The 57,671-nt window shown below is 64.9% G+C and carries 58 protein-coding genes (2 of these 58 cut by a window edge); 48 read left to right on the plus strand and 10 right to left on the minus strand.

From position 1 onward, the window contains the following. The 3 genes in view from miaB to dapF are tightly spaced (at most 6 nt apart) and all read left to right on the plus strand, a layout consistent with a single transcriptional unit that may run on beyond the window. On the plus strand, positions 1-1,027 hold the 3' portion of the coding sequence (gene miaB / locus FB389_RS00470; RefSeq protein ID WP_142110877.1) for a tRNA (N6-isopentenyl adenosine(37)-C2)-methylthiotransferase MiaB. The gene continues 575 nt to the left of window position 1, outside the view; the window shows 1,027 of its 1,602 coding nt (coding positions 576-1,602); its start codon lies off the left edge, out of view; its stop codon occupies positions 1,025-1,027. Positions 1,028-1,033: 6 nt separating this feature from the next. Then, complete coding sequence (miaA, locus tag FB389_RS00475) at positions 1,034-2,065, plus strand: tRNA (adenosine(37)-N6)-dimethylallyltransferase MiaA (protein WP_142110878.1); 1,032 nt, start codon at positions 1,034-1,036, stop codon at positions 2,063-2,065. After that, positions 2,062-2,958 (plus strand): diaminopimelate epimerase, encoded by an 897-nt coding sequence (dapF, locus tag FB389_RS00480; protein WP_142110879.1) that lies wholly within the window; start codon positions 2,062-2,064, stop codon positions 2,956-2,958. The genes miaA and dapF overlap by 4 nt, the downstream gene beginning before the upstream one ends. A 69-nt stretch (positions 2,959-3,027) precedes the next feature. On the opposite strand, the gene FB389_RS00485 is transcribed toward dapF, so the two are convergent. After that, positions 3,028-3,729 (minus strand): class I SAM-dependent methyltransferase, encoded by a 702-nt coding sequence (locus FB389_RS00485; protein ID WP_142110880.1) that lies wholly within the window; start codon positions 3,727-3,729, stop codon positions 3,028-3,030. A gap of 202 nt (positions 3,730-3,931) precedes the next feature. Here FB389_RS00485 and hflX point away from each other — a divergent pair, with 202 nt between their 5' ends. From hflX to FB389_RS00500, 3 genes are read left to right on the plus strand one after another with little or no spacing between them, the layout of a single operon-like run. Further along, complete coding sequence (gene hflX / locus FB389_RS00490; RefSeq protein ID WP_246043629.1) at positions 3,932-5,398, plus strand: GTPase HflX; 1,467 nt, start codon at positions 3,932-3,934, stop codon at positions 5,396-5,398. Positions 5,399-5,400: 2 nt separating this feature from the next. After that, a complete protein-coding gene (locus FB389_RS00495) occupies positions 5,401-7,446 on the plus strand; it encodes an ATP-dependent DNA helicase (protein ID WP_246043448.1) in 2,046 nt (681 codons plus the stop codon). A gap of 44 nt (positions 7,447-7,490) precedes the next feature. Beyond that, positions 7,491-8,495 carry an L-lactate dehydrogenase gene (locus FB389_RS00500; protein WP_142110882.1) on the plus strand — a complete coding sequence of 335 codons (1,005 nt, stop codon included), beginning with the start codon at positions 7,491-7,493 and terminating at the stop codon, positions 8,493-8,495. Positions 8,496-8,553: 58 nt separating this feature from the next. Here FB389_RS00500 and lexA read toward each other — a convergent pair whose 3' ends face one another. Beyond that, positions 8,554-9,216, minus strand: coding sequence for a transcriptional repressor LexA (gene lexA / locus FB389_RS00505; protein ID WP_425467260.1), 663 nt, complete (start codon positions 9,214-9,216; stop codon positions 8,554-8,556). Between the two features lie 348 nt (positions 9,217-9,564). Between lexA and FB389_RS00510 the strand changes: the two genes are divergently transcribed. Next, the gene (locus FB389_RS00510; protein ID WP_142110883.1) at positions 9,565-9,978 is read left to right on the plus strand and encodes a LysM peptidoglycan-binding domain-containing protein; all 414 of its coding nucleotides are present in this window, start codon (positions 9,565-9,567) and stop codon (positions 9,976-9,978) included. A gap of 691 nt (positions 9,979-10,669) precedes the next feature. Beyond that, the gene (gene nrdR, locus FB389_RS00515; RefSeq protein ID WP_142110884.1) at positions 10,670-11,131 is read left to right on the plus strand and encodes a transcriptional regulator NrdR; all 462 of its coding nucleotides are present in this window, start codon (positions 10,670-10,672) and stop codon (positions 11,129-11,131) included. A 163-nt stretch (positions 11,132-11,294) separates the two neighbouring features. Here the strand turns inward: nrdR and serA are convergent, their stop codons facing one another. Continuing rightward, positions 11,295-12,506, minus strand: coding sequence for a phosphoglycerate dehydrogenase (serA, locus tag FB389_RS00520; protein ID WP_142110885.1), 1,212 nt, complete (start codon positions 12,504-12,506; stop codon positions 11,295-11,297). Between the two features lie 63 nt (positions 12,507-12,569). Then, positions 12,570-14,777 carry a HelD family protein gene (locus FB389_RS00525; protein ID WP_142110886.1) on the minus strand — a complete coding sequence of 736 codons (2,208 nt, stop codon included), beginning with the start codon at positions 14,775-14,777 and terminating at the stop codon, positions 12,570-12,572. A gap of 179 nt (positions 14,778-14,956) precedes the next feature. Between FB389_RS00525 and FB389_RS00530 the strand changes: the two genes are divergently transcribed. Next, on the plus strand, positions 14,957-15,868 hold the full coding sequence (locus FB389_RS00530; protein ID WP_142110887.1) for a PAC2 family protein: 912 nt from the start codon (positions 14,957-14,959) through the stop codon (positions 15,866-15,868). Between the two features lie 17 nt (positions 15,869-15,885). On the opposite strand, the gene FB389_RS00535 is transcribed toward FB389_RS00530, so the two are convergent. Then, on the minus strand, positions 15,886-16,794 hold the full coding sequence (locus FB389_RS00535; RefSeq protein ID WP_142110888.1) for a spermidine synthase: 909 nt from the start codon (positions 16,792-16,794) through the stop codon (positions 15,886-15,888). 72 nt (positions 16,795-16,866) lie between these two features. On the opposite strand from FB389_RS00535, the gene FB389_RS00540 reads away from it, so the two are divergent. The 32 genes from FB389_RS00540 (at position 16,867) to FB389_RS00695 (ending at position 50,092) form a co-directional block, all read left to right on the plus strand. After that, positions 16,867-17,319: an SAV_6107 family HEPN domain-containing protein gene (locus FB389_RS00540; protein WP_142110889.1), complete on the plus strand. Its 453-nt coding sequence runs from the start codon at positions 16,867-16,869 to the stop codon at positions 17,317-17,319. A gap of 71 nt (positions 17,320-17,390) precedes the next feature. Further along, positions 17,391-18,644, plus strand: coding sequence for a DNA polymerase IV (dinB, locus tag FB389_RS00545; RefSeq protein ID WP_211344925.1), 1,254 nt, complete (start codon positions 17,391-17,393; stop codon positions 18,642-18,644). 125 nt (positions 18,645-18,769) lie between these two features. Continuing rightward, positions 18,770-19,168 carry a DUF3040 domain-containing protein gene (locus FB389_RS00550; RefSeq protein ID WP_142110891.1) on the plus strand — a complete coding sequence of 133 codons (399 nt, stop codon included), beginning with the start codon at positions 18,770-18,772 and terminating at the stop codon, positions 19,166-19,168. A 615-nt stretch (positions 19,169-19,783) separates the two neighbouring features. Further along, complete coding sequence (gene mraZ, locus FB389_RS00555; RefSeq protein ID WP_142113345.1) at positions 19,784-20,218, plus strand: division/cell wall cluster transcriptional repressor MraZ; 435 nt, start codon at positions 19,784-19,786, stop codon at positions 20,216-20,218. A gap of 226 nt (positions 20,219-20,444) precedes the next feature. Continuing rightward, positions 20,445-21,449, plus strand: coding sequence for a 16S rRNA (cytosine(1402)-N(4))-methyltransferase RsmH (gene rsmH, locus FB389_RS00560; RefSeq protein WP_142110892.1), 1,005 nt, complete (start codon positions 20,445-20,447; stop codon positions 21,447-21,449). Next, positions 21,446-21,862, plus strand: a complete 417-nt coding sequence (gene ftsL / locus FB389_RS00565) for a cell division protein FtsL (RefSeq protein ID WP_142110893.1) — start codon at positions 21,446-21,448, stop codon at positions 21,860-21,862. Before rsmH ends, ftsL begins: the two co-directional genes overlap by 4 nt. A gap of 65 nt (positions 21,863-21,927) precedes the next feature. Then, the gene (locus tag FB389_RS00570; protein WP_142110894.1) at positions 21,928-22,143 is read left to right on the plus strand and encodes a hypothetical protein; all 216 of its coding nucleotides are present in this window, start codon (positions 21,928-21,930) and stop codon (positions 22,141-22,143) included. Positions 22,144-22,286: 143 nt separating this feature from the next. Then, positions 22,287-24,026, plus strand: coding sequence for a peptidoglycan D,D-transpeptidase FtsI family protein (locus tag FB389_RS00575; RefSeq protein WP_142110895.1), 1,740 nt, complete (start codon positions 22,287-22,289; stop codon positions 24,024-24,026). A gap of 43 nt (positions 24,027-24,069) precedes the next feature. Continuing rightward, positions 24,070-25,647 (plus strand): UDP-N-acetylmuramoyl-L-alanyl-D-glutamate--2,6-diaminopimelate ligase, encoded by a 1,578-nt coding sequence (locus tag FB389_RS00580; protein WP_142110896.1) that lies wholly within the window; start codon positions 24,070-24,072, stop codon positions 25,645-25,647. A gap of 36 nt (positions 25,648-25,683) precedes the next feature. Then, positions 25,684-27,087, plus strand: coding sequence for a UDP-N-acetylmuramoyl-tripeptide--D-alanyl-D-alanine ligase (locus FB389_RS00585; protein ID WP_142110897.1), 1,404 nt, complete (start codon positions 25,684-25,686; stop codon positions 27,085-27,087). Further along, a complete protein-coding gene (gene mraY, locus FB389_RS00590; RefSeq protein WP_142110898.1) occupies positions 27,084-28,169 on the plus strand; it encodes a phospho-N-acetylmuramoyl-pentapeptide-transferase in 1,086 nt (361 codons plus the stop codon). The genes FB389_RS00585 and mraY overlap by 4 nt, the downstream gene beginning before the upstream one ends. Then, complete coding sequence (gene murD, locus FB389_RS00595; protein WP_142110899.1) at positions 28,166-29,608, plus strand: UDP-N-acetylmuramoyl-L-alanine--D-glutamate ligase; 1,443 nt, start codon at positions 28,166-28,168, stop codon at positions 29,606-29,608. Before mraY ends, murD begins: the two co-directional genes overlap by 4 nt. Beyond that, positions 29,605-30,918, plus strand: a complete 1,314-nt coding sequence (gene ftsW / locus FB389_RS00600) for a putative lipid II flippase FtsW (protein ID WP_142110900.1) — start codon at positions 29,605-29,607, stop codon at positions 30,916-30,918. Before murD ends, ftsW begins: the two co-directional genes overlap by 4 nt. Beyond that, positions 30,915-32,045 (plus strand): undecaprenyldiphospho-muramoylpentapeptide beta-N-acetylglucosaminyltransferase, encoded by a 1,131-nt coding sequence (gene murG / locus FB389_RS00605; RefSeq protein ID WP_142110901.1) that lies wholly within the window; start codon positions 30,915-30,917, stop codon positions 32,043-32,045. The genes ftsW and murG overlap by 4 nt, the downstream gene beginning before the upstream one ends. Further along, positions 32,042-33,496 carry a UDP-N-acetylmuramate--L-alanine ligase gene (gene murC / locus FB389_RS00610; protein ID WP_142110902.1) on the plus strand — a complete coding sequence of 485 codons (1,455 nt, stop codon included), beginning with the start codon at positions 32,042-32,044 and terminating at the stop codon, positions 33,494-33,496. Before murG ends, murC begins: the two co-directional genes overlap by 4 nt. After that, complete coding sequence (locus FB389_RS00615; protein WP_142110903.1) at positions 33,493-34,455, plus strand: cell division protein FtsQ/DivIB; 963 nt, start codon at positions 33,493-33,495, stop codon at positions 34,453-34,455. The genes murC and FB389_RS00615 overlap by 4 nt, the downstream gene beginning before the upstream one ends. Before the next feature lie 154 nt (positions 34,456-34,609). Next, positions 34,610-35,953 carry a cell division protein FtsZ gene (ftsZ, locus tag FB389_RS00620; protein WP_142110904.1) on the plus strand — a complete coding sequence of 448 codons (1,344 nt, stop codon included), beginning with the start codon at positions 34,610-34,612 and terminating at the stop codon, positions 35,951-35,953. A gap of 10 nt (positions 35,954-35,963) precedes the next feature. Continuing rightward, complete coding sequence (gene pgeF / locus FB389_RS00625; protein ID WP_211344926.1) at positions 35,964-36,704, plus strand: peptidoglycan editing factor PgeF; 741 nt, start codon at positions 35,964-35,966, stop codon at positions 36,702-36,704. A gap of 112 nt (positions 36,705-36,816) precedes the next feature. Continuing rightward, complete coding sequence (locus tag FB389_RS00630; protein WP_142110905.1) at positions 36,817-37,299, plus strand: cell division protein SepF; 483 nt, start codon at positions 36,817-36,819, stop codon at positions 37,297-37,299. A 3-nt stretch (positions 37,300-37,302) separates the two neighbouring features. Further along, positions 37,303-37,596 carry a YggT family protein gene (locus tag FB389_RS00635; protein ID WP_142110906.1) on the plus strand — a complete coding sequence of 98 codons (294 nt, stop codon included), beginning with the start codon at positions 37,303-37,305 and terminating at the stop codon, positions 37,594-37,596. Between the two features lie 140 nt (positions 37,597-37,736). Beyond that, complete coding sequence (locus tag FB389_RS10545) at positions 37,737-38,549, plus strand: DivIVA domain-containing protein (RefSeq protein ID WP_211344927.1); 813 nt, start codon at positions 37,737-37,739, stop codon at positions 38,547-38,549. A gap of 206 nt (positions 38,550-38,755) precedes the next feature. Continuing rightward, positions 38,756-39,217: a TraR/DksA family transcriptional regulator gene (locus FB389_RS00645; protein ID WP_142110907.1), complete on the plus strand. Its 462-nt coding sequence runs from the start codon at positions 38,756-38,758 to the stop codon at positions 39,215-39,217. Further along, positions 39,218-39,709 (plus strand): signal peptidase II, encoded by a 492-nt coding sequence (gene lspA / locus FB389_RS00650; RefSeq protein ID WP_246043450.1) that lies wholly within the window; start codon positions 39,218-39,220, stop codon positions 39,707-39,709. It begins immediately after the preceding gene. Beyond that, positions 39,706-40,632, plus strand: coding sequence for an RluA family pseudouridine synthase (locus FB389_RS00655; protein ID WP_142110908.1), 927 nt, complete (start codon positions 39,706-39,708; stop codon positions 40,630-40,632). Before lspA ends, FB389_RS00655 begins: the two co-directional genes overlap by 4 nt. Before the next feature lie 60 nt (positions 40,633-40,692). Further along, positions 40,693-44,241: a DNA polymerase III subunit alpha gene (dnaE, locus tag FB389_RS00660; RefSeq protein ID WP_142110909.1), complete on the plus strand. Its 3,549-nt coding sequence runs from the start codon at positions 40,693-40,695 to the stop codon at positions 44,239-44,241. A gap of 69 nt (positions 44,242-44,310) precedes the next feature. Next, positions 44,311-45,669 carry a histidinol dehydrogenase gene (gene hisD, locus FB389_RS00665; protein ID WP_142110910.1) on the plus strand — a complete coding sequence of 453 codons (1,359 nt, stop codon included), beginning with the start codon at positions 44,311-44,313 and terminating at the stop codon, positions 45,667-45,669. Positions 45,670-45,672: 3 nt separating this feature from the next. Further along, positions 45,673-46,812 (plus strand): histidinol-phosphate transaminase, encoded by a 1,140-nt coding sequence (locus tag FB389_RS00670; protein WP_142110911.1) that lies wholly within the window; start codon positions 45,673-45,675, stop codon positions 46,810-46,812. Then, positions 46,809-47,420 carry an imidazoleglycerol-phosphate dehydratase HisB gene (hisB, locus tag FB389_RS00675; RefSeq protein WP_142110912.1) on the plus strand — a complete coding sequence of 204 codons (612 nt, stop codon included), beginning with the start codon at positions 46,809-46,811 and terminating at the stop codon, positions 47,418-47,420. The genes FB389_RS00670 and hisB overlap by 4 nt, the downstream gene beginning before the upstream one ends. After that, positions 47,417-47,869: a hypothetical protein gene (locus tag FB389_RS00680; RefSeq protein WP_142110913.1), complete on the plus strand. Its 453-nt coding sequence runs from the start codon at positions 47,417-47,419 to the stop codon at positions 47,867-47,869. Before hisB ends, FB389_RS00680 begins: the two co-directional genes overlap by 4 nt. Continuing rightward, a complete protein-coding gene (gene hisH / locus FB389_RS00685) occupies positions 47,866-48,513 on the plus strand; it encodes an imidazole glycerol phosphate synthase subunit HisH (protein ID WP_142110914.1) in 648 nt (215 codons plus the stop codon). The genes FB389_RS00680 and hisH overlap by 4 nt, the downstream gene beginning before the upstream one ends. Before the next feature lie 50 nt (positions 48,514-48,563). Further along, complete coding sequence (priA, locus tag FB389_RS00690; protein WP_142110915.1) at positions 48,564-49,304, plus strand: bifunctional 1-(5-phosphoribosyl)-5-((5-phosphoribosylamino)methylideneamino)imidazole-4-carboxamide isomerase/phosphoribosylanthranilate isomerase PriA; 741 nt, start codon at positions 48,564-48,566, stop codon at positions 49,302-49,304. Continuing rightward, positions 49,304-50,092, plus strand: coding sequence for an SseB family protein (locus FB389_RS00695; protein WP_170207805.1), 789 nt, complete (start codon positions 49,304-49,306; stop codon positions 50,090-50,092). Before priA ends, FB389_RS00695 begins: the two co-directional genes overlap by 1 nt. Before the next feature lie 123 nt (positions 50,093-50,215). On the opposite strand, the gene FB389_RS00700 is transcribed toward FB389_RS00695, so the two are convergent. Next, positions 50,216-50,575, minus strand: a complete 360-nt coding sequence (locus FB389_RS00700) for a DUF1844 domain-containing protein (protein ID WP_246043451.1) — start codon at positions 50,573-50,575, stop codon at positions 50,216-50,218. Between the two features lie 252 nt (positions 50,576-50,827). On the opposite strand from FB389_RS00700, the gene FB389_RS00705 reads away from it, so the two are divergent. The 5 genes from FB389_RS00705 to FB389_RS00725 all read left to right on the plus strand — a co-directional run bounded on the left by FB389_RS00705 (position 50,828) and on the right by FB389_RS00725 (position 54,755). Continuing rightward, positions 50,828-52,177: a hypothetical protein gene (locus FB389_RS00705; protein ID WP_142110918.1), complete on the plus strand. Its 1,350-nt coding sequence runs from the start codon at positions 50,828-50,830 to the stop codon at positions 52,175-52,177. A gap of 212 nt (positions 52,178-52,389) precedes the next feature. Next, positions 52,390-53,010 (plus strand): translation initiation factor IF-3, encoded by a 621-nt coding sequence (gene infC / locus FB389_RS00710; protein WP_142110919.1) that lies wholly within the window; start codon positions 52,390-52,392, stop codon positions 53,008-53,010. Between the two features lie 91 nt (positions 53,011-53,101). Then, entirely contained in the window at positions 53,102-53,296 is a 195-nt protein-coding gene (gene rpmI / locus FB389_RS00715) for a 50S ribosomal protein L35 (RefSeq protein WP_142110920.1), read from the plus strand. Positions 53,297-53,358: 62 nt separating this feature from the next. Continuing rightward, positions 53,359-53,742 carry a 50S ribosomal protein L20 gene (rplT, locus tag FB389_RS00720; RefSeq protein WP_142110921.1) on the plus strand — a complete coding sequence of 128 codons (384 nt, stop codon included), beginning with the start codon at positions 53,359-53,361 and terminating at the stop codon, positions 53,740-53,742. A gap of 170 nt (positions 53,743-53,912) precedes the next feature. After that, a complete protein-coding gene (locus FB389_RS00725) occupies positions 53,913-54,755 on the plus strand; it encodes a TrmH family RNA methyltransferase (protein WP_142110922.1) in 843 nt (280 codons plus the stop codon). Positions 54,756-54,814: 59 nt separating this feature from the next. Here FB389_RS00725 and FB389_RS00730 read toward each other — a convergent pair whose 3' ends face one another. The 4 genes from FB389_RS00730 to FB389_RS10800 are packed head-to-tail and all read right to left on the minus strand — an operon-like array spanning position 54,815 to position 56,057. Further along, positions 54,815-55,570, minus strand: coding sequence for an MFS transporter (locus FB389_RS00730; protein WP_142110923.1), 756 nt, complete (start codon positions 55,568-55,570; stop codon positions 54,815-54,817). Next, positions 55,522-55,743, minus strand: coding sequence for an MFS transporter (locus tag FB389_RS00735; RefSeq protein WP_142110924.1), 222 nt, complete (start codon positions 55,741-55,743; stop codon positions 55,522-55,524). The genes FB389_RS00730 and FB389_RS00735 overlap by 49 nt, the downstream gene beginning before the upstream one ends. Positions 55,744-55,787: 44 nt before the next feature. Beyond that, positions 55,788-55,931 (minus strand): hypothetical protein, encoded by a 144-nt coding sequence (locus FB389_RS10355; RefSeq protein ID WP_170207806.1) that lies wholly within the window; start codon positions 55,929-55,931, stop codon positions 55,788-55,790. Continuing rightward, positions 55,932-56,057 (minus strand): hypothetical protein, encoded by a 126-nt coding sequence (locus FB389_RS10800; protein WP_281282008.1) that lies wholly within the window; start codon positions 56,055-56,057, stop codon positions 55,932-55,934. Between the two features lie 107 nt (positions 56,058-56,164). Between FB389_RS10800 and pheS the strand changes: the two genes are divergently transcribed. Together pheS and pheT are read left to right on the plus strand one after the other, a co-directional pair. Beyond that, positions 56,165-57,226 (plus strand): phenylalanine--tRNA ligase subunit alpha, encoded by a 1,062-nt coding sequence (pheS, locus tag FB389_RS00740; protein WP_142110925.1) that lies wholly within the window; start codon positions 56,165-56,167, stop codon positions 57,224-57,226. Then, positions 57,226-57,671: the beginning of a phenylalanine--tRNA ligase subunit beta gene (gene pheT, locus FB389_RS00745; protein WP_142110926.1), read on the plus strand. 2,143 nt of this gene lie beyond the right edge of the window; 446 of the gene's 2,589 nt are visible here — the first part of the coding sequence; the start codon lies at positions 57,226-57,228; its stop codon lies off the right edge, out of view. Before pheS ends, pheT begins: the two co-directional genes overlap by 1 nt.

Below are 57,671 nucleotides of genomic sequence, written 5' to 3' on the forward strand. Positions count from 1 at the left end.
GCAGGTTTTGGCCGAGGTCCAGTCCTTGGTCGAAAACGGTGCGATCGAAGTGACGCTGTTGGGTCAGAACGTCAATTCCTACGGCGTCGAATTTGGGGACCGCGGCGCATTCGCAAAGCTGCTTCGCGCCTGCGGCGAGATCGCCGGGTTGGAACGGGTCAGGTTCACCTCGCCGCACCCCGCCGCGTTCACCACCGACGTGATCGAAGCGATGGCGCAGACCCCCAACGTCATGCCTAGCCTGCACATGCCGCTGCAATCGGGATCCGATCGGGTCTTGCGCGCTATGCGCCGCTCGTACCGGTCCGCGAAGTTCCTGCGGATTCTTTCCGAAGTGCGCGAGCAGATTCCCGACGCGGCGATCACTACCGACATCATCGTCGGTTTCCCGGGCGAAACTGAAGAGGACTTTCAGCAGACGTTGGACGTGGTCCGGGAGGCGCGGTTCTCGTCGGCATTTACGTTCCAATACTCCCCGCGCCCCGGAACTCCCGCTGCCGACCTGGCCGACCAAATCCCGAAGGAGATCGTCCAGGAACGCTACAACCGGCTGTTGGCGCTCCAAGAGGAAATCAGCGCCGCGGAGTCGCAGTCGCTTGAAGGCACCGTCGTCGAAGTGCTCGTCGCCGAGCACCAGGGCAAGAAGGACGGCACTCGCGGACGCATATCGGGGCGTTCGCGAGACAATCGGCTGGTCCACGTTTCGCTGCCGAAGGAAATAGGCCACGCCCTGGGGCGCGACGGGCTAGACGACCCGCGCTTGGCGCACGACATCGATTCGCGCCTCCCACGGCCGGGCGACCTGGTCAGGGCGCGCGTGACTCGCGGGGCGCCGCACTTCCTGGTCGCCGATTCGGCCCTCGAGGGTGGGATTTTCGAAGTGCGCAGGACTGCCTCGGGAGACGCCTGGGCGCAGCGCGAGCGCGCACGGTTGGGATCCGACCACGACCATGGCGGCGCGCAGGCGACGCCGACCGCCGTGACGCTGGGCATGCCGATGGTGCGCTCGGGCGCAGCGACCGCGTAGGCGTCTATGTCCTTCCCACTGCCCGTGATCGGTATCGTCGGTCCGACCGCTGCTGGCAAGTCCGACCTGGCTCTCGACATTGCTGAGCAGCTGGGTGGGCCCGATCGCGTCGAAATCGTGGGCGCCGATGCATCGCAGCTGTATCGCGGCATGGATATCGGAACCGCGAAGCTGCCACTTGCGCAGCGGCGCGGTTACGTCCATCACCTCATCGATGTGCTCGATGTGACACAGGATGCGTCGGTTGCCGCCTACCAACGAAACGCCAGGAACGCGCTGGCCGACATCGCGGGGCGCGGCAAACGGGCGATCCTTGTCGGCGGATCGGGACTTTACGTTCGCGCGGTGTTGGATCACATTGACTTCCCGGGCGTAGACGCGCAGATCAGATCCGCTATCGAGGCCCGCGCGGAGCGTATCGGGACCGCGGCGTTGTATGCGGAACTGGTCGCGAAGGACCCGGCAGCCGCCAGCGCGATCGGGCCCGCCAACGTGCGCCGAATAGTGCGGGCTCTCGAGGTGATTGAGCTGACGGGCAGGCCTTTCAGCGCCAATTTGCCGCGCCAAGAGTACGTCGTGCCCGCGATCCAGATTGGCGTGGATATGGACCGCGCCGACCTTGATGCGCGCATAGCGCGCCGCACCGAATCGATGTTCGAACTCGGATTCGAGGACGAGGTCCGCGCCATCGTGGAAGCAGTCACTCCTTCACGAACCGCGTGGCGGGCAGTCGGGTACCGCGAGGTGCAGGATCTAATCGGGGGCGCCCGCACGCGCGATGAAACCGCGGCCTCGATCACCGCCGCAACGAGGCGTCTGGCGCGAAAGCAAATGGGATGGTTCGGACGCGATCCCCGCGTTCACTGGATCCGCGCCGATCGGATGGGTCTCGCCGAGTCCCCAACCGGGCGGGGCGTCATTACTGCGGCGCTCGACATCATCGCGGCGGGCGACGCGGCGCCGCAAGAAACCCTCACCCGGAACGTGGGGAGCGTGCCTTCGGCAATGGAACCGACACGTCGTACGCTTGGTTCATGACGCGCATTCAGGCAGCCAAGGGGCACGGCACGAAGAATGATTTTGTACTAGTTTTTGACCCCCACGGCGACATCGAAATCGACGAGTCCCTGGTGCGAAAGCTCACCGACCGGCGGGCCGGAATCGGCGGAGACGGTCTTATACGCCTGATCCGCACCGACGCTCTGGGCGACGAGGCCACCTTGCAGGGCGATGCCACCTGGTTCATGGACTACCGCAACGCCGATGGCTCGATCGCGCAGATGTGCGGCAATGGAGTACGCGTGGTGGCGGCGTTCTACGAGCACCTGGGTCTCGGCGACGTCGCGCGCGAACCGCTTGCGGTCGGGACTCGGGCGGGTGTGAAGACCGTGACCAAGGACTCCCAGTCCAGCTGGTACAGCGTCGACATGGGGCCGGCCTCGCTGACCTATGGGGATGCGGCCCGGAGCCGGGGCGCGGATAGCGAGGTCGTTGCCGACGGGCTTGGGATGGCGCCGCGCGCCGCGCTGAGCGTGGACATGGGGAACCCGCACACGGTGGTCGCGCTCGCGACCCCGCACGAGCTTGTTGGCCTGGATCTCGGTTCGCAACCGGCCGTCACGCCGGTGCCGAAGGACGGAAGCAACGTCGAATTTGCAGCAATACTCGACCCGCCGCGTGCGGGCGTCGGACATGCGAGCATGCGCGTGTTCGAACGCGGCGTGGGCGAAACCCAGTCGTGTGGAACGGGAGCCTGCGCGGTGGCCGTCGCCCTCCACGAGTGGGGTGGGCCCAGCTCGCCGCGCACCTGGCGCATCGACGTGCCGGGAGGCAGCGTCGAGGTTGACCTCTCGAACCCGGCCACGGTTGTGCTGTCCGGTCCGGCGAGGATCGTTGCCGACCTGGATATTGACCTGACTCAGCTGGGCTAATCACCCCGCTGCCGCCCGCGGCACCGGCCGGTCTTGGTCTCGTGCCGCCCGGTCGGTGCTCATGGGAAGCTAAGCGGTGCGATGCACGTGCAGGACGCGGAAACCGCGTCCGTGTGCTGCGCGGTCCACCTCGGCGATGAAGGGCCGCCCGGCGACGTCTGCGAGCGCAGTGTCCCCGGGGATACCGGAGCCGTTGGTGAGAGCGGTGAGCCACGCCTGTAGCGATTCGGCACCGAGCTTCTTGGCGACCACGAAGAAGGCGTCACCACCGACTGCGAGCCGTGACAACCATGCGCGGATGAGGTCGTGCAATGCCGCCTTGCCAATGCGAATGGGAGGGTTGCTGGCTATCAGGTCGAAGGTGACCTCCGCGGGAACATCGTGGGGGAGCGCCGCCAAAACGCTTCCACCGACCGCATTGATCTCGGCGTTGTGGCGGGTGAGGCCTAGGGCGCGCTCGTTCACGTCGATGGCCCACACCGTCGAATCCGTGCCAGCCGCGAAAGCGATGGTCAACGCGACCGGGCCCCAGCCGCAGCCGAGGTCCAGGGCACTAACCGTCCTGCCGGATGCGTGTTGCGCGATGACGGGGAGCAGCACCGAAGTCCCGGCATCGAGGTGCTCGCGCGAAAACACGCCCGGCGCGGTTGCGATGCGGCGAGGCGCGCCCCCGAGCTGCACCTGATGGTATTCGTATGCGGCGGGGTCTATCTCGTCCTTCGAAACAAAATAGTGGTCGGACTTCGGGGCCTCGCGGGGTGCTGTGCTCACCGCGTAATGGTATCGCTGCCAGCAAAATAGTTGGTGCCCGTTCGCGCAGGCGTGGGATCATTGGGGGATATCGACAACCAATTGCAAGGATCCCATGGTCAATCAGCGCGAACAAGGCAACCCCATCGAAACCGACAACGCGGCGGTCGGCGACGGCTCCGCACACGGCACACCGGGAAGCCACGAAGCGGAAAAGGACCGCATGGCGCGCGACGTCGTGGCGCGCGTGCTTGCCCGGGCGGGGACGGCAGTCGATGACGGCGCGACCCAGCACACCGCCAACGACGGGGAGCAGTGGGAGCTTGCGGAGCGGTCGGCGCTGCGGCGCGTCGAGGGGCTATCCACCGAGCTGAGGGATGTCACCGAGGTCGAATACCGCAAGTTGCGCCTGGAACGAGTCGTTCTCGTCGGTATATATCCCGGCAGGCGAGCGCAGGAGGCGGAAGTGTCCCTGCGGGAACTTGCCGCGTTGGCGCAAACCGCCGGGTCAACGGTCCTTGACGGCGTCTTGCAGCGGCGCGATACGCCTGATCCCGGCTCCTACCTGGGATCGGGTAAGGCCGCGGAGTTGGCCGCCCTGGTTGAGGAAGCGGGCGCCGATACCGTCATCGTCGACACGGAGCTGGCGCCGTCGCAGCGCCGCGGCCTTGAGGACATAGTCAAGGTCAAGGTGATCGACCGTACCGCGCTGATACTCGACATATTTGCGCAGCACGCAAAGTCGCGCGAGGGAAAGGCGCAGGTCGAACTCGCGCAACTCGAATACCTGCTGCCGCGCTTGCGCGGCTGGGGTGAATCGATGTCGCGGCAAGCGGGTGGACAGGTAGGCGCGGGCGCTGCGGGAATGGGCTCGCGCGGGCCTGGTGAGACCAAGATCGAGTTGGATCGTCGCCGCATCCGCACCCAGATGGCCAAACTGCGGCGCAGCATCGATAGGATGGCACCAGCCCGCGAGGCGAAGCGGCGATCGCGCCGCACCGCGCGCATCCCCTCGGTCGCAATCGTCGGATACACGAATGCGGGTAAATCTTCCATCCTGAACGCCATAACAGGCGCCGGTGTACTCGTCGAAAACGCCCTCTTTGCGACCCTAGACCCCACCGTGCGTCGCGCCCGGACCAGCGAGGGGCGGGAATTTACCATTGCAGACACCGTCGGATTCGTGCGGAACCTGCCAACCCAATTGGTCGAGGCGTTCCGCTCCACCCTGGAAGAGGCGGCGGAGGCGGACGTCATAGTGCACGTCGTGGACGGTGCCCATCCCGATCCGATCGGTCAGATCGCGGCGGTGCGCGCAGTGTTGGCCGACATCGATGGGTTGCCCGACATCCCGGAACTGTTGGTAATCAACAAGGCGGATGCGGCCGACGCGGACGCGCTGGCCATGATTGCGGGCAAGGAACCGGCCTCTATCGCGGTGTCGGCCCACACCGGCCAGGGAATCGGCACGCTCATGGATGCAATCGCTGCGGCCCTGCCACAGCCGCACGTGCGCATCGACGTCGTCGTTCCATACGATCGCGGGGACCTCGTCTCTCATGCCTATCGCGCCGGAACCATCGAAACCATCGAGCATGTGGAGGCCGGTACGCGACTCGTTGGCAGCGTCGACGATCAACTTGCCGCACTGCTGCTTGCCAGCGCCGCCGACGCGGCAACTAAGATCTGAGCGTGCCCCCTCTTACCCCGCCCGCCGCCGAACCCGTGCCCGAACCCGATCAGCGGATCCTGGCGGCAGTGGTGGGTGCGCTGGGCGGATCACCTCGCCCCGGGCAACAACGGATGGTTCGAGAAGTTGGGGCGGTTATGGACGCCGGCGGCACGCTGCTGGTGCAGGCCGGTACCGGTACGGGAAAATCGCTCGGGTATCTGGTTCCGGCCGCGGGGCGCGCGGATGCCAACAACCGGGTGGTGATCTCGACGGCAACCATCGCCCTGCAACGTCAATTGATGAGGAAGGACGTTCCGCTGGTCAGCGCCGCCGCGCGGGCGACGAATGGGCGCGAAATCACGGCTGCCGCACTCAAGGGGTGGCAAAACTACGTGTGTCGCAACAAGGTCGACGGCGGCTACCCGGACGAGGAACCGACGCTGTTCGATCTGGCCACGCAGACCGATGCGGGCGCACCCTCCAGCGAGCTCGGTTCCCAGGTGATGAAGCTGCGGTCCTGGGCGCAGCAGACGGACACGGGCGACCGCGATGACCTGGAATTTACGGCCTCCGACCGGGCGTGGCGACAGGTCTCTGTAACCAAGAACGAGTGCTTGGGATCGCACTGTCGGTTCTTCGAAGAGTGCTTTGCCCGGCTCGCGCGCGAGCAGGCCGCCGAGGCGGATCTGATCGTCACAAACCACTCCATGCTCGGGCTCATGGCGACCGGCAACGAGGGACTTATTCCGCCGCACGGCGTTGTGGTCATCGACGAGGCCCACGAGCTGGTCGATCGCGTCACCTCGGCCGCCAGCCAACAGATTTCCGTGCGCTCGCTGATGACAGCGAGCAAACGCGCGCGGCAGGCGGGAGCGGCCTCGATCGGGTCGTTCGATTCGACCGTCGATGCATTCGCGCAGGCGATAGTTGCGGTGCCGGAGGGCAGGATAAGGGACGAGTTCCCCGCCTCCCTTGCCGCGGCCGTCGAGGCGGTGCGCGATGGCGCGCGCCAGGTGCTGAGCGATCTTCGCGGCGACGACCAAGGAAATGCTTCCACGCGCCTGGCGCGCGCGTCGCTCACCGAGGTCTTCGAGGTCGCGGAGCGGGTGGCGGCGGCCAGCGGCGCCGATGTCTTGTGGGTATCCCCAGCGGGCCCGGATTCGGTGCCCGCGCTCAACGTTGCGCCCCTGGACGTGTCGAGCGCGATAGCGGGCCGCGTCTTGCGCCCTCGCAGCGCCATTCTCACCTCGGCGACGCTGTTTCTGGGCGGAAAATTCGAGCCGTTCGCACGGGGCATTGGGCTTTGGGACCCGCAGCAGAAGGCACCGTGGCCGCGCGCGAGTTCGCGCCTCGATGATGAGGGCAGGCCTTTGGAACCCGCCGCCCTGCGGTGGCGGGGAGAACGGGTCGAAACTCCATTTTCCTATAGTCGGCAGGGAATCTTGTATGTCGCGCGGGAACTGCCGCCACCTGCCGCCGGGCCAGTCCCCGCAGGCCACATCGATGCGATCGTGGAACTGATGCTGGCGGCGGGCGGCCGTACGCTGGGACTGTTCACGTCGCGCCGGGCGGCGGTGGAGGCCGCGCAGGCCGTGCGCGCCCGCGTTCCCTGGCCGGTGCTTTCGCAAGACGAGGGGCACTTGGGGGAGCTGGTCCGCACGTTTGCGGGCGACGAGGAAACCAGCTTGTTCGGCACGCGCTCCTTATGGCAGGGCATCGATGTGCCGGGTGATTCTTGCAGGCTCGTCATCATCGACAAGATCCCGTTCGCCAGGCCGGACGATCCGATCGCTTCCGCGCGCATTGAACAGGTAACGCGGGCCGGTGGCAACGGGTTCCAGGTCGTTTCGCTGGCATCTGCCGCCCTGGCGCTTGCGCAGGGGGTGGGACGGCTAATCCGCTCGGATAGTGACCGCGGCGTGGTCGCAATTTTGGATCCGCGGGTTGCCTCCAAGTCCTACGGGAGCTTCCTAGTGCGTTCACTTCCCGACTTTTGGCGCACCGATGACCGCCGGGTCGCGGTGAGCGCGCTTGGCCGGCTACAGGCAGCGGCTCGCACGGACTAAAATTCATCCATCCGACGGTATCGACGCGCGCAAAGGACTTCGAAATGAGCCAACCCGAAATCGACAAAAACCCGGCACCAGGCGCGGATCCGCTAAGTGCGTTGCGGCGTACCAAAGTCTCCATTGTTGGCGCCGGCGCGGTCGGATCGACCATGGCGTACGCCCTCCTGATGCGCGGGGTTGCGCGCGACGTGACGCTGTTTGACATCGACAAGGCGAAGGTTGAGGCAGAGGCCCTCGACCTGGCACACGGAATTCAGTTCATGAAGCAGGCAGAAATTGTCGGCTCCGACGATGTGCAAGCGATTGCTGGCTCCGATGTCGTCCTCGTGACCGCCGGCGCCAAGCAGAAGCCAGGGCAGAGCCGCTTGGAACTGGCCGAGTCCACGACGAATCTCACGAAGAAGATTCTGCCGCAGTTGCTGGACGTTTGCCCCGATGCAACCTACGTCATGGTCACAAATCCGGTGGACGTCGTTACGTATGCGGCGGTAAAGATCTCCGGGCTTCCTGCCTCCCGGATTTTCGGTTCGGGCACCGTCCTGGACTCGTCGAGGCTTCGCTATCTTGTCAGCCAGCACACCGGGATCGCGGTCCAGAACGTGCACGCGTACATGGTTGGCGAACACGGTGACTCAGAGATTCCGCTGTGGTCATCCGCCACGATCGGGGGAGCCCCGCTGCTTGAATGGGACGGGCTGGACGCGAACGGTCCGCTCTCCGATGAGGCGCGCGCGGCGATTGCTTACGAGGTCGTGAACTCCGCATACCGGATCATTGCCGGTAAGGGCGCCACCAACTATGCCGTCGCGGCGGCGGGTTCACGCATTGTGGAAGCCTTGCTGCAGGACCAGCATGCGGTGTTGCCCGTGTCGTCGTTACTCCACGGCTATTACGGAATCGATGACGTGTGCCTGTCAGTTCCGGCCGTGGTCGGAAAAGCGGGCGTTTCGCGCCACATCGAATTGCCTCTCTCGGCGGCAGAACTGCGGGGCCTGCAGAATTCGGCCGACCGGCTGCGGTCGGTGGTGCGAACTCTCGGATTCTAGTCAAATCGGAGTCGAGGGGGCCGGGAAACGGCGTTGTTTCCGGGCCCCCGCCGCGAATTCAGATGCTTCGAAGGACTGCGACGACGATACCGATGATCGTCGCCTGATCGCCGTTGATGGGTAGGTACTGCTCGTTGTGCGGGATGAGCCACACGTGGCCGTCGGCGCGACGCAGCGTCTTGACGGTCGCTTCGTCATCGAGCAGGGCAGCCACGATTTGCCCGCTTTCAGCAACAGGCTGGCTCCGCACGACGACCCAGTCCCCGTCGCAGATGGCAGCGTCGACCATAGAATCCCCGGCCACTTTGAGCATAAAGACTTCGCCATCGCCCACCAGCTGCTTGGGCAAGGGGAACACGTCCTCGACCTGCTGATCGGCAAGAATTGGCGAGCCCGCCGCGATGCGTCCCACCAGCGGAACCGGCGTAACCTGGCTCGCGATCGATGCGGTATCGACACCAGCGGTATTCGAAGGTGCCTCCTGCGGTGCCGCGGCGGCAGGTCGCGGTGCATCCTTGCCCGTCGTCACCGAGAGCGCCGCGGCCGTCAGCTCCATCGCGCGGGGACGATGCTTGTCGCGTCGCAGATACCCCTTGTCTTCCAGCGCTAGCAATTGGTACTTCACGCTCGAGGGCGAGACCATGCCGACTGCAAGCCCGATCTCGCGCATCGAAGGCGCGTAACCGCGAGCGTCGAGGGACTCGCGAATGACCTGCAGTATCTCGCGCTGGCGTTCGGATACATCGCTATGGGTTTGACCCGCACTGAGAACGCTTCCTTGCCCGCGCTTCTTGGCGGTGCGGGACCAGGACACGTCTGGTGGTCTGTGCCTCGGATTGACGCCTTTGCCGGATCCCTTCGACTCGTTAAGGGCCACGATCGAATCCCTCCCTCGTTCCAATGTCACACGGTCGTGTTGCACTACTTGTGCGATTGATCGTACAAGTCTACGACACTCAGATTGTCGATGCCACGGTTGTATGAAACATCGCACAAGGGTTGCAATGCGCGCGCACCAAGCGTACGGTTGTAGGCATACAGATGTTCTAATGGGAATTGGGAGGCTTTCATGGCTGTCACGGGCGATGGATTTGGCGGAATCGCCGGCGGGTTTGGCGGACGGGCGGCCGCGGGTGTGGGCGGGACCGATGGTTTTGGCAAGTGGGTGGCCGCGGGCGTCGGCGGGGCCGGTGGTGGATCCGTCCGCTTGCGTCGCCGTGCGTTGGGTGTAGTGGTAGCGCTGATCACCGTGCTCAGCTTCCTCATCGGCTGGTCGGGCGCCTTTGCCGGAGATGCGCAATCTCCAGTTCCTGTGCGCGTGCACACCGTGATGTCCGGGGAGACTCTGTGGCAAATTGCGGCAGGCGTAGCCGAGCCCGGTGAAGACGTGCGCGACGTATTGGTTACTATCGGCGACCTGAACGATCTCGATGGATCTCACATCGAGCCGGGGATGCTCATCCTCTTGCCGCGCGCGGTGTGAGCTAGGTTGCCCATTGCGTCGTCGTGCCGAATCCTGGTGGCCGCCCCGTGGCCCGGGTGAGGCACTGGGAGGGATTAGCCGCCCGCTTTTCGGTGGTGACCGCACATGAAGCCGTCGGTGGACCTTCTTCGCGGTGTGTCAATTCGGTGCCGTTCGCGGCCGCGGGAAATGTTGGCGCTAGCCGGGTTGGTCCTCGTCCAGTATCTGGACGGACGCTTGCGCAAAAGGTTAGGCTAACCTAAATTGGTTGTGGTGCTGGACGACTGGGGGTTCGAAGGTGCTGATGTCAGGCGGTTCGCGGCTTGGAGGCTGCGCCGCGCGTTGCGGGGTCGCTGTGGTATCGAGATCGCGCAGCGGGGACGGGGCGTCCCGGTGGGGAGTGTCCACATGGACACTCCCCACCGGCGGTTCCGTCGCTTCCCGGTGCGCGAGCGGTGTCCGGGCACCTTCGCTCGCGCCCTTGACGAGACCAAGACTCGCGCTTCCCGGTGCGTGGGCGGTGTCCGGGCACCTTTGTTAGTGCCCCGGGAGCGGGGTCCGCGCTAATGCTTGGCGTCCGAGCGTGCGAGCTGGGCCTGCTTCGCGGCCTTGGTGCCAAGGACGCAACTTCCCGCTAACGGGCAGGGACCGAGTAGCATTCACCTCAGGGCATCCAGTCGCGATGCCTGCGTTAGCGAATTGAGGAGAGCCGTTGCACTGCCCGTTTTGTAGGAATCCCGACTCACGAGTCGTCGATTCGCGGACCTCGGATGATGGCTTATCAATTCGTCGCAGGCGTCAATGTCCGGCGTGCGGGCAACGGTTCTCAACGCTCGAGACGGCGAGCCTGGTGGTGGTCAAGCGATCCGGTGTGACCGAGCCCTTCCGCCGAGAAAAGATTGTCGGCGGGGTCCGCAAGGCTTGTCAGGGCAGACCGGTCAGTGACGACGATCTCGCGCTCCTGGCGCAGCGGGTAGAAGAGACCCTGCGAGCGTCGGGAAGCGCGGAGCTTGATTCCCACGACGTGGGTCTGGCAATTCTGGGCCCGCTCAAGGAACTGGACGAGGTTGCCTACATGCGGTTCGCCAGCGTTTATCAGGGTTTCGAATCGCTCGACGATTTCGAATCGGCCATCAATGTTTTGCGCACCGAACACGGTGACACCGCGCCCTAGGTGCATTTGGCTTCCGTGGGTGCAATTGCCTTGCAGCGGGATCGAGGCCCACACCGCCGCCAATAATGATGAGCGCAGAGTGGGCGCCAAAGTGGCCGTGCCGCGAATACCCCAGGGGCATTCGCGGCACGGCCACCTTAGATCCAGTCACCGGTGTCTTGCCTTAGCGGGTCGTTCCCTTGAGCACCCGCAGGCGAACGGTTTGCTCGATAGCTTCCAGCGCCGCCACGGTTTCCGGCTCGATCGACGACCCGATATCGGTCACCACGTAACCGAGGTCGCCGCGGGTAGCCAACAGCTGGCCCTCGATGTTCTCTCCGTGCTCGGCGAGGATGTTGTTGACGCGGGCCAGCACACCAGGGGTGTTGCGGTGAAGGTAGGCGATCCGAGCCGCCCCGGTGCTCTGCTCCAAGGCGAGGTTGGGCAGATTGACGCTGAGCGTGGTCGAACCCGTGCTGAGGTAGTCAAGGATCTTGTGCGAGACGAACTGTCCGATCGCCTCTTGGGCTTCCTCCGTTGAACCGGCCGTGTGCGGGCTCAAGATCACGTTTGGCAGCCCCTGGAGGGGGGACGTGAAGGGGTCGCCCTTGCGTTTGGGCTCCGTAGGGAACACATCGACTGCTGCTCCGGACAGGTGGCCGGTTTGCAGGGCGCTAGCCAGGGCGTCGACGTCGACAACGAACCCGCGCGAAAGGTTCATGAACACGGCACCGGGTTTCATCGCGGCGAAGTGTTCCTCGCCGAAGATTCCGCGGTTGGACTTGCGCCCGTCAACGTGCAGGGTGACAACGTCCGCTTGCTTGAGTAGGTCGTCGAGGCTTTCTGCCTTACGCGCATTTCCGAGAGCGAGTTTCTCGGCTATGTCGTAGAAAACGACCGACATGCCAAGGTTCTCGGCGAGGACGGAAAGCTGCGTGCCGATGTTCCCGTAGCCCACAATTCCGAGCGTCTTGCCGCGCACCTCGTGGGCGCCGATGGCCGACTTGTTCCAGATGCCAGCGTGCATGTCCTTGTCGAACGTCGGCTGGCGGCGCACCAAGGAGATCATGTTGGAAATGGCAATTTCCACCACCGACCGGGTGTTGGAGAACGGTGCGTTGAACACCGCAATTCCGCGGTTTGCAGCCGCCTGTAGGTCGATCTGGTTGGTTCCGATGCAAAATGCGCCGATCACCGCCAGTGAGGATGCGGAGGAAATGACCCGCTCCGTCAACTGGGTCTTGGAACGGATCCCGATGATGTGGACGCCGGCGAGGGCCTCGATCAGCTCGTCCTCGTCTAGGGCGCCCGTGCGGGTTACGACTTCGATGCCGCGGCTAGCGAGAAGGCGAGCGGCGTCCGGATGCAGGTTTTCAAGTAACAGGGCTTTTAGCACCGTTCCATCGTGCCCCTAAATGCTGCGGAATCCAAAACGGTCGCGGCGCGGACGGAGGGCGGCCTATCGGCCGGGGTGGGGCAGCGCAAACCCGGCCGGCAAGTCTGCGCTGTGGCTGACGACCAGCCTTCGCGTAGCTCGCGTGAGCGCGACGAACAGGTCAGCGGCGCCGCCCGGGCCCGAAAGGATCGCGGCAGGCTCATCGATGACAACGACGTCATATTCGAGCCCCTTGACATCCTGGGCGCTCGCCACCGAAATTCGCGTCAAGTCATGCAAGCCGGCGTTCGTCTTTGCATACTGCGCTAGCCATTGGCGCGCGCTTGGTGCCTGGGAGGTGATGACGACGACGGTACCGTCGGCGAGTTTGGCCGCCTCCGCAACTCCCAACCGAAGCGCCGCCGTCAGCGAAGCCCCTGGTCCGGTGGGTTCGATGCGTATGGCATCGGGCACGTCGCGAGCGGGCGTAAGCGTGCTCACCCGCAAACCGGCCGCACGCGCCACGCGGACGGCCAGGTCGCTGATCGCAGCGGGAGTGCGGTAGTTCACAGTCAGGGTCTCGATGTGCACGTTATGCCCGAAGGGCCGGGCGAGCCTGTGCTCCCAATTTCGGGTGCCGGCGGCCGAACTGGTTTGCGCGGTATCGCCCACGATGGTGAACGACCGGGTGGGACAACGGCGGATCAACGAGCGCCACGCCATCGCCGAGAGCTCCTGCGCCTCGTCGACGACGATGTGGCCGTACACCCAGTCGCGATCGTGGGTGGCGCGATCCGCGGTCGACCCCCCGACCCGTCCAGCGCTGAACCGAGAGGCGAGGGTTTCGGCGTCGACGATACCTCCGCCGGCCCCAGAACCATCGAGCACGTCCCTGGCGAATGCCACCGCTTGTTCTCGCTCGCGCTCCGCGTCGCGATCGCGCGAACCATCATCGATAGGCCCAAGCAATTGCCACGCGTGATCGACCAGCGGAACGTCGTCGACGGACCAGCCCGCACCTCGTTCGCGCCTGACGGCGTCTCGCTCCGCTGGGGAGAGCATCGGGGCGGCCTGCTCCAAGCGGTGCGGTTTCGCGAAGAGATCCGCGATGAGGTCTTCGGCCGTGATGGGGAACCAAGCAATATTCAATGCCCGGCGCACGTTGCGATTTGTCCGCAGGTCCTCGCTGACGACCCCCCGAAACTCCGAGTCGGGGCTCTGCCCGTCGGCAACGAGGTATTGGTCCGTCAGCACCCTCAACATCTCCTTGACAAACGTCAGGCGGGCCTCGTTATGGGGCTTGTGGCGCCTGCGTGCCTTCGCGATCGCGCCTGCGATGTCATCGCGGCGGATGACTACCTGCACGCCATCGATGGAGATCACCTCATCGGCGGCGGGCACTCGTTCGCGGGCTCGTACCGCATTTTCGATGATGCGCAACCAGGCAGTGCTGCCCTTGACGCGTGCGGCCTGGGGCGTGTCCACGGCGGTGATGGCCATGCCCGGCACCAATCCCGCGATCGTCGTCGAGACTACTCCTGTCTCGCCTAGTGACGGCAGGACCTGGTCGATATACCGCAGGAATGTGCGCGACGGACCGACGATGAGAACGCCGGATTTGGAGAGCCGGTCGCGGTGGGAATACAGCAGGTACGCCGCGCGGTGCAGCGCCACCGCGGTCTTGCCCGTCCCGGGCCCGCCCTGGACTACCAGCGCCCCGGGGACCTCAGAGCGGATGATGCGGTCCTGCTCGCTTTGGATGGTCGCAACGATGTCGTGCATCTTGCCGGTGCGCCCCTGCGACAGCGCGGCCATGAGCGCACCCTCACCCGCCAACTCGACGCCTGCGGGCCGATCCACGTCGAGCAAATCGTCCTCGAGCGCCACCACCTTGCGTCGTTCGACGGTCAGGTGGCGTCGCCGCCAAATCCCCAGGCGGTGCGCTGCCGTGGCGCGGTAGAAGGGAGCCGCCGCCGGCGCCCGCCAATCCGTCAGGATCGGTCGATGCTCCGCATCCGTCAGGCCGATCCGGCCAATGTAGGTGGTCGCGCCGTCATCGGCATCGAGTCGACCGAAGCAGAGCCGGTCCTCGATCGCATCCAATTGATTCGCACGATCCTCGTACAGCGCCGCGAAGGCGTCCCGCTCCGAGCGATTCTGCGGGGAACCGCTGGGGCCGGACTTTCGCACGGCCGCGAGCCGGGCGCGAAACAACGCGCGCAGTTCGTCGAGCCGATCATAGAACCTAGATACGACGGCTTGTTCGGTCGCGATCTCGTGTGTCTTCGTCATCGTGTGAGTCTCCAGCCGATCGACGGTCATGGCGCGGAAAACGGCATACCATTATCGCGCACATGCGGTGAAGCGCGGTCGGTGAACTCGCCGGAAGCATTTTTGGCCCATCGGCGTTATAAAGGGCGAGAGCTTGGCGGCCGGGTGGGCGCCGCGCGTACAACACAACGGAGGTCACGATGACTCAGGCAACCCCTTACTACACGGTCGACGAGGCTGTCGCCCAGGAACTCATCGAACGTGCCGCGGGGCGCCCGGTCACACTCCTCGTGGCGCTGGAAGGATACCTGGACGCCGGACGCGTCGGGGAACTGGTGAGCGATACGGCGATCGTAGGTGCCGAGCGTTTGGTGACTTTTAACGCCGACGAGTTCATCGACTACCGGTCCCGGCGTCCGCGGATCACTTTCGCGGAATCCCGATTCACCGATTACGAGGCCCCGGAAATCGCCGTCGACGTCGCTGCGGACGCCCTGGGGGCGCCGCTGCTGGTTCTGCACGGTCTCGAACCGGACTATCGGTGGGAGCGATTCGTGACTGCGGTCTGCGCGATCATAGAGCGCTTTGGCGTCGCGCTGACGGTAGCTATTCACGGCGTACCTGCGGCGGTGCCCCACACCCGACCCCTGATTACGACGATATCGGCCACACGCGACGATCTGATCCCAAATGAGCCATCGTGGCTCGACACGCTGGTGCTTCCCGCGGGGGTTATCAACACCTTGCAGGTGCGCCTGGGGGAGTCCGGCCACGATGCGATGGGAATCGCGGTGCACGTCCCGCACTACCTGGCGCAGTCCGCGTATCAGCCGGCTGCGATCGCGGCACTGGACAAGCTCGACCAGGCGGCCGGGGTGCACGTGGATCCGTCCGGACTACAAAAGTCGGCCGTGGAAGCGCTAGATGAACTGCGCGAAAGGCTGCAAGAATCACCGGACATCGCGAAGGTCGTAACCACCCTGGAGGGGCAGTACGACACGATTCAATCGGGGCGCGCGCAGGCGCATGCGTTGACCGAGCGCCCCGGGCAGGCCGGTGAGGATCTGGCCGCCGAATTGGAAAGGTTCCTTGCCGACCAGGGCGACGAGTAGCGGCGAAGGTCGGCGGTTCATGGGGTGGCCGGGACCGCGTGAATTGCTGGCGCGTCGATGGGTTGCGCGCCCGCGATGAAGTCCGTCAGCACGGACCCGGTGAGCAGGGAAACGGATTGCGCATGGGAACGTAGCGTGCGCGAAAGGGCCGGCGCCGCGGGGTCGTTTCCGCTGTCGAGTTGCCCGGCGAGCACGACGTTTCCGTACCGGCGCCCCTTGAGCACTCCGGTTTCGGCGGCGACGCCCACCCACGCGTGCGGGCCGATCTCCCGCAGCAGGGTTGCCGCTTCGCGCTTAGTTTGTGTGAGGGGCGGCCTATCGCCAATGTTCATCAGGACGAGGCCGCCCGCCCGTAACTTGCCTATTGCGGTGCGGTAGAACTCGTCCGTTGTGAGCGCGCTGGGTGTAGTCGCGCCCGCGAATACGTCACGAATAATCACGTCGGCGCTTTTGTCGGACAGTGCGCGCAGCCCCGCGAAGGCGTCGGCGGTGCGCAGCCGAAGGCGCGGCGCGCGGGGGAGCGCGAACCAGGTCCGGGCGTGGGCCATGAGTTCGCCGTCGATGTCGATCGCGATATGAGTCGATGTCGGCCTGGAGGCGCTAATCGCGCGAGCGAAGCCGCACGCGGCCGCGCCCAGGTGCGTGAAACGTTCCGCGAGCGGCGCCCGGTCTTCGATGATGTCGCGGAAGACTTCGAGGTATTCGAAACCGAGGTTCGCGGGATTTGCCGTATCGATGTAGGAGCTTGGAACGTCGTTGACGTACACGGTGAGCGCGGCGGGGTTGTCCCGATCGAGTTCCAAGCGGATCCGCGACGCTGCGGTGGTCGCGGTCGTATCGGCCAATGTCAGAGGGTCGGGTGACGATGAATTGGAGGTCCCGCGCGGTTGCTTGGATTGCTTGCGCGGTTGGCGACTCTTGGACATGAAACTACAGTAGCCTGTCCCGCTTGACTATGTAGAACATGTGTTCGATACTTGGGTAAGGAGGTGGTCCACGTGGTTATAGATATCGCATCGAGGATTGCGCCCGCTGAGGGGCCGGGCGTGGTTGCTCGGCCCGTTCGCGAGCTGGTGGCTCGCGCGCAGCGAGAACTGGCAATTGCCCGCGGTGCTAGCGATCCCGATCAGGCTTTCGTTGCTGGTCACATGGCCGCACTGAAGTTCGCCGCCGCCGCGCTCGTGGTCGCACCCGCGGCTACCCGGCGCGGCCTGTCGAAGTCGGTATGGGTGCAAATAATCAACCGCGCACCGGAGTTGGCGGGGCTCGTCTCACGGTTCGAGGAAAGCGCGCGGGTGCGGGCCGGAATCGAAACTGGAGTCGTCGTTGGAATTCCAGCGCAGGCCGCCGCTGATCTCGCCGATGACGCGGCGCGATTCGCCGTGGCCGTCTTGGACTACATCGACGCGCAAGGTACCCCCGGTCCCAGCGAGCGACGGCAAGCATCGTGAGCAACGCGCCGCGATCCGCTTCCGTTCGTCGATACTGGGGCCCGGCGGACGCTTCTTGCAGCATCCTCCACGTGGACATGGACGCATTCTTCGCCGCAGTGGAAATCGCTGATGATCCGCACCTGCGCGGAAAGAAGTTGATAGTGGGTGGTCGGGAGCGTTCCGTTGTGCTGGCCGCCTCGTACGAGGCGCGCGGAAACGGCGTGCACTCCGCTATGCCGATGGCCGCGGCGCGAAGGCTGTGCCCGGATGCCACGATCGTAGCGCCCCGGATGGAGCGCTATAGGGAGGTCTCACGGCAGGTCATGGCGATTCTGCATGACATCACGCCGGTAGTCGAGCAGGTCTCAGTCGACGAGGCCTACCTCGATGTCACATCCGTGCGCAAGCATTGGGCGGACGTCGAGTCGATGGCGCGGGCGATCCGCGAGCGTGTCAGCGAACAACTCTCGATTACGTGTTCGGTCGGGGTGGGGCCGTCGAAACTGATCGCAAAACTAGCGTCGACCCATTCCAAGCCGAACGGCTTGCTGGTGATTCCTGCCGAATCGAAGATCGAATTCGTGCAGGCGCTGCCGGTCAAGGCGTTGCCGGGGGTCGGCGATCGTACAGCCGAGATACTGCATTCGCGCGGAATCGATACCGTCAGGGAACTATCGGCCACGAATCCAGATGCGCTTCGTTACTGGCTCGGGGTCACCGGCAGCCTCCTGTTTGATCTCTCGTGGGCGCGCGACCTGCGGCCGGTCGAGCCGTCGCGGGTGGAACAGAGTATTGGAGCGGAGCGGACGTTCGCTCAGGATCTCGTTGCGTCCGCCGAGCTAGACCGCCACTTGGTGGATCTGGCGCATCGAGTTGCCGCTCAGCTGCGAGATAAGGAGTTCGCGGCAACTTCGGTTACGGTCAAGGTGAAATCGTCCACCATGGCGGTGGTCAGCAGATCGCGGTCGTTACCCGCGCCCAGCGATCGCGGCGGTGACATCGTGGAGGTGGCGCGCAAGCTTCTGCGGGCTGCGCGCGAGGGTGGCGCGGCGGTGAGATTGATAGGCCTGCGTGCCGAGGGGCTGCGGTCGGCTAGGGCCGTTGGCCGGCAGGGAACTCTCGACGAATTGCAGCCGGGTAGCATCGTGGATTGCACCGACTCGCCCGCTCGTTCCTTTGCGGTGCCTCCTGCCTCCACCGATGTGGACGATGGTCCTGCCAAGGCGCTCGATCACTCGGTCGATGCGATCGACCGCTCGATTGAAGCGCTCGATCGGGTGCGCCGCAGATTCGGTGGCGGTGCGCTGGCGCCCGCAAGCTCGATCTTGCACAAAGGGAAGTAGCCGGGCTCCCGATGGCGGTGCGGTCCGGCGTGTGAGATGCAAAACGCGGCGTAACTATCCTCCCTCAGGAATCCCGACTATCCTTGACTCACTGATCCGGTTTTTCCAGCCAATGGGGGTGTCTCGTGCCGCTTTCCGAACACGAGCAGCGCGTGCTCGAGGAAATGGAGCGCGCGCTTAGGGGCGAGGACGCGGAACCCGCCGAATCGTTCGATCCGGTCCCCAGCGCCGACCGCACTCGCGGGGCTGGGCGCTACAGCGTGGCAATTCTCGGGATCATCGTTGGCCTGGTGCTGGCCGTGGTCGGCGTCGCGACCTCCCTGGTCGCGGTCGGTATCAGCGGATTCGTCGTGATGTTGGCGGCAACGATTTACGGGTTCGGCATGTCGCCCCGTGGCGCTGATGGAAGCCAGTCGGCAAAGTCCCCGCGCGGCCCCGAAACAACGCGGACAACGCCCGCGCGGCAGTCCTTTTCGCAGAAGCTGGAACGTCGTTGGGAGCGTCGGCGGCGCGGTGATCTTTAGGAACTGTTTCGCCGGTTCAGGCGCGGTTTGATCAATCAATGCCAGTCACGCGGCGGTCCCTGGGGTCCGCCCGTGTCGTAGATGCCCCAATGTCGGTAGTGTCTGACTGCGCGCGCAATCCCGGCTGACTGTTAGGCGGACCCACCATACGCCTTGCGTTCCTCGCGTCGGTCGGTGGGCATTTTCTCTGCGCCCGCGGTGGTCTTTTTCTCTGCGCCAGCGGTGGTCTTTTTCTCTGCGCCAGCGGTGGAGGCGTGCCATAACCCAGACCCGTTGGCGTTGTTCCCGCCTCCCCACCTTCCGCCGAAAACGCGGGCGGGTTCTGGATTCCTCCACTTTGCTCCACCTGTGGCGCCGTTCGACGCGGATCGGCGCGGCCTCTCGCGCAATTCCACCTATGCTGCTCGTCTCCGCGCGTCCTGACACGCCAATGCTTCGACGACGGCAAAAACCCACCACCATTTTTTACGGGTATTGACCTGCGTATTCGCATTCGGCAGCCGGGCAGGAGGGGAAATGTAGGAGCGTCGTGGAGGAAAGTGGAGTACTGTGGGGGAGTCTGGAATAGAACGGAGGTGAACCGCTGTGACTCAGCCGCTGTCTGCGCTACCCAATTTGCTCTTGGGTACCTACACGCCGCGGCTGGACGACAAGGGGCGGCTCATCCTTCCAGCAAAGTTCCGCACGCAGCTGGCGACCGGACTCGTCATGACTCGCGGCCAAGAGCACTGCCTGTACCTGTTGCCACTCGACGAGTTCCAGCGGATGTACGACAAGATCAGCCGGGCTTCTATCAACAGCAAGCAGGCCCGCGACTACATGCGCGTGCTGATGTCCGGTGCAAGCCAGGAGGTTCCAGACAAGCAGGGCAGGATTTCGATCCCGCCGCTGCTGCGAAAGTACGCAGACCTGGAGCGCGATCTCGCGGTAATTGGCGCGGGAACCCGCGTGGAGGTATGGGACCTTGCCGCTTGGGAGGAATACCTTGCCAACACCGAGGGCGCCTACTCGGACACGGATGGGGAGGTGCTTCCAGAAATATCGTTCTGATTTCGCCAACTTCGCTACACTTCGCGGCCTCCTCCCGCAAATCTGACGCACTTCCCCGGCGCCAGATACCCGCGGTGGGAGACCAGGGAGTGGAAGCAATCAAGGCGCGAAGCTCGAACACGATGTGTCGAATGAAGCCGCCGACCCCAGATCCAGGTAAGCCCGCAATGACCGAGCGTGCGCCGCTGCGCACCGATGCGACCATCCGCACGAGAGGAGAGCCAGCATGAGCGAGTCGTCGATCGATCGGGACGACATCACCGGCAAGCACGTGCCGGTTCTTTTAGAACCAACCCTTGAGCTGCTAGCGCCCTCTCTCGATGCCCCGGGAGCGATCCTTGTCGATGGCACGCTGGGCCTCGGCGGTCACACCGAAGCCGTCCTGCGGCGTTTTCCGGGTGCGAGCGTCATTGGGATTGACCGCGATCCGCGTGCTCTCGAACTGGCCAGCCAAAGGTTGTCGCCGTTCGGAAACCGGTTCACCCCGGTTCGCAGCACCTACGACAACATCTACGACATTCTCGCGGACCGTGGTATCCCCGGTGCGCAGGCAGTGTTGCTGGATTTGGGCGTCTCGTCGATGCAAATTGACGAAGCCGAACGCGGCTTTTCCTACCGGACCGACGCGCCGCTGGACATGCGCATGGACCCGACCCTGCCAACCACCGCTGCGCAGATTCTGAACACCTACTCTGTGGGAGAGCTAACTCGAATACTGCGCGAGTACGGCGAGGAACGCTATGCCAACCGGATCGCGAATCGCATCGTGGAGAGGCGTGCGGTGGAGCAGTGGGTGTCCAGCGGCCCCCTGGTGGATCTGATACGCGGTGCCATACCCGCAGCTTCCCGCAAGACAGGCGGCAACCCCGCCAAACGGACATTTCAGGCGCTGCGCATTGAGGTCAATGCGGAACTGGAAATCCTTTCGAATACGATCCCCGCCGCGGTTGATGCGCTCGCCGTCGGCGGGCGGATCGCCGTGATGTCGTACCACTCGCTTGAAGACAGAATCGTCAAGCGAACGTTTGCGCGCGCAGCAACGTCGAATGCGCCGCGCGGAATCCCCCTCGAGCTGGCCGCCGACCAGCCGTACTTGCGTCTCATTACGCGGGGTGCGATGAAGGCCCCCGCCGACGAAGTCATGGAAAACCCGCGCGCCGCCTCGGTGCGCTTGCGGGTCGCTGAACGCACACGAGAAACCTCGCCACAACGCGAAAGGAAAGACGCATGAGTTTGGCCCAGCCACTCCCGCCCAGCAGGCCGACACCACGACGGTCGTATCGCGGCGCGCCGGTTGCGGCGGAGCAGGCGGTTCGTGCCCCCGAACTCACCGTCGTTCCGACCCGGCTGGCGTCGCGCAGCCAGGCCGCCTTCTTGATCGTGTTGATGCTTGCCCTGGTCGCGGCACTGGCCGGATCGCTTGTTCTCAACACCCTCATGGCGCAGGGCAGCTACGAGCAGGCTGCGCTGCAAAAGCAGATCTCGCAAGAGGCCAGCCAAACCGACATTCTCCAGACGCGGCTCGATGACCTGAATACTCCGAAGAACCTGGCGCGATCCGCCAAACGGCTGGGCATGAAGCAGCAGCAGGCACCCCTGATGATTCGATTGAGCGATTCGTCGATCGTTGGATTGGCGAAATAACGTGGGTAGCGATCGCCGGGGTGGTGACCGGGATCGGCGGCGCAGCGAAACACGAGGCGTCGAGGGTGCTGGAGCGAACCGCGGACCGGGCGGCCAACGTCCGCGCCCCGCGCGCACCGAGAAAACGCAGCCTCGAGGTGCTGCGCAGCGTGCCGCAAGCAACTCGCGAAGTGGGCAAGGCGGCATCGGTGAACCAAAGCCCGTGCGTCCAGCAGCCGACCAGCGGGCACGCGGACGGTCACCGCAGGGCGCGGGGAGTGCCTCCGGGGATGCTCGCATAGGAGCAGGACGCACGGGCGCGCGCGCCACATCTGGACCTGGAGGCGGGACAACGGCGCCAGCCCGGCGATCGATCTGGGCGCGCATTACGAAAGGGTCGTGGGGGACCGCTGCCAAAGCGCGCACCGGCATTCGCGTTAACTGGATGGTGGTCGCGTCATGCCTTGTCCTGCTTTTGTTCATCGGCCGACTCGTCTATATCCAAGGAATCGATGCCGCGGCTTTGGCGGCCGAGGCGCGCAAGCAGATCACGGTCACGAAGACACTGTCGGCCAACCGTGGCTCCATCACCGACCGTAACGGCGTCGTGTTGGCGTCGTCGGTCACCAGGTATAACGTGACGGTCAATCAGCGCGAAATTGCCAAGTGGTCGCACACGAATGCGGCGGGCGAGAAAGTCGGCGGACCGACGGAGGCGGCGCGTCTCACCGCCGAGCTTCTCGACATGTCGCAGACCGAACTTGCTGCCATTTACACCGGTGACCGCATGTTCAAGTACGTCAAAAAGGACGTGTTGCCGGAAACCTGGCAGGCAATCGCTAGTTTGCGGATCGACGGCATCTATTCCGAAACCACGACGAAGCGCACCTATCCGGCGGGATCGGTTGCGGGCAACATCGTTGGATTCGTCGGGTCGGATGGCAACGGGCAGGCAGGCATTGAGAGCGCGTACAACCAGCAATTGACGGGAACCGCGGGGTCGATCACGTACGAGCGAGCTTTTAGCGGTCACGTCATTCCCGCCGGCGAGCAGGTAACCGTCGACGCCCAGCCCGGCGACACCGTCGAACTCACCATTGACCGCGACATTCAGTACGTGGCAGAGCAGGCCCTGGCGGATCAGATCAAGGCCGTCGGTGGCAGCGGCGGTTCGGTCACCGTCATGAATCCCACGACGGGGGAGCTGTACGCGCTCGCGGAATACAAGTCGGTCGATCCCAATGCTCCCGGCAAGTCCGACCCGGCGGACCGCGGTTCCAAGGCGGTATCGGACGTATTTGAGCCGGGATCGACGGCAAAAGTAATCACGATGGCGGCGCTGCTGGAGACGGGGCTTGCCACGCCCAAGAGCCGATACAAGGTCCCGGACCGCTACACGACAGCAAACGGTCAGACCTTCAAGGACTCGCACGATCACCCGACGGCGAAATGGACGCTGACCGGCATTCTTTCCAACTCGTCGAACACCGGAACCGTCATGGCGGCAGAGGACCTACCGCTGCAAGTGCGTTACGACTATCTGCATAAATTCGGTTTCGGTGAACTCACGGGGATCGAATTGGCGGGCGAATCTCGCGGCATATTGCACCCCGTCGATAAGTGGGATGGGCGCACAAAGTCAACTGTTCTATTCGGGCAGGGTGTATCGGTCACCGCGCTCCAGGCCGTGGACGTGTTCGCGACGATCGCGAACTCCGGTAAGAAGGTCAACCCGCACCTTGTCAAGCAGGTTTCCGGGAGCAAGGTGACGGACGACATCAACACATCCGGTGCGGATACCGGGGCAGCGGATGAGGGAACGCAGGTTATCAAGGAATCCGTTGCCAAGGATTTGCTCAAGATGCTCGAATCGACGGTGATCGACGGCACGGGGCAGGCCGGCGCCATCACCGGATACCGCGTTGCCGCGAAGACGGGCACGGCGCAAGCCGCGGATGCGAGCGGGCAAATGAACGACATCGTGGCGTCGTTCATCGGAGTCGTCCCGGCAGAGGACCCCCAGTTGGTGATCTCGGTGGTGGTGAACAACCCCAGCGAGAAGGTATCGATCTACGGTGGTGCGGTGGCGGGGCCCGTCTTTGCGAAGGTTGGCACCTACGCGCTACAACGCCTCGGGATTGCCCCCAGCACGACCAAGGCCAAGCTGTATAAGGAAGAATGGTGAGCCTTGCCGGGGTTCACAACTCGCGAACGGTAGATTGACAGGTATGACTTCGCAGCAAGGACTTATGCGGCCCCGTGCCGTCTTCGGCAAGACCCTAGGGGATGTGGTCGACAGATTCGGCGGAGCGCTCGTCCTTGAAAATTCCGCTCATCGCAGCGTAACTATCACGGGTCTGGCCGTCGGAACTGGGGACCTGGAACCGGGTGACCTTTTCGTCGGTTTGCGCGGGCTGAAGACGCACGGCGCGAAATTCGTCGATAGGGCCGTGGCCGCTGGCGCGGTCGCAGTTTTGACAGACGACGAGGGCGGGGGTCTCATTGGTGCAGACCCGGCCTACAGTGACCTCCCGCTGCTGATATTCCGTAACCGTGACGAGCAACGCGAGGTGACGGGGGAAATCGCGGCCTGGTTCTACGACTACCCGTGCTCCAAACTGGTGACGATCGGCGTCACCGGCACAAACGGGAAGACGACGACCACCTACTTTATCGATGCGGCCATGGCGCGCGGCGTCGGCACCACCGCGTTGCTCGGAACCGTGGAACTGCGTGTCGGTGATGTGGCGATCCCGAGCCCTCGCACGACGGTGGAAGCGCCCGTGCTCCAGTCCGTCACGGCGATGGCCGCCGAGCGCGGCGCTGGCGCCCTGACCACGGAGGTGTCCTCCCACGCGCTTGCCTTGCAGCGGATCGCCGGGGCGCAGTTCGACGTCGTCGGGTTCACGAACCTGCAACGCGATCACCTCGATTTTCACGTCACCATGGAGAATTACTTCCACGACAAGGCACGGCTGTTTTCTGCGGGTGTGGCCCGGCGCGGCGTGGTCTGCGTCGACGACGAGTGGGGCCAACGACTGGCCGCGGAGGCGAAAATTCCCGTCGCCACCGTTGCCACGCACCCCGAATCCGCAGGGTATGACTCAGCGCAATGGCGGGTGACCGACGCGCACGTGACGATGGGAAAGATCGGGTCGAGCTTCACGTTGCGAGGTCCGGACGGCATCGCGATCGGCGTGCACTGCCCGCTGCCCGGAATCGTCAACGTTGCAAACGCCGCATTGGCGATGGTGATCGCCCACAGCGCCGGGGTCTCGCTTGCGGATGCGGCCGCGGGAATCGAGAGCATCACGGCGATTCCGGGGCGCATGGAGCGTGTCGTGGATGACCCGGATCGGCCGCTCGTCATCGTGGACTACGCGCACACACCCGACGCCTTGGCGCTCGCGCTGGAGGGCGTACGGGCGATAACTCCCGGCAAGCTGGTTATCGTTTTCGGATCCGATGGGGACCGCGATCGCGGCAAACGCCCGATCATGGGGGAGATCGCGGCCCGCTTGGCGGACGAACTGGTCGTCACCGATGAAAACCCGCGGTCGGAAGACCCCGCGGCGATACGCGCGGCCATTCTTGCGGGAGTAGCATCCGTGCGTCCCGGCGGCGAGCTGGTGCACGAAGTATCGCCGCGCTGGGATGCGGTTGCAGTTGCGATCGCACACGCAAGCGCCGGCGACACGGTGATCATTACGGGTAAGGGGCACGAACCGACGCAGGAAGTTGCGGGCGTATTCACTCCGTACAATGACCGGGATGCCGCCCGTGCCGCCCTGGGTGCAACAAACTAGGTCTGGGGGCACCGAAATGCTGATGGAGGAGATTGCGTGATTCAACTGACTGCTGCCGAAATTGCCTCGATGGTGGACGGCGAGGTTGTGGGTGAAGACGCAACGGTGACCGCGGATGTGGTCACCGACTCACGCGAGGCGGTTCCCGGCGGCGTGTTCGTGGCGATTCGCGGCGAAAGCAACGATGGGCACGCGTTCGCTGACGCCGCCGTGGCGCGCGGGGTGGCTGTCGTCATCGCTGAGCGCACCATCGCTAACGTCACGAGCGTCGTCGTCGCCGATAGCGCGGCTGCGCTTGGCGCCCTTGCGCGCGGAGTGCTCAAGAGGCTGCGTGAGCGGGCGAAGATGAGCGTCGTGGCCATCACCGGATCTGCGGGGAAGACCACAACAAAGGATCTGCTATTGCAGATCCTGGGTTCGCACGCGCCGACGGTGGCACCGATTCGTTCCTTCAATAACGAGATCGGCCTGCCATTGACCGTATTGCGGGCGACGGAGGAAACTCGTTTCTTGATCCTCGAGATGGGCGCCAACCACCTCGGTGAATTGACCTATCTCACTTCGATCGCGCCCCCTGACATCGCCGTCGAACTGATGGTCGGGCAGGCCCATTTGGGAGAATTCGGCGGCATCGAGGCCGTTGCGGAGGCCAAAAGCGAATTAGTACTGGGGCTGGCCGCTGGAGGCACCGCCGTGCTGAACGCCGATGATCTCAGGGTGCGAGCCATGTCGGCCCTCACCGCCGGGCCCGTTGTGACCTTCGGACATGTCACCGATGCCGACATCCGGGCAAGCGACGAGATCGTCCGCCCCGATGGGGGAGTCGACTTTACGGTGACGGATCACCGCACCGCTCAATCGGCCCCGGTCAGCTTGCAACTCATCGGCGCGCACAACGTCATGAACGCGCTGGCGGCCGCGAGTGTGGGAATCACTTTGGGGCTTGCTGTCGCCGCCGTGGCCGGGGCGCTGAGCTCCGCGAAGGCACTTTCGGCGCACCGGATGCATGTCACCGAACGCCCCGACGGGGTGACCATCATCGACGATTCTTATAACGCGAATCCGGATTCGATGAAGGCCGCGTTGCGCACGCTCGCCCAACGCGCGGCGCGGCGGCGCCGGACGGTCGCGGTATTGGGCGAAATGCTTGAACTCGGTCCCGAATCGCGCGCCAAGCACGACGAAGTCGGGCGATTGGCGGTCCGCTTGAACATTTCGCGCACTATTGTTGTGGGGGCGGGCGCATCGGGTATCTTCGACGGCGTGACGCAGGAGGGGTCGTGGGGCGATGAAGCAGTCTTTGTTGACACAATTCGCGACGCGCGTGACCTGCTCCAACATGAGTTACGCGAGGGAGACGTAGTTTTGCTGAAGTCATCGCACGGGGCCGGCCTGTGGGAACTGGCCGATGAACTGGCCGCGGGCGGTGTCGCCGAATGATCGCCTTGCTTACCGCTGCGGCCGTCGCTTTTGCGGTCGCCATGCTGGGAACGCCACTGTTCATTCGCTTCCTCGTTCGCCACCAGTATGGGCAGTTCATACGCCAAGACGGCCCTGCCACGCACATGGTCAAGCGAGGTACCCCGACGATGGGTGGTGTCGTCATCATCGGCGCAACCGTTGCCGGTTGGCTGGTTTCGGCACTCATCGTCGGGCGCGTTCCCGGTGTATCGGCGATTTTGGTGATAGGCCTGATGGTGGGCCTGGGCCTCGTCGGATTCGCTGATGATTTCACGAAGATCAGGAAGGAACGAAGCCTCGGCCTCTCCCCAACCTGGAAGGTCATTGGGCAGGGGATCATCGGTATTTCGTTCAGCGTGCTAGCGCTGCAATTTAGGGACCAGCACGGGCGCTACCCGGCATCGATGCGAATCTCGTTCCTGCGAGACACATCCATCAACATGGCGGCGTGGGGGATCGGCATTGGCGTGGTTCTCTTCATCATCTGGGCCAACTTTCTGATCACCGCCTGGTCGAACGCGGTCAATCTCACCGATGGTCTCGATGGCCTGGCGACGGGCGCATCGCTTATCGCCTTCGGCGCCTACATTTTCGTGGGCCTGTGGCAGGTCAACCAGGACTGCGCGGGCGCCATGGCACTACCCTCGCGCTGTTACGACGTGCGCGATCCTTACGACCTGGCGATCGTCGCGGCCGCAATCGCGGGGGCGTGTTGCGGATTCCTGTGGTGGAATGCCAGCCCGGCAAAGATCTTCATGGGAGACACCGGTTCGCTGGCATTGGGCGGCGCGTATGCGGCCATTTCGATTCTGTCGCGCACCGAGGTTCTTGCGGTCATTATCGGCGGGCTGTTCTTCATCATCGTCATGTCCGACGTCATCCAGATCGGGTTCTTCAAAGCGACCGGCAGGCGCGTCTTCAAGATGGCGCCGCTGCACCACCATTTTGAGTTGCTGGGGTGGCCCGAAGTCAATATCGTCGTTCGTTTCTGGCTGATCGCGGGGCTGTGCGCGGCACTGGGGCTCGGACTCTTCTACGGGCAGTGGGTGGTCGCATCATGACGTGGCAGGCCTCACTCGATACCGCGCGGGTACTGGTGGCCGGGGCGGGGGTCACGGGCCTGGCCGTTCGCGACGCGCTCAGGGGCAGATGCGGCAGCGTGCGCACGCTCGATGCGCGCAGGGATGCGGATTTCGCGGATGCCAGCCAAATCGACGTAGGCGCGATTGATCTGGTCGTCGCATCGCCCGGTTGGCATCCCGACGCCGACATATTCAAGCGCGCCGCGGCCGTTGGAATCCCGGTCATCGGAGAGATTGACCTGGCCTGGCACCTGCGCGTGGCGACGGCGGCAACGGGGAAGCCCGCGCCGTGGCTCGCCGTCACAGGCACCAACGGCAAGACGACTACCGTCGAGGTGCTGTCCTCCATTCTCGCGCGCGCTAATGCCCGGGTGGCCACCGTGGGCAACGTCGGGTCGCCGTTGGTGACGGCCGCTCTAGATCCTTCCTACGACGTCTTCGCCGTCGAACTATCGAGTTTTCAGCTTCACTACGCGCGGGACATGCAGGCCCTGGCGGCGGTGGTTCTCAACGTTGCGCAGGACCACTTGGATTGGCACGGTTCCATGGACGCCTACGCGCGAGCCAAGGCGCGCATCTATCAGGGCGTCACGGGAGCGTGCGTGTATCCGGTGGGAGACGTCGCGATCACCTCCATGGTTCAGCAGGCCCACGTCGCGCCCGGCGCTCGAGCCATTGGGTTCACGCGCGGCGCGCCCGCTGCCGGGCAAATCGGGGTAGTGGACGCTCTCATCGTCGACCGTGCTTTCCACGCGGGAATCGATGACGTGACCAGACAGCGTTTTGCGCAAGAACTGGCCACATTCGACGACATGGCCGGGCTGGCCATCGATGGAATCATCCCCCCGCATTCCGTGTTGGACGTCCTTGCGGCAACCGCTCTGGCCCGCGCATACGGGGTGAGTGCGGATGCGGTGCATTCTGGGTTAGCGGCATTTCACACCGGCGCGCACCGCATACAAAAGGTGGCGCAGGTGCGCGGTGTGGCCTACGTCGACGATTCGAAGGCCACGAATCCGCACGCAGCCGCGGCTTCGCTGGCGGCGCAGGCCGATGGATCGGTGGTCTGGATCGTCGGAGGCCTGACCAAGGGCGTCAGCTTCGACGACCTGGTGACGCAGGTTCGCCCCAAACTCGCCGGGGTCGTTGTCATCGGCCAAGATCAGTCGCTCATTCGCGAAGCACTTGGCCGACACGCGAGCGATGTCCCGACCGCGGTGGTCGACCCCAGCGAGCATGAGGCGGTGATGTTGCACGCCGTGCGCGCGGCGGCAGCCCTCGCCCGACCCGGGCAGACGGTCCTGTTGGCTCCCGCATGCGCGTCAATGGATCAGTTCGTTTCCTATGCCCATCGCGGTGAAGCATTCGCTAGCGCGGTGTCGGAACTGCGGGGCGAAAGGGAGATCGACGAGGAATGACACGTATCGGCGCCAAACCGTCGACCGTGTCATCGCCCGCCCGCAAGCAGGCGCCCACGCGGGGGGCCGGCACCAGCCGGTGGTTCGCCTCCGTGTGGGACTCCCCGCTGACCAGCTATTACATGGTGGTCGGATCGTCTGCGATGCTCATCGTATTCGGGCTGGTCATGGTCCTTTCCAGTTCCTCGATAGAGGCGCTGGCCGACGGCGAATCAGTGTTCGCGGAATTCCTCAAACAGGGAATGTACGTCGTGGTGGGTCTTGCGCTGATGCTTGTTGCCAGTCGGATACCCATCGCGGCCTACATGCGACTAACGGGCGTCATTTTGGTCGCCTCCTTCCTCATGCAGATGCTCATCTTCACCCCGCTGGCTCGCGGCAAGGGCGGTAACACGAACTGGGTTCACATCGCGGGACCCGTGACTATTCAACCGTCGGAATTCATCAAGATTGCCCTGGCGCTGTGGCTCGGTTTTGTGATGTACCACAAACGCGATCAACTCAACGACGTGCGCGCGGCCATTTTCCCCGCGGTGCCCGTGATCTTCCTGGCGCTCCTCTTGGTTGTCGCAGGCAACGACCTGGGGACCGCGGGAATTCTGATGCTCCTGGCCGCCGGGGCGCTGTTCGTGGCGGGGATTCCTCTTCGCGTGTTCGTGGTTGCCGCAACCGGATTCGCGACATTCGCGGTCGCATACGTGCTCGTAGCGAGTAACAGGATTTCGCGCATCAAAGCCTGGCTGGGACACGATGACGTCAGCGATCCGCAGGGCCTCAATTACCAGACTAAGCACGGCTTGTGGGGACTGGGGTCCGGGGGAATCACGGGAGTGGGCCTTGGCGCCAGCCGCCAGAAGTGGTCCTATCTGCCGGAGGCTCACAACGACTTCATTTTCGCGATAATTGGCGAGGAACTCGGGCTGCTCGGCACCGTCGCCGTACTGCTGCTCTTCGCCGCCCTTGGCTTGGGGATGATCAGGATCATTCGCCGTCACGACAATATGATGGCGCGCGTGACCACTGCCGCGATCGCGTGCTGGATCATCGGGCAGGCGCTCATCAACATCGGAGTCGTCATCGGGTTCCTGCCCGTGATCGGCGTCCCCTTGCCGCTCATCTCCTCCGGTGGATCCGCGTTGATCTCGACGATGCTGGCGCTTGGCGTAGTTATCCAATTTGCGCGCACGGAGCCGGGCGCGGCGGAACTGCTGCGAACGCGCCCCTCGGTGGTGCGCAAGTCCGTGAGCGTCATCGCGCACTCAGTCCGCACGGGGTTACCGACCCGATCCAACAAAAAAGGCCGATCATGAACCAACCGTTATCGCTGGTCTTGGCGGGCGGCGGCACCGCCGGGCACGTCAATCCGCTGCTGGCAGTCGCGGCGGAACTCCGCCGCCGGTACCCGAGCGCACGCCTCACCGCGTTGGGGACCGCGACCGGGGTGGAGGCGGAACTCGTTCCCGCAGCAGGTCTTGACCTGCGATATATTCCGCGGGTCCCACTGCCCAGGCGCCCGTCGGCAGACTTGGTGACACTGCCGACTCGCTTCAACGCGGCGGTCAAGGACGTGGCCCGGATCATTCAGGAGGTCGGCGCCCAGGGGATCGTCGGCTTCGGTGGGTATGTGGCAACGCCGGCGTACTTGGCGGCGCGCAAGCTGCGGTTGCCGTTGATCATCCACGAACAAAACACCCGCCCCGGTCTCGCCAACCGGGTGGGAGCGCGGTGGGCCTCTGTCGTCGCCACGACGTTCGCCCACACGCCGCTGCCCGGGGCGCAGCAAGTCGGGCTTCCCCTGCGGGCGCCCATCGAGGAGCTCGCGGCGGCCAATGCTGCGGGCAGGGGCCGCGCGGCCCGGTGGGCGGCCGCGGCAGCAGTCGGGATCGATCCGGAGCTTGCGACTCTGCTCGTAACCGGTGGGTCGCTAGGGGCGCAGAGCATCAACGAAGCGGTCGCGGGCAGCGTGCACCGGCTCGTGCGCGAGGGCCAAGTCGTCCACGTCACCGGTCGCGGAAAGACGGAGGCCGCGCTGCGGGCTCGCTCTATGCTGGATGCGGCGCTGCGAGATCGTTACGTGGTTATCGAATACGCCCACAACATGGATCAGCTTTTCGCGTTGGCGGATATGGTCCTGACCAGGGCGGGCGCCGGAATGGTGTGCGAATTGGCCGCGCTTGGTCTGCCTGCGGTCTATGTTCCGCTTCCGATCGGGAACGGCGAGCAGGCGCGCAACGCCCACGATGTCGTTGCCGCGGGGGGCGGGGTGCTCGTCAACGATGCCGATCTCACGGCGTCCTGGCTCGAGGACAACGCGATTCCCTTGTGGCAAAGCCCCGATCGGCTCGCGAACATGCGCACCGCCGCGCGCTCCGTCGGGGCGCTCGATGCAACAAAGACACTCACCGATCTGATAGTGAAGGCGATAGTGCGGCAATGACCTCTCAACCAGTTTTTGATCGCAACGATCCGCGGACGTGGGGAACGGTTCACCTCATCGCGGTCGGGGGAGCCGGCATGTCGGTCGTTGCCCAGTTGCTGGCGGACCTGGGGCTGGACGTGCAGGGGAGCGACGCCCACGACTCCGCGAATCTCAAGAGTGCGCGCGCCCGCGGGATCCGAGTGTGGGTCGGTCACGATCCGGCGCACGTGCAGGGCGCCGATACCGTCGTCGTTTCCAGCGCGATCGGGGATACCAACTGCGAACTTGTGGCGGCGCGCGCGGCGGGGCTGCCCGTGCTGCACCGGTCGGAGGCGCTCGCTGCCGTGGCGAATCCGCGGCGCCTGATCGCGGTCGCCGGCGCCCACGGCAAGACAACGACGACGGCGATGATCGCGGTCATGCTGCGCGAATTGGGAGATGATCCCTCATTCGCGGTGGGTGGATCCGTCAAGCTTGCGTCGGGGACGGTGAGCGGCGGGCATTCTGGCACAGGCGAGTCGATGGTTATCGAGGCCGATGAGTCCGATGGTTCGTTCCTGAACTACCGCCCGGCGATTGCGGTCATCAATAACATCGAACCCGATCATTTGGACCACTACGGAAGCGCCGCGGCCTTCGACCGGGCCTTCGTGTCGTTCGCCGGGTGCGTGCGTCCCGGCGGTCTGATCGTCACCAACAGCGACGACCCCGGCACGCGCCGTCTCTTGCGCACCCTCGCGGCACCTGGGAACGGGACCGCGCGCTCCCCGCGAGTGGTAACCGTCGGATTCGATCAGGCCGCAGACTATCGCATCGGCAACGTCGAGATACCGGGCAAGGATGCTGTTACGAGCGCGATCGTGCGGCCTCGCGGCCACGGCCCCGTGCCCCTCGAATTGCAGGTTCCCGGTGAGCACAACGTGAGGAACGCGGCGATGGCCCTTGCGGTGGCGGCGGAGCTGGGATTCGACGTGAATGATGCCGCGCGCGCTCTGCATCAGTTCATCGGAACCGGGCGCCGGTTTGAAACGCGGGGCGTCGTTGGCGGTGTCCGCGTGATCGATGATTACGCGCATCACCCCACGGAGGTGGCCGCGTTGATTACCGCCGCGTCGAAGGTGGCGGCCCCGGGGCGCGTGCTGGTGATCTTCCAGCCGCATCTTTACTCGCGTACGCAAAATTTTGCCGACGAGTTCGCCCGCGCCCTTGAGCTGGCCGACCACGCGCTGGTCACGTCCGTGTACCCGGCCCGGGAGGCCCCGCGTACCGACGTCGGCGGATTCACTATCGTGAAGGCTGCCGGTGCAAAATCGCGGCTCGAATCGGTCGACGACATGCATGCTGCGGCCCGCCGCGCGGCCGCGATGGCGCGACCCGGTGATGTGATCGCGCTCGTGGGCGCCGGCGACATTACGACGGTTGCCGATGAAGTGCTGGCGGCCCTAGCCGATAGCGCCGGCGTCTCGTGAAGCCTCCAGCCCGACCGATCGCGGGACCCGGCCGCTTAGTCCGCGCGGCTGCCGGGTCCCGCGCGGCGAACCGCTCTGGCGGCGAGGCGGTGGGGGCCGCGAACCGCGCTGGCGGCGCAGAAACGCCCGAGCGAGAGGCGGACGAATCTGCCCTTCCCGAGGCCATCGACCCCACCCCCGGCTATATCCGCCCGGCTACCGGGCCTCGTTCGGTAGTATCGACCGGGCTCCAGGCGCGGATCGAGGAGCGCGCGCGCATCCAATCGGCACGCAGGCGGCGGCGCTGGTGGTGGGCCGGCGCGGTCTGCGCGATCCTGGCGGCCGTGGTATGGACCATCTTCTTTTCCCCGATTTTCGCGCTGCAACCCAATCGGGTAACTATCAAGGGCACCGAGCAAACCGTGGATCGGGCCTCCGTCGAGGCTCTGGTGGCCAAGCGAACGGGGACCCCGCTGCCGCGGCTCAATACAACGGCTCTGAGGCTAGCCATCAAGGACGTGCGCGGGGTCCAAGATGTCAGCATCAAGCGCGTGTGGCCGCGCGGTATTGCGATTACGATCCTGGCTCGCGAGCCCGTCGCGGCCGTCAAGGATTCCGCATCGGGCGGATACGTATTACTGGATGCTGAGGCCGTCCAGGTGGGACGCGTGGCGAAGGCCCCGAGCGATCTGCCTGAGATTTCGATTCCCGTGGCCGGGGACAACAAGGTGGTGCTCGAATCCGTGCTGGTGGTTTTGGCTGCCATCCCGCAGTCGCTGGCTAGCGACATCACCACCGTGCGGGCGACGACGCAAGATGACATCACGCTGGTTCTCGACACCAAACAGCAGGTGGTGTGGGGCGACTCCACCAACAATGTGCTGAAAACAAAGGTGTTGCGAGTGCTGCGCAAGGATTCCGGCGCTGCCGGGGTCAAGGTCTTCGACGTGTCCGCACCGACCGCGCCGATAACCTCGTGAATCGGCAATTTCGTGAATCGCCGGGTGAATCGCCCGACACGCACGCAATATCGTAGGTGCGCGGGCAGATGGCGTTTAGCGTCTGGGTGGCAGTTGAAACTGACATAACTATAACTCTCAAGTAGAGGGTTAAGGAATATCGAAGGGTTGGGCCATGGCGGATCCGCAGAACTACCTGGCAGTCATCAAAGTCGTCGGCATCGGCGGCGGCGGTGTGAACGCCGTGAACCGAATGATCGAAGTCGGATTGCGCGGCGTCGAGTTCGTTGCGATCAATACCGATGCGCAAGCCCTGCTGATGTCCGATGCCGATGTCAAGCTGGACGTGGGCCGCGAACTCACTCGCGGTCTGGGGGCGGGGGCCGACCCCGAGGTGGGCCGCAAGGCCGCCGAAGACAACGAAGAGGACATTGCCGACGTCCTGCGCGGAGCGGACATGGTGTTCGTGACCGCGGGTGAGGGCGGCGGCACGGGAACCGGTGGTGCTCCCGTGGTGGCCCGCATCGCGCGCAGTCTCGGGGCCCTGACGATCGGTGTCGTGACGCGGCCGTTCGGCTTCGAGGGGCGCCGCCGGTCGTCGCAGGCGGACGCCGGAATCGAAGCGCTGCGCGACGAGGTCGACACCCTCATCGTCATCCCGAACGATCGCCTGCTACAGATGTCCGACCGCAACGTGTCCGCGCTCGATGCCTTCCATTCCGCCGACCAGGTTCTCCTCTCCGGCGTCCAGGGCATTACCGACCTCATCACAACGCCCGGCCTGATCAACCTCGACTTCGCAGACGTCAAATCCGTCATGCAGGGCGCCGGTAGCGCGCTCATGGGGATCGGAGCGGCTCGCGGTGAGGATCGATCGGTGCAGGCTGCCGAGATGGCGATTTCCTCGCCGCTCCTGGAGGCCAGCATCGATGGCGCACACGGCGTGTTGCTTTCCATTCAGGGAGGCAGCGACCTTGGTCTGTTTGAGATCAACGAGGCCGCTCGCCTGGTGCACGAAGCGGCGCACCCCGAAGCGAACATCATCTTTGGAACCGTCATCGATGATGCGCTGGGCGATGAAGTGCGCGTGACGGTGATTGCCGCGGGCTTCGATGCGCCCGATGCCAAGCCGGCACCGGCCCCTAGCCACGCGGTCGCGTCGGCCCCCGTGGCCCCCGTCGCTGCCGCACCGGCGCCGGCCCAATCGTCGGCGGGCGGCGCGCCCGCGGCCGCGGGCGAGTTCCGCACGCGCCGTGCCGAGCGCCAGGCGGCTACGGCGACCGGTGCGCACGCGGTGGTGCGCCCGGTCGTGCCCCTTGACGAGGAAATCGACGAGACGGGCTCGTCCGCGCAACCTCACGCGCAAGCCGAGCCCGCTGCCCCGCAGCGTCCCGCAACGCGCCCGACCCCCACGACGTCCCCGGCAACGGGAGCCATTGAGGTCCCGCGAATCTTCGAGGAGCAGGCACCCCGGCAGCGTCCCAGTGATGACCTGGACCTTCCCGACTTCCTGAGGTAGGGGATCCGCGGTGCGCGCGCGGCTGCTGCGCCGGGTCGAAATCGGCGACGGTTTTGTCGGCGGATTCACGGCGACTTGCGGGGGCGTTTCCCGCGAACCGTGGGCAAGCCTCAACCTGGGTTCCCACGTCGGTGACGACCCCAAGGACGTCGGCGCGAACAGAGATCGGCTATCGCGCGAGTTGGGGAGCCCGGTCGCCTACATGAATCAGGTCCACTCGAATACCGTTGCGGCCGTCACCGACCGGTTCCCAACGGGTGAGGTCGGCACCGCGGATGCGTTGATCACGCACCGCGGCGGCTGCGCCGTCGCGGTGCTGGTGGCCGATTGCGTTCCGGTGCTCCTGGCCGCCCCGGCGACGGGCCATGCGGCCGCCGTGCACGCGGGCAGGGCAGGAATGCTCTCCGGGGTGATAGCGGCCGCGGTGGGCCAACTTCGTTCGGGCGGCTCCGATCTCATCCTCGCGGCGGTCGGTCCGCACATTTGCGGGCGATGCTACGAGGTCCCACCGGACTTGCGATCGGCCGTGTGCGAAGCGGAACCGGCGGCGTTCGCCACAACTCGGTGGAATAGCGCCGGGCTGGACATCGGCGCCGCGGTGCAAGCTCAGTTACGCCGACTCGACGTGAGGATCGTCGCGGTTGATCCAGCGTGCACCTATGAACACGACGATCTTTACTCCTACCGTCGGTCCTGCCACGAGGGCAGCGGCGTGACGGGGCGCTTCGCCGGGGTGATCGTGAGCAAGTGAGTTGCGGCGTGTCGTTACGGCCCCCGATTCCGCATCGCGGTTAGCGTTTAGAACACACGCGACGACACGGCTCACTTCCGCGGGCCGACCACCAGCAGGAACGGAGTATCAAATGGCCTCAAATGCCATAAGGAAGACCATGCTGTACTTGGGCTTTGGGGACAACCGAGACGAGCAAGGCGACCTGGACTACGACGGTGGCGACCAATACTACGACGATCCCGACCAGGGGCAGCAGGACGTTGCGCAGTACGAGGCCCCCGTCACGCACCTGCGTCCGGCCGTTCAGGAAACGAACAGCGGAGCTGGCGAATTGAAGCGAATCACCACCATCCACCCCCGGTCCTACAACGATGCTCGCCTCATTGGCGAGGCCTTCCGTGAGGGTACCCCCGTCATCATCAACCTCTCGGATATGACCGATGCGGACGCCAAGCGCCTAGTGGATTTCTCCGCGGGCCTCATCTTCGGTTTGCACGGGCACATTGAGCGCGTCACGGCCAAGGTGTTCCTTCTGTCGCCGGAAACGGTAGAAATCGACAGCGAGGGCGGCGCGAGCGAGGGCACGCGGGCTGGCTTCTACAACCAAAGCTGAGCCGTGACATTCGTTTGGCAACTCCTGTCCTGGATTCTCATCGCCTACATTCTGATCCTCTTCGTGCGCGTGGGGATTAGTTGGGTTCAGGTCCTCAACCGGGACTGGCGTCCGCGCGGCGCGATGCTCGTGGTAGCCGAAGTCACGTTCAGTGTGACCGATCCGCCGCTCAAGGCGATCCGCAAGGTGATACCTGACCTCCGACTGGGCGCGATTTCGCTCGATCTGAGCTTTATGGTGCTTTTTTTCGCGTGTTCGATCGCCTTGCAATTCGTCAGCTATCTGGCTGCCGCCTGACCCCAAATCTGCACGATGATGCCGATTTTTTGGACGCCGCCGCTTCCGTGGGTGCGCGATCCAGCACTTATCGGCTAACGTAGTCCCAGCGTGTGGTTGTATATCCGCGCGATCCGAACTCTATTGTCCGAGGTGAAACGATGGAACTGCTGACACCAGATGACGTCCTGAACAAGACGTTCCAGACGACGAAGTTCCGAGACGGCTATGACATCGAGGAAGTCGATGACTTCCTGGATCTGGTGCTCGGTACGTTGCGTGAACTGTACGTGGAAAACGAGTCGCTGAAGTCGCAGGTCGACGCCGCTCAAGCGGCACCCGTCGACGACGGCAAGGCCGCCGCGCTCGAGGCCGAACTCGGTGGGGTGCGCGAGCAACTCGCCGCCGCGGAAGCCCGCCTCGCCGCGGCGGAGGCTAGCGCCACCGACAACAGTGGTTCGCTCGCGGCAGTGCAGGCCGACGCAGAGTCCGCGAAGAACGAGGCCGCCGCGCTCAAAGAGCAGCTCATTTCCCTCCAGGAGCAGGTAGCGGCCAAGGACGGTGAATTGTTGGCCGCGCAGCAGGCGGCGGCCGCCAAGGACGCGGAACTCGCTGCCAAGGCGCAGGAACTGGAGAACGCGCAGCAGCAGGCGGCCGCAACGCCCCAGGCGGAATCGGATGCGGCATCGGGGATCATCCAGCTTGCGCAGCAGTTGCACGACGACCACGTTCGTCAGGGTCAAGAGGAAGCGGCGCGGCTAATCTCCGAGGCGAAAGCGGAGAGCGACCGGATTGTTACCGAGGCCAAGAACACGTCGGCGCAGGTTCTTTCCGACCTGGACCGTGACCGCTCAGCGCTCGAGGGCAAGATCGAAGACCTCAAGACCTTCGAGCGGGATTACCGCGGACGCTTGGAGTCTTCGCTCAAGGGCCTTCTCGAGGACCTGCAGACCGGTCCATCGTCGAACGCGTAAATGTAGCGCGTCTTTTTCGGCGAGGGGGTGGAGGCTGCGTGCTTAGACGCGGCGTCCGCCCCTTCGTTTTTTCATCCTCCACGCAATCGTATCGGCGGTCCCGCAGCTTGCGGCGTCCCAAAGCGTGTATCCTTTCCCGACGTGGCTAAGCGCGAAGCGTTGCAGCCGGAAGTTCAGACCGATCCAGCGAACGAGAGTTAGGTGCCATGACCACGGACGAAAAGACGGGGCCACGCGACACGGAAGGGCGTTTGCGTGGCCTGACCAAGGAGGCGTCGAAGTTCCCGGTTCGCGATGGCGAACAGCCCTGGACGGGCAAGGAACTGGGGGCCGTGGTCCACGACCTGGTGGCGGCAAGCTCGCGACTCGCCACTGAGTTGGGACAGGCCGACAAGTCGCTGTCCGAACTGTTGCGCAATTCTGGCGACGGTGCGGGGGACGACCAGGCCGATTCCGGATCGTCGGCACTCGAAAGAGAACACGAACTGTCCATGATCAACAACCTGCGAGCCCTGGCTGCCCAGAACGCGCGAGCGATCGAACGGCTCGAGGACGGAACGTACGGGCAGTGCGAGAACTGCGGAAACGCCATCGGGAAGGCCCGCCTCATGGCTTTCCCCCGGGCAACACTGTGCGTGGCGTGCAAGCAACGTGAGGAGCGGCGCTAGGTGAAGTCTCGCTGGGGGGCATCCCTGACGCTTTTTGGGATTGCCGCGATTACGGTCGTCATCGACCAGCTCACGAAGGTCTGGGCGCTTGCCGCGTTGTCGCACCGTGGCGAGAGAATCTCGCTCATCGGCGACTTGCTCGGGTTGCGGCTGGTCTTCAACCCCGGCGCGGCGTTGTCCCTGGGCGCATCGAGCACGTGGATCATCACCGTCATCGCCGTGGCGATCACCGTGGGCGTCGTCCTGACGGCCAGGCGGGTGGGGAACCGTGCCTGGGCAATAGCGCTCGGCCTCCTGCTCGGGGGGGCGCTGGGTAACGTCATCGACCGGCTCTTTCGCGCGCCGGGATTCGGCCGCGGCCACGTGGTTGACTTCATCGACTACGGGATCTTCGTGGGTAACGTCGCCGACATCGCCCTCGTCGTTGCGGCGCTCGCCGTGGCCTACCTGAACCTGCGCCGCGTACCGTTGGGGCGCAGTCCGCAGCAATGACCAGGAGCTATTTCGTTCCGGACGGGTTAGAGGGCGACCGCGTCGACGCGGTGATGGCGCGGATGCTCGGATTCACTCGCAGCGCCGCGGCAGACCTCATCGCGAACGGCGCGGTGCGAATCGACGGATGCGCGGTCAAGAAATCGGACAGGGTCGTGGGCGGCGCATTGCTGGAGGTGGACGAGCCGACTCGGCCAGCCGCGCCTGCGGAACCGCGGTCGGACCGGATCCCGGGGATGTCCATCGTCTACGACGATGAGGACATCGTGGTCGTAGACAAGCCCGCAGGCGTTGCCGCGCATTCGTCGCCGGGGTGGGACGGCCCCACCGTGCTGTCGGGTTTGGCGGGTGCCGGATACAGGATCGCAACATCCGGACCGCCCGAGCGGCAGGGCATCGTGCACCGCCTGGATGTGGGAACGTCCGGGCTGATGATCGTCGCGAAATCGGAGCTTGCCTACTCCGTGATGAAGCGCGCTTTCAAGCAACGCCGGGTCACCAAGGTGTATCACGCGCTGGTCCAAGGACACCTGGACCCGTTCGCGGGCACCATCGACGCGCCGATCGGCCGCCATCCCGGGCGCGACTTCAAGTTCGCCGTCACCGCTGACGGGAAGCCATCGATCACGCACTACGAAGTCATCGAAATGCTCCCCGGCGCGTGCCTCGCGCAGGTGCACCTGGAGACGGGGCGCACGCATCAGATTCGGGTGCACATGTCCGCCCTGCGACACCCGCTCATCGGTGACATGACCTACGGCGCCGACCCGACGGTGGCCGCACGCTTGCACCTCGAACACCAGTGGCTGCACGCCGTGGAACTCGAATTCGAGCATCCGCGCACCGGCGCGCCGATGCGCATCACCTCGGATTACCCCGCCGGCTTGCAACGGGTTCTCGACAACCTGCGCGAAATCCACTGACAGGGCGGGGCGGCCTCGTCGGTCCCTAAACGCTGCGCAAGGCGAACTAGGATATGGGGCATGCCCGCCGCCTCTGACTTCGCTCATATGCACTGCCACACCGAATACTCGATGCTCGACGGAGCAGCGCGCATCGACGATTTGGTGAAGGAAGTCGCGCGCCTGGAACAGCCCGCGGTGGCGATGACGGACCACGGCTACCTGTTTGGGGCCTTCGAATTCTGGCAGAAGGCGACGGCGGCGGGGGTCAAACCGATTATCGGCCTCGAGGCGTACCTGACCCCCGGCACCAGCCGACACGATCGCACGCGGGTCCGCTGGAGCGAGCGTCCGGACGACCCCGATGATGTCTCGGCCCGCGGCGCATACACGCACATCACCTTGTGGGCCGAAAACAACACCGGCATGCACAACCTGTTCCGGCTGGGGTCCGAGGCAAGTCTCGACGGGCAAATGGGTAAGTGGCCGCGCGCTGATCGGGAACTGCTGGAGCGGTATTCCCAGGGGCTCATCGGCGCCACCGGCTGCCCGTCGGGGGAGGTCCAGACCCGGTTGCGGCTCGGTCAGTGGGATGAGGCGGTGCGGGCGGCCGGGGAGTTCCAGGACATCTTCGGCAAGGATAACTACTACGTCGAACTGATGGACCACGGAATCGACATCGAGCGCCGCACCTTTTCGGACCTGATCGAGCTGTCAAAGGCGATTGGCGCGCCCCTGATCACCACCAACGACCTGCACTACGTCAAGAAGCAGGATGCCTATTCGCAAGAGGCCCTGCTCGCGGTCAACTCGGGCGATCCCCTGACGGAGCCGACAAAGGCGCAGGGCGGCAAGCGCTTCGCGTTCGACGGCGAGGGCTACTACGTCAAGACCACCGAAGAGATGTACGCGCTGTTCCCCGACCATCAGCAGGGGTGCCGCAACGCGCTCGAGCTCGCGCTGCGGTGCGAGGTCTCGTTCGATACCGACGCGAACTATATGCCCGACTTCCCGTGCCCGCCGGGCGAGGACGAAACGAGTTGGTTCATTAAGGAAGTCGAAAAGGGGCTGCACCTGCGCTACCCCCAGGGAATCCCGGATGCCGTGCGCAAGCAGGCTAACTACGAAACCGAAGTCATAGTCCAGATGGGTTTCCCGGGCTACTTCCTTGTTGTGGCGGACTTCATTAACTGGGCCAAGGAGCACGGCATCCGCGTCGGTCCGGGGCGCGGTTCCGGTGCCGGGTCCATGGCCGCCTATGCCATGCGCATTACGGATCTGGACCCGCTGGAACACGGCCTGATCTTCGAACGGTTCTTGAACCCGGAACGCGTCTCCATGCCCGACTTCGACGTCGATTTCGATGAGCGCCGCCGCGGCGAGGTCATCCGGTACGTCACGGAAAAATACGGCGAGGACCGCGTCTCGCAGATCGTCACCTACGGCACGATCAAGACGAAGCAGGCGCTGAAGGACTCCGCGCGGTTGCTGGGAATGCCCTTTGCGATGGGCGAAAAGCTCACCAAGGCGCTTCCCCCCGCCATCATGGGTAAGGACATTTCGCTGGGCGGAATCTTCAATCCCGAGGACAAGCGATACAAGGAAGCTGACGAGTTCCGCCAGCTCCATACGGCGGACCCCGATGCGCAGCGCGTCGTCGAGCTGGCTCGCGGTATCGAGGGGCTCAAAAGGCAATGGGGCGTGCACGCGGCCGGTGTGATCATGTCGAGTCACCCGCTGATCGACATTATCCCGATCATGCGCCGGCCGCAGGACGGCGCCGTCATCACGCAGTTCGACTACCCGACGTGCGAGCGTCTGGGACTGATCAAGATGGACTTCCTGGGCCTGCGGAACCTGACCATTCTCGACGACGCGTTGGACAACATTGTCCACAACGGCAAGGCGCCGCTAGTTTTGGAGGAACTGTCACTCGACGACCCCGATACGTACCAACTGTTGGCACGCGGGGAAACGCTCGGCGTCTTTCAGCTCGATGGCGGGCCCATGCGCTCGCTGCTGAAACTGATGAAGCCGGACAACTTCGAGGACATTTCCGCCGTCCTCGCGTTGTACCGCCCCGGGCCGATGGGCGTGAACTCGCACACGAACTACGCGCTGCGCAAGAACGGGCTGCAGCCCGTCGAACCGATCCACCCGGAGCTCGAAGAACCGCTCGCCGATGTGCTGGGCGGCACCTACGGGCTCATTGTCTATCAGGAGCAGGTGATGGCCGCGGCGCAAAAGCTCGCGGGCTTCACCCTGGGCCAGGCCGACGTGTTGCGCCGCGCCATGGGCAAGAAGAAGAAATCGGAGCTGGACAAGCAGCAGGCCGACTTCTTCGCGGGCATGAGCGCCAACGGGTATTCCTCTGAGGCCCAAGAAACGCTCTGGAAGGTTCTTGAGTCGTTCGCGGACTACGCCTTCAACAAGGCGCACACGGCCGCCTACGGTCTGGTTTCGTATTGGACCGCCTACCTCAAGGCACACTATCCCGCCGAATACATGGCCGCTCTGCTCACCTCGACGCGCGGGGACAAGGACAAATCCGCGATCTACCTGTCCGAATGCCGGCGCATGGGCATCACCGTGTTGCCACCGGACGTGAACGAATCAGTTGCCCTGTTCACGGCGGTTGGCAAGGACATCCGCTTCGGCCTCTCGGCGGTACGCAACGTCGGACAAAACGTTGTCGCAGAGATCGTTGCCGCGCGCGAGCAGCGGGGGCGCTACACGAGCTTCACGGACTTCCTGGACAAGGTCCCGGCCGTTGTGTGCAACAAGCGCACCATTGAATCCTTGATCAAGGCGGGGGCCTTCGACTCGCTGGGCCACGTGCGGCGCGCGCTGGTCAACATCCATGAGCAGGCGGTTGACTCGGTTATCGGCGTCAAGCGCAAGGAGGCGGAGGGGCAATTCGACCTGTTCGCGGATCTGGCGGGGGACGGCCAGGACGCATCGTCCTTCGCGCTGGATATTCCGGAAGTCCCCGAATGGCATAAGAAGCAGTTGCTGGCCTTCGAACGCGACATGCTGGGACTGTACGTGTCGGACCACCCGTTGTATGGCCTGGAACCCCTGCTCGCGCGGGAGGGCGAAACCTCGATTGTCAACCTCACGGCCGACGAGGAACGCCCCGATGGATCCCACGTCAAAATTGCCGGGCTGATCACGCAGATTCAGCGAAAGATGTCGAAAAAGGGGGACGCGTTCGCAACCGTCACGATCGAAGACCTGGAGGGTTCGATCGACGTGATGTTCTTCGGGGACACGTACCTGGCGTATTCGACGGCGCTGGCCGAAGACCAGGTTGTGACGATCCGTGGCCGCATTCGCCGCCGCGAGGATGAGGTGTCGTTGCAGGCGTTCGAGATGACAATCCCGGATGTGACCGTGGGAGACGATGCGCCGCTGGTGCTGTCGGTGCAGTATTCGCGATGCACCAGGCCGGTGGTGGAGGAACTCAAGGCGATCCTGCAGTCGTATCCCGGGCGCTCCGCGGTGCACATGCGCCTGGCGCAACCCGGACGCACGACGGTGATGAAGCTGGGGGACGGCCTGCGCGTGGAGCGCACGGCGGACCTGTTCGGCAGTATCAAGGCCCTGTTGGGGCCGCACGCGGTGTCGTGATGCGGCTCGCTCGGCTCTCTGGAGGGCGCACGGGCGGGCGGCCCCGCCGCACCTAATAGAATGGACGATGTGATTCGACGTATTGACCTGCGAAACAAGCCCCTGAGCAACAGCGAACTGCGGCAAGCCCTTCCACGCCCCGAGGTGAGCGTCGACGATGCGGCCCAGATCGTTGCACCGATCATGCACGAGGTCAAGGAGCGCGGCGCTGCGGCGCTGCGCGATCTTTCGCAGAGGTTCGATAGCACGAGGCCCGCTCATCTGCGGGTTCCCGCCGCCGCCTTGCAAGCAGCGCTGGAACAGCTAGATCCCGACTTGCGGGAATCGTTGACGGAAGCGATTGCGCGCGTGCGTCAGGTGCACGAGGCGCAGGTGCCGCGCGACTTTACGGTCGACGTTGCGCCGGGGGCCCAAGTGCGCCAGCGATGGATTCCGGTGCAGCGCGTGGGGCTCTACGTGCCCGGCGGGTTGGCGGTCTACCCGTCGTCGGTGATCATGAACGTTGTCGCCGCGCAGAGCGCGGGAGTCCCTTCATTGGCGGTCACTTCGCCGCCCCAGGCGAGTAACTCCGGCTTGCCGCACCCGACCATTCTCGCGGCGTGCGCGCTGCTTGGCATCACCGAGGTGTATGCGGTGGGCGGAGCGCAGGCCATCGCGATGCTTGCTTATGGCGCCGCAGGAGAAACAGCGGACGACGACGCCGTCCTGTGTGAACCGGTGGACGTGATTACCGGACCCGGCAACGTCTACGTCGCCGCCGCAAAACGCCTGGTGCGAGGCATCGTGGGGATCGATTCCGAGGCCGGTCCGACCGAAATCGCCATTGTGGCGGATTCAACCGGCGACCCCGACTTCATCGCAAGTGACATGATTTCGCAGGCCGAGCATGATCCCAACGCCGCCGCCGTACTCGTCACAAACGACGTGTCGCTGGCGGATGCCGTTGAGGTGCGCGTTGCGCGCCGCACCGAGGTGACGCCCAACCGCGAGAGAGTCGAGATCGCGCTCGCCGGCCCGCAATCGGCGGTAGTGGTGGTGGACGACATGGAACAGGGCCTGCGCGTGGTGGATGCATACGGCGCGGAGCACCTGGAGATTCACACTGCGGACGCCCACGACTTGGCGCAGCGGGTGACGTCGGCCGGGGCGATCTTCGTCGGGCCGTACTCGCCGGTTTCGCTCGGCGACTACATGGCCGGCTCTAACCACGTCCTGCCCACCGGCGGGGTTTCGCGCTACGCATCGGGCCTCGGCGTGCACTCGTACATGAAGGCCGTCCAGGTAATCGAATACTCCGCTGCCGCGCTGGACGCAATAGGCACCAAGATCGTGCGGTTTGCCAACGCGGAGCACCTGCCAGCCCACGGGGAAGCAATCACGGCCCGCCTCGATCAATCACGTGGCACTGCCACCGATACGGAGCGCTGAACAGTGACGGATTCGCAACCGGCATGGCCGGTTCCATTGCGTCCGGAACTGCGATCGGAACGGCCCTATGGGGCCCCGCAACTGGACGTTCCCATCTTGCTGAACGTCAACGAAAACCCCTATCAACCGTCCGCCGATGTCGTCAGCGACATCGCCGCAGCGGTTGCCGCGGCCGCGACAACCCTCAACCGGTACCCGGATCGCGACTTTTTGGCGCTGCGAGCCGACCTGGCGGGCTACCTGCGCGCGGAATCGGGCGTGGACCTTGCCGCGCAGAACATGTGGGCCGCCAACGGATCGAATGAGGTCATGGCGCACATATTCGGCGCGTTCGGCGGGCCCGGTCGCACGGCGCTTTCCTTTGCTCCCACCTATTCGATGTACGCGGAGTACGCCCGAGATTCCCACACCGACTGGATGGTGGGTCAAAGAGATGGCTCGTTTGCCATCGATCCCGCGGTGGCCGCGCGGACGATCACGGATGTTCAACCGTCGATTATCTTGCTCACCAGTCCAAACAACCCGACCGGTACCGCCCTCGAGCCGGAGGTGCTGCGCGCAGTCCTCGCCGCAGCCGCGAAGGTGCGTGTCGACGACGCGCCCGCGGTGGTCGTGGTCGACGAGGCGTACGCGGAATTCCGCCGCGAGGGCGTGCCCTCCGCACTCGAGCTGCTCGGCGACTACCCGAACCTCATCGTCACTCGGACCATGTCCAAGGCGTTTGCGGCGGCGGGCCTGCGCCTGGGCTACGCCGCTGCGGATCCACGGGTCGTTGACTGCCTACAAATTGTGCGCCTTCCCTACCACCTCTCCGCCATCACCCAGGCCGCGGCCCGGGCGGCGCTGCGTCACCAATCCGAGCTGCTATCGAAGGTCGCGGATCTTCGCGCCGAGCGGGACGCCTTGGTGAGTTGGCTGCGCGGGCGCCGACTGGATGGGAAGCCGCTGACGGTCGCGGATTCCGACGCCAATTTCGTGTATTTTGGACTGTTCCCGGACCGGCACGCCGTGTGGCAAGGCCTGCTTGACCGCGGCGTTCTAATCCGCGAGGTCGGACCAGACGGCTGGTTGCGGGTATCGGTGGGGACCCCCGCAGAGACGGAAGCATTCAAGCAAGCACTGATAGAGGTGGCAGGAATATGAGCGAGGCCAACGACCGCACCGCCAGCGTGGAACGTTCCACATCCGAATCGACGGTAAGCGTTGCCATCAATCTCGATGGGTCGGGAACCGCGGACATCGAAACCTCGGTGCCCTTCTTCGACCACATGCTCACCGCGCTATCGCGGCATTCGCTGATCGACATGACCATCAGGTCAAGCGGTGACACGCATATCGACGTCCACCACACCGTCGAGGACACCGCGATCGTCCTCGGCGAAGCACTGCGGATCGCCCTTGGTGACAAGGCGGGTATCTCCAGATTCGGTGACGCCACGGTTCCCCTCGACGAGGCTCTCGCCCAGGCGATCGTGGACGTATCGGGCCGCCCCTACTTTGTGCATGAGGGTGAGCCTGCTGGGCAGGAATATCACCTGATCGGGGGGCACTTCACGGGTTCGCTGACGCGACACGTCTTGGAATCCTTGGCGTATCACGCGGGGATTTGCCTGCACATGCGGGTGCTGGCCGGACGCGACCCGCACCACATCGTGGAGGCCCAATTCAAGGCCCTAGCAAGGGCGCTGCGGGCGGCCGTGCAGCCCGACCCGCGCGTCCAGGGAATACCCTCGACAAAGGGAGCACTGTGAACAACGCACCCACCACGCGCGCGGTGTTGATGACGCAGGTCGCAACCGCCGAAGCGCTCGCGGCCACCTGCGCGATTCACGGCGTGCAGGCGACGGCCCTGCCCAGCGAGATCGGTGCGTACATTCCGAGCGACGCCGCGACGGCCGAGCGCCTGGCCACGTCGCTGAGCAGCGCAATCACCGCAGTCCCGTTCCTGCTGCTATCGGTGGCCGACGACCGGCTCAGCGTCCACCGCTACCAAGACGGGGAGCGTGGCGAGGACGTGCCGGGGGCGCTCGTCCTCGATTCCTTGCCTGCGGACGTGGAGAATTTTCTGCTCGGCACGGTCACCATCGGCGACCTCGCGGGTGGCGTCGATTCAGGTTCGATCGGGCGCTGGAAGGCGCTGCGAATCCTTGCCAGGACATCGCGCGCGCTCAAGGCGCAGGCGAAGGGACGCACCGAATGAGCGCACCTGGGGTCGTTGTATTCGATTACGGATTCGGAAATGTCCGCTCCGCGGTCAGGGCTCTCGAACACGTCGGCGCGAGCGTTAGTTTGTCCGGTGATTTCGATGAAGCGATGCAAGCGCAGGCGCTGGTCATCCCCGGGGTTGGCGCCTTCGCCGCCTGCGTGGATGCGCTGCGCGCCAAACGCGGTGACTGGATCGTCGAGCGACGCCTGGCCGGGGGACGCCCCGTTTTCGGGATCTGCGTCGGAATGCAGATCATGTTCGAACGCGGAATCGAGCACGGCCAAGACGCGCTGGGTCTGGGGCAATGGGAAGGCACGGTCGATCGCCTCGAGGCGCAGGTCGTCCCGCACATGGGATGGGACACCGTGACGGTCCCCGCCGGGTCGGCGCTGTTCGACGGGATCGCCGATGAGCGGTTCTACTTCGTCCACTCGTACGCGGCGCGCACGTTCCCGCTGTTGGATGCGCCGCCGACAAGCGGGGCCTTCACTCACCCGCTCGTTACCTGGTCGGACCACGGGGGGCCCTTCGTGGCGGCCGTCGAGAATGGGCCGCTGATGGCGACCCAATTCCACCCCGAAAAATCCGGGGACGCGGGCGCCCACCTGCTGCGCAACTGGTTGCGCAGCATCTCCTGACCTAGTTGTACCTCCCGTCCCCACACACCTTCACGAAAGCGAGCCAGGCCATGACCGGTCCGACCCTGCCCCCACTCACACTTCTGCCTGCCGTCGACGTGGCAGAGGGCCAAGCCGTCCGGCTAGTACAGGGAGAGGCGGGATCTGAGACGTCATACGGCGATCCGCTGTCCGCGGCGCTGGACTGGCAGCGCGGCGGTGCGAGCTGGATCCACCTCGTCGATCTGGATGCCGCATTCGGGCGCGGAAGCAACGCCGAATTGCTTGCCGAGGTGGTGGGGCGCCTGGACGTCGACGTCGAACTCTCAGGGGGAATCCGCGACGACGAGTCGCTTCGTCGCGCGCTTGCCACGGGATGCCGGCGCGTGAACATCGGCACCGCGGCGCTGGAGAACCCGGAATGGACCGCGCGCATCATCTCGGAATTCGGCGATCGCGTCGCGGTCGGCCTGGACGTTCGCGGGACTACCCTTGCGGCCCGGGGGTGGACGCGCGATGGCGGTGACCTGTGGGAGGTGCTTGCCCGTTTGGACGCCGCCGGATGCTCTCGATACGTGGTGACCGACGTTACCAAGGACGGGACGCTGCGCGGCCCCAACCTGGAACTACTCGCCGAGGTGGCGGAACGTGCCAACGCCCCGGTGGTCGCGTCTGGAGGCATTTCGTCGCTTGACGATTTGGTCGCTCTGCGCTCCCTGGTGGCGCAGGGCGTCGACTCGGCAATCGTCGGCAAGGCGCTGTACGCGGGCGCGTTTACCCTGCCAGAAGCGATCGCGGTGGCCGAGAAATAGTGGTCGCGCCTGATCCGGCGAGCGGCGCCGGCGGTACGGACGTCGGCGCTCACGCGTGCGCCCCGCGTGGGGTTGGCAGGACGCTGCCGCCCACCTCCGCATTCGCCGGGGACGACGGGCGCCCGGATCCCGCGCTCGCCAGCGCGCTGGAAGAGTTCCGCGCGGGCGCCGGCTCCTTGACCCGGGTCGTGGCGGCATTGCGTCACGCGCGCGTCCTGATACCGATGCTTCCCGAATTGGTTTCGGAAGGAAGCGACGAGTCCGGCCACCGCGTCGAGAAGGAGGCCGCGGCGGGCATCGTGGCCGTCGATGGCGGCGACGGGCGCACCGCGCTCCCGGTGTTTTCTTCGATGGCTCAACTCACCGCGTGGCATGCCAGGGCCCGGCCCGTGCCGATGCCGGGCGAATTCGCGGCTCTCGCCGCAATCGAGCAGAACTGGTCGTTGCTGGTGATCGATCCTTCATCCGCCCGCGCAGCGGTCATTCCCCGCACCGCGATGTGGGCCCTGGCGCGCGAACAGCCTTGGGAGCCCGCGGCGGAGCCGGGCTTTGTCGCTGCGGACGTGGCAAAGGAAATGGTCTTTGTGGCGACGGGCGTCGACCACGTGGCGACGGCCCGCGTCGTGGGCACGCGAACCGATGGCGTGCGGGTCACTCTCGGCCTCGATGCGGGGCTGTCACGCGCGCAACTCGAAACCGTGGTGGCCCGCGTCAATCGGGCCTTTGCTGCCTCGCACACGGTGGCGTCGCGGATCGATTCGGTGAGCCTCAAGATCACTTCGGCATAGCCGCGGCCGCAGGCCCGGGTGCGCCGATGCGGTCTCAAGTTGCGCGACCAACCCGTGGGCGCGGGGCGGTGGTGGCACCGTGCTGTTCCGAGGCGAACGGGGCGGGGCGGTTCCTTGAATTCCCTAGCGAACCGGGCCGGTCAGGTCCTCGCCCGGCCCCTGGCCGACGGGGTCCGGGAATTCGGAGGCCTCCCTGAAGGCAAGCTGGAGCGAGCGGAGTCCATCGCGCAAGGATCGAGCGTGCTGAGATCCCAGATCGGGCGCCGAAGCCGTGATGAGTCCGGCCAGCGCCACAATGAGCTTGCGGGCCTCGTCCAAATCTTTTTCTTGTTCGGACCCCGGCCCCTCACCCAATCCGCACTTGACTGCTGCCGCGCTCATGAGGTGCACGCTTGCCGTGGTGATGATCTCGACGGCAGGGACATCGGCGATGTCGCGCAGCGCGGATTCGGCATCAAATTCGGGTGCATCATTCCTAGTCACAGTCCCATTGTCTCGTATATTCTCGGAATGTACGAGCCCGCCCGGCTCGGGCGTTATGTCCGGATCGTGCGGTGCGTTTGCTCAGGGTCGAGCATTGTTCGCGACGAGGAAAGAAGTTCATCGGGTGGGGCGCAATAATGAGACGTTGACCACCCGGGGCGGTGCCGCACCATTGGTGAGGCCGGACGGCGCCGTGGCTGCGCCGGGCAATCCGGTTCCGGGCGGCCGAGAAACTATGCGAAAGGCTTGCAGATGGGACCAAGCGTGATTCCCACCGGCGTTGTGCGGGAGCTGCCGGCGGGTGAAATCCTCTTTTCGACTACGTCGAGGGAAGGAATCATCACCGGAGCGAACAGCGCCTTTACCGCGGCCATGCGGTACAGCCTCGCGGAGCTCGTTGGCGAGCCCCACAGCGTGGTCCGGCATCCGGATATGCCCGGCGGCATATACGCGCTGTGGTGGTCCGAGCTGCTGGCCGGCAGGCCGGCATCGGCGTACATGCTGAATCTTGCGGGAGATGGCGCATCCTCATGGGCATTTTCCGTGGCGGTTCCCGTCGCGACCGACAAGTTTCTCTCGGTGCGCATCGAAATATCGTGTGCCGAACACCATCAGGTTCTCCGCCACGCGTACGACGTCGCGCGCGCGTCGGAACGAAAGATGCGCAATGGGGGATTGAGCAGGGACGAGGCCGCCGCGGAGTCGGCCACCATAATCAATAGCTTGCTGGCCGAAGCGGGGTACGGAAGCTACCGCCAGATGGCATCGACGGTGGTTCCCCAAGAGGTCGCGCGGTGGCATCGGGCTCCGCGGCCGCCGCTGCCGGCAGCCGTGATGCGCGAGGGGCACGAAATCGGCCGGGTGCTGTCCGCCACCAAGGAAATCGATGAGGAACTGCACCAGATCCGTGCCAGCGCAGCGAAATACACGCAGCTCATCGACAGTCTTTCCGCCGCGTCGCAGCAACTGGTTGACGGTCTCGAAGACCTTGTGGACGCGGTGCAAAGCGCGGCGCACGCGTGCACAGAGCATTCGGACAGTGCGCCGGTGCTTGTCGGAACCAGTAAGGCAGCGGTGACCATTGCCGCGACAGCGCAGGAGGAATTGGAGGCTTTACCCGTCGGGCTTCAGGGTGCGGCCGCCGACATCGCGCAGCTGAGCTTGGTCGAGGCGATAGGGGAGTTGCACAGTGCGGCGGCCGAATCTTTCGCCGTCGAGATCGCTCGCGGTGCTGCGGGCGGCGATGCCATGGCCAGTCTCGATACGCTGGTCGTTGCGCTCACCGACACCGTCAACGGAATCGATTCGCTGTGGCGTCAGGTCACGGCGAGCACCTTCGATGTGGCGGCGCGCGTGGAGGCGTCGACGGCGACGCTCGCGGAGTTTCGGCGGATGCTCTTGAACTGGCGAAACCTGGTCGTGAGGTTCCGCAGGTCTCACGCCGTCGCGCAGTACCTTTCCGAGGTGGATCGACGAGAAGCCGCCACCCGGCGGCAAATGGCAGCACTGCTGGAGCTTGCACAGTCGGCACATCAACTGGGGGCGGCCGTTGACGTGGATTCGATGCGCTCCGCAATCGGGAAGCTCGATGCTCGCCATTGAGCAAGGCTGTGGTACTATTTTCATTACGTCTATGGCCGCGGATGCAAACCCGTGGCAAGGACGCGTAAAGAGGAGTCCTGCTCCCACCTAGTCCGCAATTGTTGCTCAGGCACTTCAGCGTTCAGGTCAGTGCGAACCACCATAGTGGTGTGTTTTCGCGCGCTTGCAGGCCTCCGCTCTACGGCAGCGGGGGCCTTTCTCGTTGCCGCGAAATGTTTGATTTCACATGTGAGGAGCACACCATCAGCGAGCCGCGTATCAACGATCGCATTCGCGTTCCGGAGGTTCGACTTGTCGGTCCGGGTGGCGAGCAAGTTGGGGTAGTCCGCATCGAGGTTGCACTCAACCTTGCGCAAGAGGCCGACTTGGATCTTGTGGAGGTTGCGCCGGATGCCCGCCCACCGGTTGTCAAACTGATGGATTATGGCAAATTCAAGTACGAATCGGACATGAAGGCTCGCGAGGCAAGGCGAAACCAGGCCAACACGCAACTTAAAGAGATTCGGTTCCGCCTCAAGATCGACGACCACGACTATGAGACCAAGAAAGGTCACGTAGTGCGGTTCCTTTCGGCAGGCGACAAGGTCAAGACGATGATCATGTTCCGCGGCCGCGAGCAGTCACGTCCGGAAATGGGTGTACGGCTATTGCAGCGCCTCGCCGACGACGTGGCTGAGTTCGGGACCGTTGAATCGATGCCGAAGCAGGACGGACGCAATATGGTGATGGTGATCGCCCCGACCCGCAAGAAGGCAGACACGAAGGCGGAGCAACGCCGTGCGAAGCCGACCCGCGAGATGGCCAGCGGGGCCGAATCGACCCCCGCCTCATAGAGAGTTTTACCGTAGCGTCGATCGCAAACGATCGAGCGCAAACACGTTCCCGGCCGCGGCCGGGAACCTGACCCGAGGAGAGACGGCAGCCATGCCGAAGAACAAGACGCACTCCGGTGCCAAGAAGCGGTTCCGTACGACCGGTAGCGGAAAGATCATGCGCGAGCAGGCGAACAAGCGTCACCTGTTGGAGCACAAGTCGTCACGCCGCACCCGCCGCATCAGCATGGACCAGGTAGTTTCTGCAGCCGACGCCCCCAAGATCAAAAAACTGCTCGGCAAGTGAGACTCGCGGCTTTGCCGCACAGCTAACAAACGTATTGAACCCCTAACTGCAAGGAGCATCACGTGGCACGCGTGAAGCGGGCTGTAAACGCCCAAAAGAAGCGTCGTTCAACCCTCGAGCGGGCAAGCGGATACCGCGGCCAGCGCTCGCGCCTGTACCGGAAGGCGAAGGAGCAGGTCACACACTCGCTCGTTTACGCCTACCGCGACCGCAAGGCGCGCAAGGGTGACTTCCGCAAGCTGTGGATCCAGCGCATCAACGCCGCAGCTCGCGCCGAGGGCCTGACGTACAATCGTTTCATCCAGGGCCTGAAGGCCGCCGAGGTTGAGGTCGACCGTCGCGTCCTGGCCGAGATCGCCGTTTCGGACCCCGCCGCTTTCAAGGCGCTTGTCGAGGTCGCGAAGAAGGCTCTACCCGAAGACGTGAACGCGCCGAAGGCAGCCTGATCGTCCACGGCATGCGGGGGTCGCACCGATTCGGTCGGTGCGACCCCCGCATGCGTTGGTGAAGCAGCGCTGCTGTCTCCCGTCGGGTAGCGCCGCTGTCGTGGGTCGAGTAGCGACGTGGCGCGTATCGAGACCAGTGGCCGCCGGCTTGCCAGGAAGAGAGACTATAGATGCCCACAAATCACGATCGCCCCGAGATAACCAACGTCAATAGCGACCGGGTGCGCGCCGTTCGGCATTTGACCTCCAGGTCGGGACGACAGCGCGCGGGCCTATTCGTCGTCGAAGGTCCCCAGGGCGTGCGCGAGGCGATTGCCCACGCCGCAGATCGCGTCCGGGACGTCTACATCACCGCGGAAGCCGCGGGCAGGTACCCGCGCATGGTGGCAGATGCGCGGGCCGCGGCGGGGGTGTTTGTTCACGCCGTTTCGACCCAGGTTGCCAATGCCATGAGCGCCGACGCGCAGGGTGTCATCGCCGTCGCGGACCGTGCTCCCTACACACCCCGGCAGGACGCATTGGCAGAGCTGGATGGGCTCGCACGCGGGGGCGCGCGCATGATCGCGATACTCCATCAGGTTCGCGATCCCGGCAATGCCGGTGCCGTCATCCGGGCCGCCGACGCGGCAGGTGCGGACGCAGTGGTGGTGACCGAACACTCGGTCGAGTTGACGAACCCGAAGGTGGTCCGCTCGACCGCCGGCTCCCTGTTCCACGTGCCGCTGGTGGCGGGCGCACCCCTTGAGGCAGCGGTCGATGTGCTGCGCGCCGCCGGCATGTCGATATTCGCCGCCGACGCCGCGGGAGAACGCCTTGACGGCCCTGACTTTGCGTGGCGCCTCGCGGCCCCGACCGCCTGGGTTTTCGGCAATGAGGCGCGCGGGTTCTCGGATTCCGAGCGCGACTTGGCGGACCGCTGCGTTGCGCTTCCGATCTTCGGCGCCGCGGAGTCGCTCAACCTCGCGACCGCCGCCGCGGTGTGCCTGTACGCATCCGCGTTCGCCCAGCACTAGGTGGGCGCGCGCCGTGCGGGATTGTTTGGGCGCGGCGTTTGGACCATCGGCACCGATTGTTAGCGGCCCGCGCGGCGCTCAAGCGCGCGCTTCATGAGCGGGTATGTTCCGATCACCGCGACAAGCCCACCCGCCGGAATGGCCAGCGCGAGGGTGACGGTTGACGCCTGCGCCGCCCAGCCGATTACGGCCGGACCGGCCAGCTGTCCCACATAGCCGAAGCTGAGCACGCGCGAGATGGTGATTCCGGCGCTGGTGCCGGGCAGATTTCCGGCAGCGGTGAACAATTGCGGCACGCAGCCCGCCAACCCCGTCCCCAACAGCGCCCATCCGGCCAACGTCAGGGGCAGCGCGGGCGATGCCACGACCACGGCAAGGCCCGCCGCCCCCACACCAGCGCCACCGATCAGGACGGGCAACGCCCCGAGGCGCGCGACGACCGCATCGGTGGCGAATCTTCCCAGCGTCATGGTGCTCGCAAACGCCGCATAGCCCAGTGCCGACACCGCATCCGATGCGCCAAATCGGGACGCAACTTGCAGGGCGCTCCAGTCGTTGGCTACCCCCTCCGCCAGCATGAGCAGGAACGCGGCACCGCCCAACAAGAGCACGGACGAGGACACGCGCCACTTCGATGCGCGGGGGCCGCGGGAGGTGGCCTCGTCCTTGATCGCGCCACCTGCGCCGTCACGTTCGGGCGCCGGACTCAGTAGCCGCAGGCAGGCCGCGATCATGACGGCGGCGCCGGCAACGACTGCGAGCAGGATTAGCTGCCACGGCGACCATCCCGCGCGAAAGGAAAAGAACCCGGCCACCGCTCCTGCGGCCCGCCCACCGAGAACATCGCGTGAAACGCGGCCAGAATCGGGCGCCGGTACGCGCGTTCGACGGCGAGCGCGTGCGTGTTCATCACGGCATCGAGGGCCCCCATGAAGAACCCGAAGACAGCAAGGGACACGGCCAGCGAGGCGGGCGTGGTGGCGGTCACCGGCAAGAATACGCAGCTAAGCAGTGCGGCGCCCGCCGCGATGATCAAGGGACGCGAACCGAGCGATCGGCCAGGCCGCCGGCGGCTTGCATGCCCGCGAAACCGGCGCCGCCAAGGAGCAAAAGCAACGTCCCCAGGCCCCCATCGGTAACGCCGGTGACCTGCTGGACGGCGGGGATGCAAACCACCTACAGCCCCAGAATCAATCCGTTGACCGCGAAGACGGCGAAGGTCGCACCGCGCGCGTGGCGCAGTACGTCGGGGATCTCGTGCATGGATCTCCCTTGCTGAAGGCCGTCTCGCGGGACTTTCATTAGGCTAACAATCGCGCGTCGGGAAGGGGGCGGCTCGTCGGCGATTTAGAATGGTGAATTGACGCCTTGACGCGTTAGCCCACCTCCCCTCGATCTGGAAGGCAACCATGCCCCCCGTCGATGACATCTCGCCCTTGGACGAGTCCGCCATCGCCGGTGCGGTTGATACCGCACTGGCCGATATCGCAGCAGCAACCACGCTGGACGAACTCAAGGACGTCCGCATCGCCCACACCTCGGACCGCAGCCGACTCGCGCTCGCAAACCGCGCGATCGGCAAACTCGATGGCAAGGATAAAGCCGCCGCGGGAAAGCTCGTGGGGCCGGCCCGGGGGCGGATCAACAAGGCGATCGCTGCGCGCCAAGCGGAACTTGAGGCGGAGCGCGACGCAACGGTGATCCGCACCGAAGGCGTGGACGTGACGCTGCCCGTGGATCGGCGCGCGCGCGGCGCCCGCCACCCGCTCGAAACGATGCAAGAAAAGGTCGCGGACTTCTTTGTGTCCATGGGTTGGGAGATCGCGGAGGGACCCGAACTCGAGGCCGAGTGGTTCAACTTCGATGCCCTCAACTTCGTGCCCGATCACCCCGCGCGCCAGATGCAGGACACGTTTTACGTTGAGGCGCGCGACGCGGCCAGGCCCTCGAACCTGGTTATGCGCACGCACACGTCGCCCGTCCAGGCGCGTACGCTCATCAGCCGCGATCTGCCGGTGTACATTGCCTGCCCCGGCAAGGTGTTCCGCACGGACGAACTCGACGCGACCCACACCCCGGTATTTCACCAGGTCGAGGGCCTGGCCGTGGACAAGGGCCTGACGATGGCGCACCTCAAGGGCGTGCTGGACCGCTTCGCGCAGGCGCTTTTCGGTGACGAGGCGCGCACGCGTTTGCGCCCCAGCTACTTCCCGTTCACGGAGCCCAGCGCGGAGATGGACCTGTGGTTCCCGCAGAAGAAGGGGGGAGCCGGGTGGATCGAATGGGGCGGATGCGGCATGGTCAATGCCAACGTCTTGCGGGCGGCCGGAATCGACCCCGATGTGTACACGGGATTCGCCTTCGGAATGGGGATCGAACGATCCGTGATGCTGCGACACGGCGTAACGGATATGCGGGACATGGTCGAGGGCGACGTGCGCTTCTCGCAGCAATTCGGGATGGAGATCTGATGCCCTACGTAATCAAGGAATGGCTCTCGCAATACGTGCCCGTTCCCGCGGACGCCACGATGGAACAGATCGCGGCGGATTTGGTGAGCGTCGGTTTGGAAGAAGAGGCAATACACACCTCGGGTGTGACGGGGCCGGTGGTTTTTGGACGAGTGCTCTCCCTTGTTCCGGAGCCGCAGAAGAACGGCAAGACCATCAACTGGTGCCAGGTCGATGTCGGCGTCCACAACGTCACCGACGAAAGCGGCGTCCCCTCGATCCCGCGCGGGATAGTGTGCGGCGCCCACAATTTCGCCGCGGGCGACCTGGTTGTGGTTTCGCTCCCCGGCGCAGTGTTGCCCGGTGGCTTCGCGATAGCCGCGCGAAAGACCTACGGGCACGTTTCGGACGGCATGATCTGCTCCGCCCGCGAACTGGGGATCGGCGAGGACCACGCGGGGATCAT

Source organism: Rarobacter incanus, from assembly GCF_006715765.1.
GTDB classification, from domain to species: domain Bacteria; phylum Actinomycetota; class Actinomycetes; order Actinomycetales; family Cellulomonadaceae; genus Rarobacter; species Rarobacter incanus.

Coding starts and splice junctions, on each gene's coding strand:
- FB389_RS00525 (WP_142110886.1), bottom strand. CDS start 14,777: ATGACGAAGACACACGAGATCGCGACCGAACAAGCCGTCGTATCTAGG.
- hflX (WP_246043629.1), top strand. CDS start 3,932: ATGGCGCGCGACGTCGTGGCGCGCGTGCTTGCCCGGGCGGGGACGGCA.
- FB389_RS00575 (WP_142110895.1), top strand. CDS start 22,287: ATGGTGGTCGCGTCATGCCTTGTCCTGCTTTTGTTCATCGGCCGACTC.
- ftsZ (WP_142110904.1), top strand. CDS start 34,610: ATGGCGGATCCGCAGAACTACCTGGCAGTCATCAAAGTCGTCGGCATC.
- murD (WP_142110899.1), top strand. CDS start 28,166: ATGACGTGGCAGGCCTCACTCGATACCGCGCGGGTACTGGTGGCCGGG.
- FB389_RS00500 (WP_142110882.1), top strand. CDS start 7,491: ATGAGCCAACCCGAAATCGACAAAAACCCGGCACCAGGCGCGGATCCG.
- murC (WP_142110902.1), top strand. CDS start 32,042: ATGACCTCTCAACCAGTTTTTGATCGCAACGATCCGCGGACGTGGGGA.
- FB389_RS10545 (WP_211344927.1), top strand. CDS start 37,737: ATGGAACTGCTGACACCAGATGACGTCCTGAACAAGACGTTCCAGACG.
- miaA (WP_142110878.1), top strand. CDS start 1,034: ATGTCCTTCCCACTGCCCGTGATCGGTATCGTCGGTCCGACCGCTGCT.
- FB389_RS10800 (WP_281282008.1), bottom strand. CDS start 56,057: ATGAAAGTCCCGCGAGACGGCCTTCAGCAAGGGAGATCCATGCACGAG.
- FB389_RS00510 (WP_142110883.1), top strand. CDS start 9,565: ATGGCTGTCACGGGCGATGGATTTGGCGGAATCGCCGGCGGGTTTGGC.
- mraY (WP_142110898.1), top strand. CDS start 27,084: ATGATCGCCTTGCTTACCGCTGCGGCCGTCGCTTTTGCGGTCGCCATG.
- FB389_RS00705 (WP_142110918.1), top strand. CDS start 50,828: ATGGGACCAAGCGTGATTCCCACCGGCGTTGTGCGGGAGCTGCCGGCG.
- ftsL (WP_142110893.1), top strand. CDS start 21,446: ATGAGTTTGGCCCAGCCACTCCCGCCCAGCAGGCCGACACCACGACGG.
- ftsW (WP_142110900.1), top strand. CDS start 29,605: ATGACACGTATCGGCGCCAAACCGTCGACCGTGTCATCGCCCGCCCGC.
- FB389_RS00645 (WP_142110907.1), top strand. CDS start 38,756: ATGACCACGGACGAAAAGACGGGGCCACGCGACACGGAAGGGCGTTTG.
- hisH (WP_142110914.1), top strand. CDS start 47,866: ATGAGCGCACCTGGGGTCGTTGTATTCGATTACGGATTCGGAAATGTC.
- pheS (WP_142110925.1), top strand. CDS start 56,165: ATGCCCCCCGTCGATGACATCTCGCCCTTGGACGAGTCCGCCATCGCC.
- dnaE (WP_142110909.1), top strand. CDS start 40,693: ATGCCCGCCGCCTCTGACTTCGCTCATATGCACTGCCACACCGAATAC.
- FB389_RS00580 (WP_142110896.1), top strand. CDS start 24,070: ATGACTTCGCAGCAAGGACTTATGCGGCCCCGTGCCGTCTTCGGCAAG.
- rpmI (WP_142110920.1), top strand. CDS start 53,102: ATGCCGAAGAACAAGACGCACTCCGGTGCCAAGAAGCGGTTCCGTACG.
- FB389_RS00725 (WP_142110922.1), top strand. CDS start 53,913: ATGCCCACAAATCACGATCGCCCCGAGATAACCAACGTCAATAGCGAC.
- hisB (WP_142110912.1), top strand. CDS start 46,809: ATGAGCGAGGCCAACGACCGCACCGCCAGCGTGGAACGTTCCACATCC.
- FB389_RS00655 (WP_142110908.1), top strand. CDS start 39,706: ATGACCAGGAGCTATTTCGTTCCGGACGGGTTAGAGGGCGACCGCGTC.
- priA (WP_142110915.1), top strand. CDS start 48,564: ATGACCGGTCCGACCCTGCCCCCACTCACACTTCTGCCTGCCGTCGAC.
- FB389_RS00530 (WP_142110887.1), top strand. CDS start 14,957: ATGACTCAGGCAACCCCTTACTACACGGTCGACGAGGCTGTCGCCCAG.
- infC (WP_142110919.1), top strand. CDS start 52,390: ATGTTTGATTTCACATGTGAGGAGCACACCATCAGCGAGCCGCGTATC.
- rsmH (WP_142110892.1), top strand. CDS start 20,445: ATGAGCGAGTCGTCGATCGATCGGGACGACATCACCGGCAAGCACGTG.
- FB389_RS00630 (WP_142110905.1), top strand. CDS start 36,817: ATGGCCTCAAATGCCATAAGGAAGACCATGCTGTACTTGGGCTTTGGG.
- murG (WP_142110901.1), top strand. CDS start 30,915: ATGAACCAACCGTTATCGCTGGTCTTGGCGGGCGGCGGCACCGCCGGG.
- dapF (WP_142110879.1), top strand. CDS start 2,062: ATGACGCGCATTCAGGCAGCCAAGGGGCACGGCACGAAGAATGATTTT.
- FB389_RS00535 (WP_142110888.1), bottom strand. CDS start 16,794: ATGTCCAAGAGTCGCCAACCGCGCAAGCAATCCAAGCAACCGCGCGGG.